This window comes from Cellulosilyticum ruminicola JCM 14822, assembly GCF_001311925.1.
Lineage (GTDB): Bacteria > Bacillota > Clostridia > Lachnospirales > Cellulosilyticaceae > Cellulosilyticum > Cellulosilyticum ruminicola.
In genome coordinates this window covers 1-43,008 of record NZ_BBCG01000030.1, presented here as the reverse complement: position 1 = coordinate 43,008, position 43,008 = coordinate 1, and the positions used below count along the sequence as shown (strand labels likewise).

Here is a 43,008-nt window from a genome sequence, read left to right as displayed (position 1 = left end):
CAAATGTCTATCAACCTATTGTTTAGGTGACAAAGGATATATAGGTGATCATATTGCCCAAGAACTAAAAAATGAGAAAAATATGACCTTGCTAGCTTTAAAAAGAAATAACAGTAAGAACCCTTACCCAAAAGATTTAAGAAACTGGACAGATTAAGCATTTAATATTTGCATAAATAGACCTTAGTATAATTATTTTAGGGATTATACAGTTTGATGTATTACCATATTTATCCTATTTATAAGTTGAGATAATCTAGCACATGTCGTTATTATAGGTGTTTTGGAATGCGTTGTAATAGGTTGGATTATTAAACCAGAGAAGCTATTAGAAGAAGCTAATAAAAATACTAGAGACTATAAAATGCCAAGGTAGCGGTTTTATTGCGAAGCTGATTATTAAGCATCAGAAAGAAAAATTAGATGATAAATAAATAGAATATTTAAAATATATTGACAAGAGAACAGTTGATAGCTATTTTTATAGTAAAGCTATCAACTGTTCTCTTTTTTGAGGTGGAAAATAGATTTATTTATAGGGAGAGAGGCATATGACAACTAAAGAATGCATTTTATATGAGGCATTAGAATTATTTTCTAAGAGGGGATATGAGGCTGTTTCTATGCGTGATATTAGTAGTGTTGTAGGAATTAGAGAAAGCTCCATTTATAAACATTACAGAGGTAAAGCAGGGATTTTAGAAGCTATAATAGAAATGGCCCAGACAAGAATAGAAGTGATGTATGAAGCACTTAATGTACCGAAAGTAGAAAGTACTATGGAACTTACAAGATATATGCAGGTTGAAATAGAAGAAGTGGCACAGTTATGTATAAACATGTTAAAAAAGCAATTAGAAGATGAGGTTATAAGGAAGTTTCGTCAGCTTCTAACCATTGAACAATATAGAAATGAAGAAATGAAAGCATTATACATAGCCTTTTTTATAGATAAGCCAATGAATTATCAAGAAAAGGTTTTTCAGTTTTTAATAGATGAGAAGGTTCTAAAAGGAGAGAATGGCAAAATGTTGGCTTTAGCATTCTTTTCACCATTTTTTATGATTCAGTATCAATTACAAGATAATATGCAGTTATTAATTAACACACTAGAGGAATATGCCATAAGCTTTATAAAATCACATTTAGTGGAGGGATAAAGATGATATTTTATTTTAGTGGAACAGGAAATTCATATTATATTGCAAAGAAAATAAGTGAGGCTTTAAATGAGAGATTAATTTCTATAGCAGAGTGTGTAAGAGAAGGAAAATATGAAGTTATATTAGAAAAAGATGAAAAAATAGGCTTTGTATATCCTGTACATGCATGTGCGCCAGCAGATATAGTGATTCATTTTATTCGAACAGTTCAATTTATAAACTATGAGCATAATTATATGTATTCGGTTTTTAATTGTGCAGGTACATATGAATATACTTCACGTATTATCAAGGAAACCTGTGAAAAGAGAGAATTTGAAATAGGAGGCTTCTTTAAAGTACTTATGCCAGGCAATTATGTAACGGTTAAAAAGCATTTACCAGAGGAAAAGTGTAAGAAGTATTTAGCCGAGGCAGATGATCATATTAATGAAATTGTAAAAGCAGTACAGGCTAAAACTTATAATTATAAGAAAGAAAAACATTCCTTTTTATTATCCTATGGGCTTCATAAGTTAGCAGCATTAGAGAAAGAAACGAAATTTGATGTGGGGGAAAAGTGTAAGGGTTGTGGATAATGTACTAAGATTTGTCCTATGAAAGCTATAGATATAAAAGAAGGAAAGCCAGTAAGAGATATTAAGAAATGTGTATTTTGCTTAGCTTGTATTAATGTTTGTCCTACAGAAGCTTTACAAGTAGGTAAAAAGACTATAGGGAATCCGAGATATATTCATAAGGATTATAGGAGAGTTATACAAAAATGAGGCTACCGCAAAAGGTGTTATTTTACAGCAGCCTCATTTTTATTAACATTCTACAGGTGATTCTAATGTTTCAGGATCGCCATCGTGGATTTCTTTAAGTTCATGGGATTTATAACGTTTAATATAGTCTTTAGTAATGCTGACTACCTCATTAGAGAGGAAGAGGATACCAATAAGGTTTGGAAGGGCCATAAGACCATTAAAGGTATCAGATAAATTCCAAACCAGGTCAAGCTGCATGGTACAGCCAGCAATAATAGCTAAAAGGAATATAAATTTATAAATAATGGTAAAACGTACACCTATTAAGTATTCAATGCCACGTTCACCATAAAAGGACCAGCCTAAAAGTGTAGAAAAGGCAAAGAGCATAACGGCAATGGAAACAAAGCTGCCACCTAATGGGGTAAGGGTATCAAAAGCAGCAGAGACAAGGTTACTGCCAGATAAACTAGAAGTAATTTGACCATATTCGTCCACAGCAAATAAGTTGAATTTAAGGGCACTTGTTAAAACACAAAGGGCAGTAATTGTACAGACAATAATAGTATCGGCAAAGACTTCAAATATACCCCACATACCTTGAACAACAGGTTCTTGAACGCTGGAAGCAGAGTGAACCATAACAGAGCTGCCAAGTCCGGCTTCATTAGAAAAGACGCCTCGAGCTACACCAAATCGAAGGGCTCTAGCGATACCATATCCAAGAAGGCCACCACCTACAGATTTAAAATTAAAAGCATTGATCACGATAAGTTTAAGAGCAGCAGGGACAAAGCTGAAGTTAGCACCAATAAGGACGATGCCGCCTATGATATAAAACAGTGCCATAAATGGGACAATGCGTTCAGTAACTTGCCCAATACGTTTAATACCACCTAATATAACAAGTCCAACTAAAATGGCAAGTACAATACCTGTAGCTAATTTAGGAATACCGAAGGAACCATTTAAAGCTTCGGCAATAGAGTTAGCTTGTGTCATATTCCCAATCCCGAAAGAAGCTAAGATACAAAAGCAAGAAAATAAAACGGCAAGCCATTTTTGATGTAAGCCTCTTTCAAGATAAACCATAGGACCACCCATCCAGGCACCTTTTTCATTTTTATAACGGTAATGAATACCTAGTACATTTTCAGAGTAATTGGTCATCATACCAAAGAAGGCAGAAAGCCACATCCAAAATATTGCACCAGGCCCACCACTTACTAAAGCAGTAGCTACACCTGCAATATTTCCTGTACCAATGGTACCAGCTAATGCAGTAGAAAGAGCTTGGAATTCTGAAATAGAATGAGCACCGCTAGCTTTACGGACTTTTTTGTTTTTGAAGATGGCTAATAAGGTTTTATCCATCCAAAGGTTAAAGTGTACAAGTTGGAAAAGGCCAGTGCGGCAAGAAAAGAAAATGCCGGCGAATATAATGAGTAAAAGCATTGGCGGTCCCCAAACGAAGCCGTTGACTTTATCATTGATTAAAGCAACTTGATCTAAAAAACGATTCATAAAAATCCCCCCTAAAAAATAAAAAAGGTCTTTCTATCACTTTAAAAACGCTTAAAAACATTAAGCTATTAAAGAATAGAAAGACCACGTTGTCTTAAAATTGTTATCTATACTATAAAGGAAATACGACTAAAAATCAATCAATAAATTATATAACGAATATTAAAACAAAAGATGAGATATGTTAATATATACTAAAAGAGAAAAGAGGGGTAGTATGAAATTAAAGACAAAGAGATTGGAATTAGTACCTTTAGAGGAAAAATATGCTAAGGAGCTGCTTGAAATATGGCAGAATCCAGAGACGATTCGTTATACAAATGCTTTATTACTAGATGATGTAGAAGAGGCAAGAGAGAAGATTGAAGGCTGGCTTAGAAGAGCTGCTCAGAGTGAATATACAACGCATTTTGTGATTTTGAGAGAACAAGAAGTTATAGGTATTGTGGGGATACCAGCTATTAATGAGAATGATGGCAAATATGGTTTTTATTATCAGCTTATTAAACGTTTTTGGAATAATGGATATGGTAAAGAAGCTGCTAAGGCAGTATTAATCTATGCAATTAGAGAGGTAAAGGCAAAAATGCTACTTGCAGATGCAGTACCAGCTAATGAAGCTAGTGTAAATATATTAAAAGGTTTAGGATTTAAACAAATAGGCATCACGCGTCATGGTTTTACTGAAAATGGTAATATACATAATGTTATACATTTTCAGTATGTATAATCAGTAAAAGACAAAAGCCAGAAGGAGCGCTTATGAAAAAGGAAGCATATCAAGCTAGAATAAAAATAGTAGATGAAAAAATACAAACTTTAAATAAAAAGCTTAGACAATTAGAAACCTTAAGAGTAATAGCTTTTTTAACAGCCCTAGGCAGTTTGATTATAGGGACCGCTTGGCATGAAAAGATTTATTTTATAGGTACTTTAGGATGTGTTATTGGATTTATTGCATTAGTTCATAAGCACCATCAAATGAATGATAAGAAAAAGTATGAACTGGCTAAAAGAACTGTCATTGAAGATAATGTGAAACGTTTAGATAAAGGGTGGTTAAACTTTGCTGAAAATGGTAGTGAGTTTATAAATGAGGATATACCTAGAATTAAAGATTTAGACTTACTAGGGAAAGGTTCATTATTCCAGTATTTATGTACGGCCCATACGCCTTACGGCAAAAAGGCTTTAGCCGATTCGTTAGTATATGGTATAAGAAATGAAGAGATTAAGAAAAGACAGGCAGCTATCAAGGAACTTAATGAAAAAGCAGAGTTTACATTACATTTAAAGACTTTAAGTAAGCTTATTGGCATGGAAAAGAATAAAGTGGATATAGATGGCATTAGAGCATTCATTGATATGATGCATAAGGACAATCAAACTTTTGGCAAGGTCTTAAAAGGTTTAAGTCTAGCATTACCTTTTGCCACATTCTTTTCTATTGTAGCAATTTTATTACGCGGAGAAAGCAGTTTGTTTGCCATAATAGGAAGTATTTCTATAGTCATGCAAATAGGGTTAGCAGTGTTTTATTATGGCAGGCATAATGAAATTTTTAGTACAGTGTTAAACTTTAGTAGGAATATAAAAGCATACAAAGATTTTTTAATAGCTGTAGAAAATGAAGAATTTGAAACACCGTATTTAAAGAGCTTAAAGCAAATGCTCTGTGAAGATGAAGGCTTAAAGAAGGGATTAGAAACATTATATAAACTATCTGAAGCCTTACATGTACGACTAAATGGGGTAGCTTATTTAACAGTAAGTGGGTTATTAATGTGGGATTTTCATTGTAAAGATGCACTAGATATATGGCAAAAGCAATATGGCACATCAGTGGAGAAATGGCTCAGTGTCATGGGAGAGATGGAAGCTTTATTAAGTCTTGGTATTTTGTGTGAGGTTAAAGAAAGTTATAGTTATCCTGAAATAGAAGCATTAACAAAACCAGTTTTCAGTTTTAAGGCCCTTGAACATCCACTTATTCAAGATGCAGTGGCAAATGATTTAGTCTTAAAGGATGAAACATGTATTATTACAGGTTCAAATATGTCAGGTAAAACTACTTTTTTACGCACCATAGGTATTAATTTAGCTTTAGCATATGCAGGAGCACCTGTTTTAGCTAAGGATTTTTATGCTGCTAGAATGAATATATGTACTTCTATGCGTATACAAGATGATGTGAATGAGGGAATCTCTAGTTTTTATGCAGAACTTTTACGTATTAAAGGAATGATTGATCAGGCACCTAAGAAAGAACCTATGTTAGTTTTAATTGATGAGATTTTCAAAGGTACCAATTCAGCTGATCGTATATTAGGGGCTAAAGAAACGATTAAATCCCTTGAAAAACCTTGGATCACCATTATGGTAAGTACCCATGATTTTGAGCTTTGTGAAATTGAAGAAAGTATGGGACGCAAAGTGTTTAACTATCACTTTGAAGAACATTATGTTCAAAATAAAATTAGATTTGATTATAAACTTAAAATAGGTCGTTGTAGGACTACAAATGCTCAGTTTTTATTAAAGATGGTAGGTATTTATAAATAGGTTTTTATAATCAATAGATAAGTTATGAGGAGAGAAAAATGGCATATACAAGACAAGATTTATTAAATGCTTTAAAAGAGCTTAACATTAATCCTAAAGGCACATTACTTGTACATTCTTCTATGAAAAGCATTGGTGAAGTAGAAGGGGGAGCAGATACAGTATTAGATGCATTTAGTGAATATATGAAAGAAGGATTATTGGTACTGCCAACGCATACATGGGGCACTATTGATATGAATACTTTAAGATTTGATGTTAATGAAACTAAATGCTGCGTAGGCATCTTACCAGAACTTTTTCGTAAGAGACCAGGCGTTATTAGATCATGGCATCCGTCCCATTCCGTAGCAGCATTAGGCAAGGATGCAGCGGAATTTGTAGCAGACAATGAGCTTTGTGATACTCCTTGTGCAAGGACATCTCCATGGGGAAAGCTTTTAGATCGTGATGCACAAATTATGCTTTTAGGTGTAGATTTAACACGCAATACTTTTATTCATGGGGTAGAGGAATGGGCTGATATTCCAGGTAGAGTGGAAGATATGCCACAGAAGTTTGTAGTTATTACCCCAGATGGCAGAGAGATTTCAGTTCCATCTAAACGTCATACACCTAATCATTGGTCAGAGTATTTTGGGAAGGTAGATGAGTTTTTAGAAGAAAAAGGTGTGATGCGAAAAGGAAAGTTTGGAGATGCTACTGTACGCATTTGTCAGGCAGCACTTATGACAGAGATTTTAAATCAACTTTTAGCTATTAATCCAGTTTTATTTTCAAATAATGATCCTTTTGAAAGGGAACGTTATACAGATGTAAAATAAAAGGCAGGTTGTACTAAATTATTAGTGCAACCTTTTTTGATTGAGTTAATATAAAAGAGAGGTGAAAACAGTGAAAATATTAACGTTAAATGCACATGCGTGGAGAGAAGAAAATGGAGAAGCTAAACTTAGTCATTTAGCAGAGACAATTATAGAGAAGGATTATGATATTATTGCTTTTCAAGAAGTCAATCAAATGATACAGATAGAAAGTGTAGCACCAAGCTGTCTTACAAAAGAAGCAGTAAGAGCAGAGTTTATCAATGGTGATTTTCTAGCAGATGGGGTAACACGCTATAATAATTACGTAGCAATTCTTCTAGAAAAAATAAATGCATTAGGTGGTCCTCAATATTATTATTTTTGGGATAAGGCTAAATCATTAAGAGAAACTTATGAAGAAGGCTGTGGGATTCTTTCAAAATATCCATTTAAAGAAACAGAAGCCTTTTTAGTTTCAGGTGTGACAGATTGTTTAAGTCCTAAACGCCGTACAATTGTAAGAGGAACTATTGAATATCAAGGCGAGCTCATTGATTTATATTCTTGTCATTTAGGATGGTGGCATGATGAAATAGACCCAGCTAAACCTCAAATAGATAAACTGATGGCTAAGGTAAATAAGGATAGATTAAGCTTCCTTATGGGAGATTTCAATAATAATGCCCATATTAGAAATGAAGGTTATGATTATTTAATAGGTAAAGGATTAGAGGATACTTATACACTTGCCGAAGAAAAAGATGAAGGAGCTACAGTAGAAGGTGAAATCGCAGGATGGGATGGCAATAAAGAAAGCCTCAGAATAGATTTGATTTTAATGAATAAGGTTTTAAATGTTAAAACTTCTAGAGTTATCTTTAATGGTCAATATAAAGAGGTTATTTCAGATCATTATGGGGTAGAAGCTGAGATAGAACTATAACGATATTGAAGGTGAGAAAAGTTAATGTTTGTACATGGAAAAATTCAGGGGTTAAATGACTTTTTTATCTCTTTAAATCAGAGGACAAGTAAGACAGTTTATTTTTATAGAATAAGTGGTTATGCATCACAAATAGATGAATTTATTCGCAAGTATTATGAAGCTGCTAGAAGAAATGGTGTCATTATTGAAGGCAAACTTCCTAATCCAGATGAGAAGAATTTAGCCTATTATCAAGAGATGATGGGCATGACTTTTCAAATGGATAGAGGTTTCATTGAAGAGAGCCTTAGAAAATGGCTACCAAGAATGAATGGCACCCAAAGAGGTAATATAGCAGATGCTATGCATAATGAGTTAGAGGCACTTCAAAGCGCAGGGAAAAATGAAAATATATTAAAGAATGCATATATAAAATTCATGTGTTGGTTGTATTATAAGTTTGAGCGCATCGTTAATAAACTAGGAGAAAATGATATACCTAAGATTTTATATGAGGGAGAAGTAAGCAGCTATGAATTAATGCTTCTTTCAATCTTAGCCCATGCGGGGTGTGATATTGTGTTACTGCAATATGAAGGAGATCAAAAGTATCTGCAATTAGATCAAGGTTCAGAGAAGTCTAATGCATTAGTATTGTCACAGATGACCGCTTTCCCAAATACATTTAATCTCAGATTTATAAGAGAAAAGCTGCAAGAAGCCAGCAGTCGTGAAAGATTATATGGTAAAGCACTTGAAATTGTAGGTGTGACAAATACTTGGACAAATGAAAAAGGTTTAGAAGCTATTAAGATTAGTTCAGGTGTAAGAGGCGATGAGAAGAATCACTTTTATAATTGTTACTATCGCATAAATGGTGTACAGGATAAGCTGACTTATATTAGTGAGCTGTATCATTTTAATTTAGCACTTAAAAATAGTGAGCGAAAAGTAGTCATTGTAGAAGGTGAAATCATGTCACCTACTGTGGAAGAAATTGCAGCAATTCATAGGAAGAATTATATGTCTAAGGAACAGATGCTTTCTGATTTAGCTCAAAATATTCAATTTACCACAGGGGCGCAGTTAAGACAACTTGTAATGAAGTCTTTTATAGATGTAATGCTTTTGGAAGCAGAAAAGCCTGAGATGAATTTAAATAAGCTCATGAATAAAGCTGTTTATGTACTATGTTGGTTAAAGCGTTATGAAGCGCAGCTCTTTATGAATTGGAGAATGCCGGAAGTTAGCTGCTTTATTTATATGGGAACATGTAAAAATGACAATGAAGCATTATTTATGAAGCTTTTAAGTAGATTGCCTGTAGATGTATTAATACTTAATCCAAGTTTAAATTCAAGATGCTGCTTAGAGGATTGTTTATTAGAAGAAATAAATTATGAGTATACATTACAGGTTAAGCAGTATCCTAAAGAAGATAATAATGTGCAAATGGCAACAGTAGCTCATCATGCAGAAGCTGAATTAGATACACTCCTATATCAAGATACGGGAATATATCGTAATAAACAGTATATGAAAGCGAATAGCATTACGCTTAAAACAATGTATGAAGAAATTAGGATATTGTGGCCAGAGGAATTAAGATGCCGCCAGCATTTTAGCACAACCTTAGATCTGGTTAATATGCCAGTAATCTTTTCAAAGGTATCAGGTGTTAGAAACAAAAATGTAACTCAGTATTGGGAAGAAGTTAAGGAGCTTATAGAAGAGGAAACTTACGTGGTGAAAGAAGTGCCATTTATAGAAAGTGCAGCATTTAATCCAATGAAAGCTTATGTAAATGAGTTCTTTAAAAATGGTACATTACAAAAGGAAAAAATAAAGACACATGGGCATAATCCTTTTGACTTCTTAAGAGAAGAAATACAGGACTATATGCTAGATAAACTTAGTTTATTAATTAATCAAAAGCTTATTAAAGGAACTTTTGAAAATGGGACAGAGTATACCATTGTAGCTACTGTATTAAACTTACCAAAAGAGTTATTAAGAATGATTCAAAGATTTGACTTCACGAAGAAAAATCCTAAGCTTATTTATATTCATACAGGTGAGAAGTTACCATCTTTAGAAGATGCCGTGCTTATGACTTATTTGAATTTAATAGGATTTGATATCGTATGTTTTACGCCAACAGGATATCAAGGCATTGAAAAGTATTTTAATAAGAGTTTAATGGAGCAGCATCAAATCGGGGAATATATGTATGATCTACAAATTCCAAGTTTAGAGAAGAACTCATTAAACACTTTACGTGCATGGAGCAATAAGATTTTTAAAAGAAATTGATATTATATAAAAATTTATAATATAAATAGGTTAATTTAAGGAGGAAATATTATGGCAATTAGTTTAGGAAAAGGACAAAAAGTTGATTTAACAAAAGGTAATCCAGGATTAAAGAAAATTACTGTAGGTTTAGGCTGGGATGTAAATGCTTATGATACAGGGGTAGGCTTTGACTTAGATAGTGCTGTCTTTATGGTAGGTGCTAATGGCAAATGCCCTACAGACAAAGAATTCATTTTCTATGGTAACTTAGAACATTCAACTGGCTCAGTTAAACATATGGGAGATAACTTAACAGGTGTCGGTGCAGGTGATGATGAACAAGTTCAAATTGATTTAACAACTGTACCAGCTAATATTGAAAGAATAGCTTTCACAACTACTATTTATGATGCTGAAACAAGAAGACAAAACTTCGGTCAAGTATCTAATGCCTTTATTCATATTATGGATAGCGAAACAGGAACAGAATTAATTCGCTATGACTTAGGAGAAGATTTCTCTATTGAAACAGCAGTTGTAGTAGGTGAATTATATAGACACAATGGTGAATGGAAATTCAATGCAATTGGTAGCGGATTCCAAGGTGGACTCGCTGCACTTTGCAATCACTATGGCATTGAAGTAGCATAAGGGGGGCTTATAGATGGCGATTAACTTACAAAAAGGACAAAAGGTAAGTCTTACAAAAGAAAACCCAGGTTTATCAAGAATTGTTGTAGGACTTGGATGGGATGAAGTAAAAGAATCAAGAGGGTTACTTGGCCTTTTTACAAGCAAGGGAAATGATATTGACTGTGATGCATCAGTATTTATGCTTAAAAATGGTAAGTTATGTGAAGAAAAAGATATTGTTTTCTTTGGCAATCTTAAACATAAAACAGGAACAGTAGAACATTTAGGAGATAATTTAACAGGTGCAGGCAGTGGAGATGATGAACACATTTTAGTAGATTTATCAAAAGTACCAGCTGAATATGACCGTATTGTTTTCTCTGTAAATATTTATGATGCAGTGAAGAGAAAACAACATTTTGGTATGATTCAAAATGCTTTTATCCGTTTAATAGATGGTAGAAATAATACTGAAATGTGCCGTTATAATTTAACAGATGATTATTCTGGTAAAACAGCTATGATCTTTGGAGAAATTTATAGACATGATGGTGAATGGAAGTTTAATGCAATAGGTCAAGGAACAAATGATGTAGGAATTAAAAACCTTTCTAGAAGATTTGTTTAAAGATAAGTTATAAGACTAAAGAGGATATAATGCTAATAAACAATGGCGTTATATCTTCTTTTTAGTTTGCGGTGCATCCTTGTTTTAAAAGTAGGCTTTGGTATAATAAAGAAAATAATAGCAGTAAAGGAGATTAAGATGAGGGCAGACCTACATATTCATACATTTTACTCGGATGGCACATTGTCACCTAAAGAGGTAGTGCAAATTGCTAAAGAAAAGGGCTTAGAAGCTGTAGCTATTACAGATCATAATAAGATTGGGGCATGGGAGGAACTTAATGAAGCGGCAAAAGAAGTAGGGATGATACCGATTAAAGGCTGTGAAATTAATTGTAAGTATCAAGATAAAGTGGTGCATCTTTTGGCTTATGGTTTTGAAAACACACCAGAGTTTATGAAATTAATTCATTTAGCGGATGATGAAATGCAGCGCATGAGTGTTGATTTAGTAGAGGAACTTTCAAAAGAGTATACACAGGTATCTATGGCGGATTATGAAGCATATCATTATGATGTGAGACAAGGTGGTTGGAAAGGACTTCATTATATCCATGACCGAGGGATTACAGAAAAGCTTTTTGATGGGTTTAAATTGTATGGGAAATATAACTGCGACTTTACGAACTATTATTTCCCGAAAATAAAATTACTTTGTGAAGCTATCCATAAGGCTGGAGGCGTAAGTGTTTTAGCCCATCCAGGAGAATATTATAAGAATCTAAATGAAGCAGAACTTAAAGTGGTATTAGAAGATTTAAAAGGACAGGGGATAGATGGTATCGAATGTTATTATCCAACCCATAGTGAACTGATGACAAATACTTGTGAAGCCTTTTGCGAGAAATATGGACTTATTCGAACAGTAGGCAGTGATGAACATGGAGAATTCGGAAAACATGCTAAAGTAATTGAGCAGACTATTGGCTGCGTATCAAAAACAATAACTAGAAATGCTATAGATAAATTAACAAATAGTGGAGGCATTTAAATGACTAAAAAACTATATTATGAAAACAGTTATTTAACAAACTTTGAGGCAGAAGTTATAAGCTGTGAGCCTTATAAAGAAGGTTTCACAGTTGTACTTAATGAAACTGCATTTTATCCAGAAGGTGGTGGGCAGCCAGCTGATGAAGGATTCATTAATGAAGCAAAGGTAAGTCACGTATTTATCAAAGATGAAGTGATTTATCATGTAGTGGATCAGGCTTTAGAAGTAGGCAGTAAGGTAGAAGGCAAAATTAATTTTGAAAGACGCTTTGACTTTATGCAACAACATAGTGGTGAGCATATTGTGTCAGGAATTATTAATGCGAAATACGGTTATAACAATGTAGGTTTTCATTTAAGCAGTGATTATATGACAGCAGACGTAGACGGAGAACTTTCAGAAGCACAAATCAAAGAAGTGATTCAGATTGCCAATGAAGCTGTATTTAAAAATGTTCCAGTAAAAGCCACAGTGTTTGAAAATGATAAGGTGAAAGATAAAACTTATCGTTCAAAGATTGAACTTGCTGGCAAAGTAAGACTTGTAGAAATTGGGGACTATGATACTTGTGCATGCTGTGGGACACATGTAAAAAATGCAGGTGAAATAGGTGTCATAGAGTGCATTAATTGGGAAAGACATAGAGGGGGGATGAGACTTACACTTCTTTGTGGGAAACGTGCCCTTGAGGACTATGATCAAAGATTAATGATTACAAGAGAAATAGGCAATACGCTTTCTACTAAAACAGAGAAAATCTTAGAAGCTTTTATGAAACAACAAGAAGAACTTAATAATTTAAAACAAAAAGTAGCATCAGTAACCAATGACCTTTTAATCTTTAGAGCACAAGATTATATTGCAAAAGGTGAAACTTGCATTATGCAAGAAGGTTTAAGTGGTGATGAACTAAGAAAGCTTTGCGTACTTATGGCAGAATTAGGGAATAAGGTTTATTTAGTTTTAACACAGCAAGATGGCAGTATTAAATATGCTTTAGGAAGCAGTAAAGAAGATGTAAGACCTATTAGCAAAGCACTTAATACAGTGTTTAATGGCCGTGGCGGCGGAAAACCAGAATTATGCCAAGGTAGTTTAGTAGGAGAAATCTCAGCAATTAAGGAATTTATGAAAATATACTAAAAACTATTTATAGTCATAAAGAAATATAAATTAAAAAGGGCAAGTGATGAAATAATGCATTAAGCTATTTCATTCACTTGCCTTTTTTATATTGAAACTATCCTTATAAAGTAATATATTTATAATTGTATTTCGAAAATAAAAAAATTACTAATAGTAAGGGGGTGGACTATGTCAGAGCATAAGCTTTGGTATAAAGTAGCGGCTAATGAGTGGAATGAAGCATTGCCTTTAGGAAATGGGGCCATAGGTGCTATGGTGTTTGGCAATGTAAAAAGAGAACTTATTCAGCTTAATGAAGAAAGTCTTTGGTATGGTGGTTATAGAGATCGTCATAATAAAGATGCAAAAGAATACTTACCACGTATCCGTAGCTTACTGTGGGAGGGGAAGATTAGAGAAGCCGAAAAACTTATGGCAATGAGTATGTTTGCTGTGCCAGATGGGCAGAGACAGTATTCTGTGCTAGGTGATTTTATAATCGAAAATTACGGGCAAGAGGGTATAGTCACAGATTATAAAAGAGAGTTAGATATTGAAAAGGCTATTTGTAAGATGAGCTATAAAGTAGATGGTAAGCGCTATGAAAGAGAAATGTTTTGTTCAAATCCGGACAATGTACTTATTGTGCATATAAAAGGAGAGCAAAAGCTAGAACTTAGTACTTACATTGATAGATGGAAGTATGTAGATGAAAAGGAATACCACGAAAATTATATGACTTTGCATGGATTAAGCGGTGGTGAAGGTGGTATTTATTATGCTTATAGTCTAAAGGTTCAAAATATAGGAGGGACTTTAGAAAGTGTAGGCGGGAGGCTTTATGTAAAAGATGCAGATGAAGTTATATTGTATTTAACGGCTGCTACGGATTATAAGGTGGAGGAGCCTAAAAAAGTATGTGAAATGCATTTAGAAGAAGTCTCTAAACAAAGTTATGAGACATTATTAAATCGCCATATAGTAGATTATCAAAGTCTTTATAATAAAATGAATTTAGAAATACAAGGGGAGGAAAGTAATCTTCAGGAGGATGATGAGCAGAAATTAGAAATTAATGTACTTTCTACCAGTGAGCGTCTTGAAAGATTAAAAGCAAATAAAGAAGATATAGGTCTTATTAATTTATATTTTAATTTTGGACGTTATTTATTAATTAGTTGTAGTCGTAAGGGAGGACTTCCTGCTACCCTTCAAGGTATTTGGAATAGTAGTTGGCAGCCGCCTTGGGACTCAAAATATACGATTAATATTAATACCCAAATGAATTATTGGCCTGCTGAAAAGTGTAATTTATCAGAATGTCATCTGCCACTATTTGAGCTTCTTGAGAAAATGAAGCCACATGGAGAAGAAACCGCTCAGAAAATGTATGGGTGTGAAGGGTTTGTAGCCCATCATAATACGGATATATGGGGAGATACAGCACCACAGGATATGTGGATGCCAGCAACTATTTGGCCAATGGGCGCTGCTTGGCTATGCCTTCATATTTGGGAACATTATATGTATACGTTGGATGAAAAGTTTTTAAAAGAGAAATACCATTTATTAAAATCAGCAGGAGATTTCTTTAAAGGCTATTTAATGGAGGATGAAGAAGGCCATTTGGTAACAGGTCCTTCTACTTCACCAGAGAATACATATATCCTACCTTCAGGAGAAAGCGGTACAGTTTGTATAGGACCAACAATGGATAATGAGATTTTATATGAGCTTTTCACAGCTATTATTAAAGGGGGTAAAATCCTAGGTATTGAGTCAAGTGAGCTTCAAAAATTTAAAGAAATGAGAAGCAGATTATTACCACTTCGTATTGGAAAATATGGTCAGATTATGGAATGGCGTGAGGATTATGAGGAAGTAGAACCAGGCATCGCCATGTGTCTCAATTATTTGGGCTTTATCCAGGTAGCCAAATTAGTGTAAGGGAGACGCCTCAGTTAGCTCAAGCAGCCAAAGCAACATTAGAAAGACGCCTTAAATATGGCGGTGGCCATACGGGATGGAGTAGAGCTTGGATTATTAATTTATGGGCAAGGCTAAAAGAAAGTGAACTTGCTTATGAAAATGTACAGGAGTTGCTTAAGAAATCTACTTTAACGAATCTTTTAGATAATCATCCACCTTTCCAAATTGATGGGAACTTCGGAGGTATTGCTGGTATTGTTGAAATGTTGCTTCAAGATTATATAAGTAAAACGCTGCCAGATACTATATGCCTAGAATTTTTACCTGCTTTGCCAAAAGCTTGGATTAAGGGAAAGGCAAAAGGTATATGTGTAAGAGGTGGCTATGAAGTGGATTTAATTTGGAATGAAGGTAAATTTCAAAAAGCAGTAATTACTTCGCAAAATGGAGGAAACTTACACGTTTATACCTACTCTAAGTTAGAGGTTATAGATTGTAAAAAAGGGACAAGAGAAATTCATATACCAGAGAGAAATAGCATAATAATTAGGGCTTTAGCAGGTCATACTTATGAGATAAATGCACAATAGTATCTAGAAGCTTTAAATAATATATATAGGATTATGTCTAATTTCCATGTATAAAAACATATATTTTTAGAGGTATAATTGCCTTCTTATTTGTACTACTATATATTTATAGAAAAGTTGTATAAATCATAGAGGGGAGTGATAGACATTTTAGTGAAAACAAACAATAACACAGACAAAAAATATTACAAAGCTTCATTTAGTCAAAAGTTAAAGGAACAAAAGTACTTAATAGCGATGTCAGCACCCTTTGTAATTTGGGTACTTGTGTTTAAATATGCACCATTAGTAGGATGGCTTATGGCATTTCAAGATTACAAACCAGCAAAGGGGATTTTAGGATCTAAATGGGTAGGGCTTAAACATTTTATTACATTATTTAAAGAAGAACAATTTTATCAAGCTTTAACCAATACATTAGGCATGAGTATTTTGGCTATTATATTTGGTACAATGTGTTCTATTACATTTGCAATCCTATTAAATGAAATGAGAGGTGTAAAGTATAAGCGAATTGTACAAACGGTTTCATACTTACCTCACTTCGTTTCGTGGGTAGTTGTAGCTAACATTGTAGGACAACTTTTATCACCAAATGGTATTGTCAATGAATTATTAGTGAATGCACATCTTTTAAAAACGCCGATTAACTTTTTAGCAGTGCCAAATATGTTTTGGGGAGTAGTAACTACCTCAGATATATGGAAAGAAACAGGATGGAATGCAATTATTTATTTAGCAGCTATTACAGGTATTGATATGCAGCTTTATGAAGCAGCAAAAGTGGATGGTGCAAATAGATGGCAGCAAATTTGGAACATTACACTTCCAAGCATCAGAGGAACAATCATTATTCTCCTTATTATGAATATTGGTGGACTTGTTAACATTGGTTTTGAAAAACAATACTTATTAGGAAATAATATCGTAGCAGAAAAATCATTAGTACTTGATAAATATATACTTGATTATGGTATTGGTATGATGCGTTACTCATATGGTACAGCTATTGGTATCTTTAAATCAGTTGTAAGTATTGTACTTATTTGGTTTGCTAATAATCTAGCGAAGAAAACCGGTGAAGGTCAATTAATATAAGGAGGGGAAATGATGGCAGCAGTTAGAAAAAATTACAATACCAGATATTATTATTGCATTACTAATGACAGTTGTACTGATTATTACAATTTACCCTTTCATACAAGTAATTGCCATTTCATTTAATGATGCAACGGATACTGTAAGGGGCGGTATTCATTTATGGCCTAGAAAGTTTACGCTGAATAACTATAAGGAAATCTTTTCATCAAATACAAGGATTGTGACAGGGTTTATGGTTTCAGTAGCTAGAACAGTTATAGGGACAATTATAGGCATTATTTGTACAGCGATGCTCGCTTATACAATAAGTCGTAAAGATTATGTGTTTAGAAAACCAATTACAATTTTATTTGTTATTACAATGTATGTAAGTGGTGGTATGATTCCGGAATACATGGTTATTAAAGGATTAGGATTAATTGGCCACTTCTCAGTATATATTTGGCCAATGATTCTTAGTGGTTTCAATATTATTGTACTTAGATCGTTTATAGATAACTTACCATATGAGTTGCAAGAGTCAGCTAAGATTGATGGTGCTAATGACTTTACAATCTTTTATAAGATTATATTCCCATTGTGTTTACCAGTTATTGCAACGGTTGCGTTATTCTTAGCAGTAGGTCAATGGAACTCATGGTTTGATACATATTTATATTGCCGTTCAAATGATGCGCTTACAACACTTCAATATGAATTGATGAAGGTTATCGATAATGCGGCTGCTGGGGTAAAGGCTGCGGATGTTAATTCACAAGGAATTAAGCAAGTTACTTCAAACCCAGAATCAATTAAGATGGCAATTACTGTTGTTACAACAATCCCAATTGTTTGTGTCTATCCGTTCTTACAAAGATACTTCGTATCTGGCATGACAATTGGTGCAGTTAAAAGCTAAATCATTAAGGGATTTTTCATACAAGACAGCTTCAGTAATATCTAAAAGACTTTTAAGACAAAAAGAAAGTATTAGGTAAAAAAGAGAGGATGAATGAAATGAAAAAGATGAAATTTACAGCAGTTCTATTATCTTTAGTATGTGTAGGTAGTGCCTTTGTAGGATGTGGCGTAGATAAGAGTGCAACATCTAATAATACAGGTGAAGCTGCTACAGAAACAGTAGCAGAGGCTGCTCCAGATGCAGATGGCTTTGTAGGCCTTGCAGATAGAACACCTGTTACACTTACATTATTTGAAAAAGATTTAACAGAAGATGTAGAGTTTACAGACCCAATTGCTAAGAAGATTACAGAGCTTACAGGTGTTACATTAAAAGTTGAACATGCTGTAGGAGGGGATGAACAAGCAATTCCACTTATGATTGCTAGCGGCGATTATCCGGATATGATTTATGCAAAAGGGGATACAAATAAACTTATTGATGCAGGTGCTATTATTCCACTTGAAGATATGATTGAAGAAAAAGGAAACAATCTTAAAAACTTATATGGTAACATGCTTCAAAGACTTAAATTTAGTCAAGAAGACCCAAGTATTTATACTGTAGGTTGTTATGGTGTAAGTACGGCACTTTGGAAATCAGATGGGGTTATGCAAATCCAAAATGCTGTACTTAAAGATCAAGGTTATCCAGAAATTAGAACAATCGATCAATATGAAGCAGCATTACAAGCTTACAAAGATAAATATCCACAAATTGAAGGACAAGATACAATCGGTCTTTGCCTCATGGGTAGTGACTGGAGATGGCTTATTACTGTAGGTAACGTTGCTTCAGCAGCTGCAGGTATCTTTGATGATGGTGAATGGGCTATTAATGATGATACAGGAGAAGCTAAGTATAAATATCTTGATCCAAATGTTAAAGAATATATGAAATGGCTTTGTCATATGAATGATATCGGATTACTTGATCCAGAATCATTTACGCACCAAGAAGATGTTTATTTTGCGAAACTTGCATCAGGACGTGTACTTGGTAGTGCTACACCAGACTGGGGGACAAATAATGCAAAACAAGCACTTATTTCAGCTGGACTCGAAGAGAGAACAATGGCAGCACTTAATATTACTGTAAATAAAGATATTGAGTCACAATTCTCTAAAGATCCAGGATTTAGTGGTGGTCAAGGTATTGCAATTTGTGAATCAAGTGAAAATAAAGATAAAGCATTCGAATTCTTAGATTGGATGGCTTCTGATGAAGCACAAGTACTTACGAACTGGGGTCTTGAAGGACAAAATTATACAGTTGATGAAAATGGTAAGAGAGTACTTACAGATGAAATGAAGAAACAAAAAGTTGAAGATAAAGACTTCGTTAAGAAAACAGGTATTGGTAAATACTTATACCCATTCCCACAAAGAGGTGATGGTGCTATAGATTCAACAGGTAACTACTATTCAACAAATAGCCCAGAACAAGTAGAAGCAGAATTCACAGCTACAGAAAAAGAAACACTTGCTAAATATGGTAAGAAACTTTGGGTAGATTTCTTCCCAGCTAGAGAATCACTTCCTGTATCTAAACATGGTCAAGCATGGCAATTCTCTATTCCATCAGATGGAGATCTTGCAATCTTTAATAAAAAATCAGAAGACTATATCAAACAAAGTGTTACACAAGCTATTTTAGGAAAACCGGAAGATTTTGATGCGGCATGGGATAAGATTTTAGCTGCTCTTGATGCAATGGGTGTACAAAAAGCTAATGAACAAATGACACAATATACAAAAGACACAATTGAATTTTGGAATAACTAGTATATAAAAAGTAAATAGCAAAGAAGTTATGAGCTTGAGAAGAGTACGGTTGCTTTTATCAAGCTCATGTTGTCTTAAGATAGATGGGAGAGAGAATATGAGATTTAGTAATGGAAGTTGGCTGAATAAAGATGGAATTATGAGTTTTAGCCCACAAGAAGTCTATAGTATTAAAGAAAAGAATGGTGCCTTAGAGCTTTATGTGCCATGTAAAAAAATTAATCAGCGTGGAGATACGTTAGAAGGTCCAGTACTTACTTATACTATTTCAGTTCCTATGAAAGATGTATTTAAAATCTCAATGGTACATTATAAAGGAATCAAAGATGTAGGTCCTCATTATGAGATTTTAAAAGATGATAAAATGCCACTTACATATGAAAAGCAAGATGGTGTTCTTATGATTAAAAATGGAGAAATGAGTATTGTAATTAGTGAAGAAAATGGTTTTCATATGGATTTTTATAGAGGGAAAAAGAAGCTTACAACAAGTGGCTTTAGAAGCGCGGCTTATATCACACCAGTAGCCGGTGAGTTTTTAAATGATGATTTAAGTAAGTGCTATATGAGAGAACAGTTAGGTTTATCAGTGGGTGAGTTGGTTTATGGACTTGGTGAACGTTTTACACCATTTATTAAAAATGGGCAAACAGTAGAGACATGGAATGAAGATGGTGGTACAAGTACAGCTCAATCTTATAAAACAGTACCATTTTATATTACAAATAGAGACTATGGTGTATTTGTAAATCATCCAGAAAAGGTTTCTTTTGAAGTAGGTTCAGAAAAAGTAACTAAAGTTCAGTTTAGTGTACCAGGAGAAAAACTGGAATACTTTATTATTGGTGGGGAAAGTATGAAAGAAGTTCTTGAAAACTATACAAACCTTACAGGAAAACCAGCCCTTCCACCAGCTTGGTCATTTGGTCTTTGGCTTACAACATCATTTACCACAAATTATGATGAAGCTACAGTTATGAGTTTCGTAGATGGCATGGCGAAACGTGATATACCACTTCAAGTATTTCACTTTGATTGTTTCTGGATGAAAGGATTTAATTGGTGTGATTTTACTTGGGATGAAGAAGTATTTCCAGATCCAGTAGGCATGCTGAAACGTATGCATGATAAAGGACTTAAAATCTGTGTATGGATTAATCCTTATATTTCAGAAGCCTCTAGTTTATTTGATGAAGCAGCAGAAAAAGGCTATTTAGTAAAACGTCAAGATGGTAGTGTATGGCAATGGGATATGTGGCAACCGGGGATGGCTTATGTAGATTTTACAAATCCAGGAGCTTGTAACTGGTTTGCTAGCAAACTAGAAGCATTGTTAGATATGGGTGTAGATTGTTTTAAAACGGACTTCGGTGAAAGAATTCCAACTGAAAATGTAGTTTATTATGATGGTAGCGACACAGTAAAAATGCATAACTATTATACTTTCCTTTATAACAAAGTGGTATTTGATTTATTAAAACATAAAAAAGGTGAAAAAGAAGCTGTATTATTTGCTCGTTCTGCAACAGCAGGTGGACAGCAATTCCCTGTTCACTGGGGCGGAGATTGCACAGCAGACTTTGAATCTATGGCAGAAAGTTTACGTGGTGGACTTTCACTTTGCCTTTCTGGCTTCGGTTATTGGAGTCATGATATGGGTGGATTTGAAAGTACAGCTACAGCAGATGTTTATAAGAGATGGGCAGCCTTTGGACTTCTTTCTTCTCATAGCCGTTTACATGGTAGCACATCTTATCGCGTACCTTGGCTTTATGATGAAGAATCAGTGGATGTAGTACGTTACTTTACCAAGCTTAAATGCAGCTTAATGCCATATTTATTTAAACAAGCATCTAACACAGCGCAAACAGGTGTATCTACTATGCGCGCCATGGTTGTGGAATTTGAAAAAGATCCGGCTTGTGCTTATTTAGATAAGCAATATATGCTTGGTGATAATATGTTGGTAGCACCAATCTTTAATGAAGAGGGGATTGCCCAATATTATGTACCAGAAGGTAAATGGACTAAATTCTTAACAGGTGAAGTTGTAGAAGGTGGTAAGTGGTATACAGAAAAACATGATTACTTAAGCGTGCCACTTCTTGTAAGAGAAAATAGTATTATCCCAATTGGTAAGGTGAATACCCTTACAGAATATGATTATAGAGATGGTGTTATCCTTGCCGTATATGAACTTAAGGAAGGACAAGTGGCAACTACAGAGATAATCAATATGAATGAAGAAAAAGAATTGATGGCTGGAGTTGTTAAAATAGCTGATAAAGTAGTTATTTCAATAGAAGGTAATGATAAACCATGGACAATGATTCTTAAAAATGTAGATAAAGTAAAAGAAGTACAAGGTGGAAGCTTTGAAATAAAAGAAGATGGTGCACATATTACACCTGATGAAGGATGTAAAAATTTAACTTGTTACTTATATTAATAAAATGGTTTAAAGACATATGGAAATTGTCCATGTGTCTTTTTTAAATATTATAAATTTATATAAAAATACAAAATATGATATAATAATTATTGTAAAATAATATCTTGGACAAAAATTCTAAGGAGAGTAGTATGCAAATTACAAATAGGTTATTTGATAGCCTAAAAAACTTAAAGGTAAAGAATCAGCTTATAGGAATGTATATCAGTGTTGTAATTATTCCTGTACTTATTTTGGGATCATTTTTAACAAACCGTATGTGTAATATGGTTATTGACCGTGCTATTAATGAAGCAAGCATTAATACAGAACGCATTAAAGAACGTATGAATGAAACTATAAAAATTGCTAGTAATGTAGCAGACCGCATCTATGTAGATGATAAGATTAGGACTATTTTAACGACTAAGTACGAAAGTACTGGAGAAGTAGTAGCGGCCTACAATACGGAAACAACTATTGAAGAATGTTTGAAAAACTATAGTGAGATTCAAAGCATTAAAATTTATGTAATGAATGAGACATTATTAAGTAGTTCTAAGTTTACCCATATTACAGATGAGGTAAGGAAGCAAGAATGGTATCAAAATGCTAGGTTAAGAGAAGATTGTTTAGAATGGGAGTATAAATATGATGAAGTAATGAAAAAAGATTACTTAGCTCTTATACGTGCTATCCATAATAAGAATAATGGATTAATAGGTGTTTTAGTTATTAATATCAATCCAGAAAGACTACAAAATATTATTAAAGATGAACCATATGATACCCTTATTGCAGTTAATCAAGAAATCATTGAGACAAAAGGAAATAGAGAAATTCTTGAAAATCAATTGGAGCTTATAAGGCAAGAGCAATTAGGAGACAGTGAAATCTATAAGATGAAAAATGGTAAGAATTATATTATTTTAAATGCATTTGCCCCAATGAAAACTAAGGAAACATCTTTAGAAATTTGTATGAACATGTCTATTAAAAGTATTACACGTACTACGATTGAAATCATTGGTACTAGCTTAGTCATTATGGCCATTTGTATAGTACTTACAGGTGTGTTAATAGATATATTTTCAAGGAGTTTTTCAGAACGTATTATTTTGGTGAAAAAAGAGATGCATAAAGTAGTTATGGGAGATTTTAATATACGTGAAAGTATTGAAGGACATGATGAGATTGGTGAGTTATATACAGATATATATGCTACAGTACAAGAAATCTATAGGGCAAAGGTTCAAAAAGAAGAGTTAAAACGCCATCAAAAAGAAGTGGAATTTGAAATGTTAGCAAGACAGATCAATCCACACTTTTTATACAATACATTAGAAACTATTCGTATGAAAGCGTATTGTAATGGACAAAAAGATTTGGCGAGAGTAGTAAAACTATTATCTAAGCTTATGAGACGAAATTTAGAAGTTACAGAGCAAGCAGTGGTTTTAAAGAATGAAGTTGAGATGATGGTCGATTATTTAGAGATTCAGAAGTTTCGTTTTGGAAGTCGTATTAGCTATAAGATTGAAGCGGATGAATCAGTAATGAAGCTTAAAATTTTACCACTCATTATACAGCCTTTAGTAGAAAATGCTTTTGTACATGGACTTGAATCTAAGATTGGTGAAGGTAAAATTGTTTGCAGTATAAAAGCGGATGAAGAAATGATTATCACAGTGGAAGATAATGGTTTAGGTATAGATGAAGTTAGACTTAAAGAATTGAAAATGCAATTAGAAGAAGGCGGGGAAAGATTAAAGGGGAGTTTTGGTTTATATAATATTAATCAAAGGATTAAACTTTATTATGGTAAGGCGTATGGCATGCATATAATAAGTACTTTAGGAAAAGGAACAAAAGTTACAGTAAATTTACCAAAGATTATAGGAGGTTAAGGATGAGGGTATTAATTATTGATGATGAGCCAAATGTAAGAGAAGGACTAAAGGTAATTGTACCTTGGGAGGAGCATGGCTTTATAGTATGTGATACTGCGGAAGATGGTATTGACGGACTTCAAAAAATCATGCTTTTAGAGCCTGAACTTGTACTTGTAGATATTCGTATTCCTGGGATGATGGGGATAGAAGTTATAGAAGAAGCTAAAAAGAGGGGGTTTAAAGGTAAGTTTATTATTATAACAGGATATTCAGAGTTCGAATATGCTAAAAGAGCCATTAATTTAGGGGTAAGTTCATATGTTTTAAAACCTATTGATGAAAATGAGCTAATTGAAGAAGTAGATAAACTGGTAAAAGAAATTAATAAAGAAAATGAAATGAGAGGTAAAATTGATTTAGGAGAAAATTATTTACATAGTCAGTTCCTGATTAAAGCATTAACTTCTAAGCCAGAGGATTTAAAGAAAGTACTTAAAGATGCATATGAGGATTTAGATCAGCAATATGAAGCATATCATATAGCTATTTTAGAATTGGAGAGTACATTAAATAGACGTAGTGAAGTTTTAGAACAAATTACAGAGTATATAAGTAATTATGAAGATATAAGTTATGTCATATTGAATGGTGAAGTCGTGTGCATTATCCAAGGGGAAAATGTGTTAAAAATAAAAGATGCTTTAATAAGATTACATAAGAAATTATTAAATCGTTATGAAATCAAAAATGTTATATCCTTTAGTAAAGGAATTAAAGGGTTTGAAAATATGTCTAGTGTATATAAAAACCTTAAGAAAATGGGGGAAAAAAGATTTTTATTACCTGAAAAACTAATTTGGGAAGAAGAAAATAATGAAAACAGAGTATACAGCGATAAAAGGGAGATAGATGCAGAAAGTATCAGTAAACAGCTTTATAGTTTAATTCAAGTAGGCGATAAAAAAAGATTAAAAGAAGAAATCAAAAATATAAAAGTATTACTTATAGCTAATGAGATGAATATTAATCGTGCGAAAGGCATTTTAGTAAATATTTTAATGAAATGCTTAGATTACATTCGTGCACAATATGCCCAGTATAATATTGCAATTCCTAATGGAGAATTTATTATAGAAACTATTTATAAGTGTGCTGATATTGACGAAGTATTAAAATATATAGATGAAGAACTTGTGCTAGTTTGTAATCAAATTGCTCGTGAAGCCCCTGAGAATACTATGGAAAAAATTCTTTACTACATTAAAAATAACTATAATAAAGAATTAAGATTAGAATTTTTAGCAGAATTATTTAATTATAATAGTGCTTACTTGGGGAAAAGCTTTAAAAACTATACAGGGGAAAGTTTTAATGTGTATGTTGATAAGTTACGTATTGATAAAGCAAAAGAATTGCTTTTAAACAAGGATATGAGAGTATATCAAATCTCAAAAGAAGTAGGATACAAGCATATTGATTATTTTCATAGTAAATTTAAAAAGTATGTAGGGCTTAGTCCGTTGGAATACAGGAAGAGTATTGCTATTAGTAAATAAGAGTTACTAAGTAGAAAGTCAGTAGTGGGGAGTACTAGAGTTGCTTATAAAAAGAGGGGGAGTAGCATGAAGAATATTTTTGAAGAATTAAAAGTTTTAGGGTTCAATAATTTAGATAAGATAGAGGTTTTACCAAGCCTGAAGAAGAGGAGAAAAAACAAGCTACAAAGAAGGTTAGTAGTTTTACTTTAGAAGAAACCTTATATGATAAAAGTTAAGTTTGTTCTGTTTGTGATCATGCATTTAAATCGAAGACAATTCGTTCAGGGAAAAACTGTCTAATGACCGTAGACATTGACTTATGTCTAGTTTGTGATATTGTAAACCTATTATTATATGAACCAATTGTATGTGAAAGATGTGAATATGAGTACTAGCAAAGAATTTTAATACACGTTTAAAGACTGCATGGGTGTATAGAGACTTAGAAGATAAAGAAAATGAAATGTTATTTTTACAGCATGCATTAACAGGATTTTTAAATGCATATAATAAAGAACGTTTTCCTATATTTGAATTAGGAGAATTAACGGTAGCCTATCTGATTGCTGAATTATACCGCCATTTTAAAGAATATGATAGCCCAACAATGGGTAAGTTTTGTTTTATTGGATCGTAATGTAACCTTAAGATTAAAAATGAAGGTCCTACATTTAAAAAGGCTTATCCGTGAGGAAAAAGAAAAAGCTATTAAATAGATTTATATAAATAATTAAGAGAGAAAAAAGGAAAAAAGAGCATTATGAAATTAGTGATATAATTTCGTAATACTCTTTTTAGTATACAAAGCTAGTTGGTGTATGTCACGGCTTTGTTGTGATAAATAGCTTATTCTACAGAGATTGCCTCTACTGGACAGGAGTCAGCAGCTTCTTGGGCACTATCTTCACAATCAGATGGCACATTAGGAGTATAAGCTACAGCTTTTCCATCATCATCCATTTCGAACACTTCAGAGCAGATAGATGGGCAGAGGCCACAGCCAATACAAATATCTTTGTCCACATGAGCTTTCATATTTATATCCTCCTTTAAACAGATATAGTAGTATTATTAACAGTTTTAAGCATTAAATACATTAAAATTATTTTTAATTATATATTAAACAAAATGTCAAAAATCCTAGAAAAAATAATTGTAGAAAAATTAACAATAAAAAGAAAAAAAATGTTGTTATTGTTATACAATGCGTAATATGTTTTGGTACTTTATTATAGTAGGAATCGAGTATAAATTAGACTAAATTACTTAAAATATACATATATAAAACAATAAAAAATAATGATTTGGATAATATAGAATAAAATGTTAATTGACAAGAACTATTTTATATTGCATAAGCTATGTAAATTATGAGAAGTATATGGTATAATAAGCTCGAAAATGCGCATAAAATTCACATAAGCATATTACGAAGCAAAATCTGAAAGAGGAGACTAGAAAGACTAATATGAGAAAAACTAAAATTGTATGTACACTAGGTCCATCAACACAAGACGACAATATTTTAAAACAATTAATGTTAGAGGGGATGGATGTAGCAAGATTCAACTTCTCTCATGGGACACATGAAACACACAAAGTTAACTTTGATAGAATTGCTAAATTCAGAGAGGAATTAGGCTTACCAATCGCAGCTTTATTAGATACAAAAGGTCCAGAAGTACGCGTGTGTCAATTTAAAGAAGGTAAAATTACACTTAACAAAGGTGATCAATTTACACTTACATCAAGAGATGTAGAAGGAACACAAGAAATCGTAAGTATTACTTACAAACAATTACCAAAAGACGTTGAAGTAGGAACACCAATCTTACTTGATGACGGTCTTATTGAATTATCAGTTATCTCTGTAGATGAAACAGATATCGTTTGTAAAGTACTTAACAGTGGAAACTTATCAAATAACAAAGGTGTTAACTTACCACAAACACGCCTTTCAATGCCTTACTTAAGTGAAAAAGATAGATCAGATATCATCTTCGGTATTCAAACAGGATACGACTTCATCGCTGCATCTTTCGTAAGATGTGCAGATGACGTTCTTGAAATAAGAAAAATTCTTGAAGAACATAACTGTCACTCAATCAACATTATCTCTAAAATCGAAAACCGTGAAGGTGTAAACAACATCGACGAAATTATCCGTGTATCTGACGGTATCATGGTTGCTCGTGGAGACATGGGTGTTGAAATTCCTGGTGAAGAAGTACCAGCCATCCAAAAATGATCATTAAGAAAACAACAGCAGCTGGAAAACAAGTTATTACAGCTACACAAATGTTAGACTCAATGATGAAAAACCCACGTGCTACAAGAGCTGAAATCAGTGACGTAGCTAATGCTATCTACGATGGAACAAGTGCTATCATGTTATCAGGTGAAACAGCAGCTGGTTTATACCCAATAGAATCTGTTCAAACAATGGTAAAAATCGCACTTAAAACAGAAGCAGATATCGATTATGTAAAACGTTTCAAACAAAAAGGAAATGAAGGACATACAAATGTAACAACAGCTATTTCTCATGCAACATGTACTACAGCACATGACTTAAATGCAGCAGCCATCGTTACAGTAACAAAATCAGGTAGAACAGCTAGAATGATTTCTAAGTTCAAACCACTTTCACCAATTCTTGGATGTACAACATCTGAAAGCACATACCGTCATATGGCATTAGTATGGGGCGTAAGACCGATTTTAATCGAAGAGCACATTAGTTCTGAAGATTTGTTCGCAGATGCATTAAAATGTGCAGAAAAATCAGGTATGGTTTCAAATGGTGAATTAGTTGTTATCACAAGTGGTGTACCAGTAGGTGTATCAGGAACAACTAACATGATTAAAGTTGATATCATTGGTGACGTTTTAATTTCTGGTACAGGAATTGGAACAAAAACAGCTTGCGGTAACCTTTGTGTAGCAAACAACGTACAAGAAGCTATCGATAACTTCAATGAAGGAGATATCCTTGTAATTTCTCAAACAACTAATGAGTTATTACCACTTCTTAGAGGTGCAGCAGGTATCATCACAGAAAACGAAGGATTAAATTCGCATGCAGCTATCGTTGGTCTTGCACTTGATATTCCAGTAATCATTGGTGCACACCATGCAACAGAAATCCTTAAAACAGGATCAGTTGTAACAGTAGATGCAGCTCGCGGAATTGTATCTAGCAACTAACATAGATGAAAAAACCTTACTTAGTGAGTAGCTAAGTAAGGTTTTTTTATTATTGAAAAGGGCTAACATATGTTAGAGAAGAAAAAGAGGTATGTTGAGACTGACAATAGTTTCAACATACCTCTTTTGATGTATATAAGAAATTTCTTAGAAAAGTAAATGTGCAATTACTGCAATGATTGGCAGTGTAACAAGTGTTCTTTCTAAGAAAATCATAAATAACTCGCTTAATTTTACTGGGATTTTAGAGCCAAGTAAAAGGGCACCTACTTCTGATAAGTAGATAAGTTGTGATACAGATACGCTAGCTATGATGAATCTTGTCATATCACTTTCGATATTAGCAGCCATAATAGATGGAAGTAACATATCTGCAAAGCCTGCAATAAGTGTTTGGGAAGCTGCGACAGCTTCTGGAACACCGAGTAAGTTTAAAATTGGTACGAAAGGTAAGCCAAGAACTCTAAAGAGTGGTGTATAAGTTGCTAAGATTAAAGCAATAGTTCCGATTCCCATAACAACAGGAATTACGCCAAGCCACATATCAATCACATTTTTAATACCATCTACTACGATGCATTGGAATAAATTTTGTTTTTCAGCTGTTTCAAGTGCTGCATTTAAGCTTTGATTAAAGTTTATATGATGAATTTCATCTGCTGCTTTAGGCTTTGAACCATCAAATAAAATATCTTTTTTATTTGAGAGTGGTGGAAGCTTAGGTAAGATAATAGCTGCAACTAAACTTGCAAATGTTACTGTTAAGTAGAATGTGATAAACATATCTCCAAGTCCAACTGTATTAATAACAACTAAACTAAATGTAATAGATACAAGTGAGAAAGTTGTTCCGATTACTGTAGCTTCTCTTTGAGTATAGAAGCCATCTTCATATTGTTTGCTTGTAAGAAGGACTCCGATTGTACCATCACCTAACCAAGAAGCGATACAGTCGATAGCAGAGCGACCTGGTAAGTTAAATACAGGACGCATAACTTTAACAAGTAAAGCACCAATGAATTCTAATAAACCGAAGTTTAAAAGTAATGGTAAAAATAATCCTGCAAACAGGAAGATTGCAAATAATACAGGAAGTAAATCGTTCATAACCATAGATCCTGTATCGCTAGAAGTAATTATTTCTACGACGGGAATATTAGGTAATATATTATTAGAAGTAAGCAAAATGATACTAACAAAGATGAAACCTAATAAACGAATAACTGTCCAAAGCCATGATGGATTAAATAAACTATATAGGAAATGATTATTTACGATAAATTTAGGTTTAAATAACTTAGTAACAAGTGTTCCAACTGCTGAAATTAAAACAAGTATAAATAAAATACTCGGTATATAATTTGATAATAAGTTTTGTAAATCTTTAGAAAGTATAGCTACTGGAATTGTAATTGAACCGTCTTTTGGAAAAGGTACCATGAATAAAAAAATACCAATTAAAGATGGAATAATAAATTTAAGCAGAGCATGCTGTTTACGTATAAGATACATTTTATTTGAATCCCCTTTAGTGAAATTTTTATGTCTATTAAGTAAAATCATTATAAATGAATTAACATAAAAAAGCAATAACAAATTTAAATAATTATTCATTTTTATGAGTTGTTATGCACAAAATAGTAGTGTGTACATAATAAAAGCTTAGAATAAATATCAATAAAAAGAGTATGGTCTAATGAAGAAAGGATGACCATACTCGGGAAAGAATATTGCAAAACAGAACATAATAAGAATAATACAGTTGGAAGTAAAAAACAAGGTGATGGGCGTACATTTAAAGTCAGCATAAATATAAGAGATGTTAGAATTTATAAGGTACATAGCAGTTTGAAAAAATTGTAATCTTATGTTGTTTATTTTATAATATAGAGGTCGAAAGATATGATATAAAATAGCTATGAAATACAGTTTGTTAAAATACTAATCTAGATAAGGAGGATATATGGGAAAACTTAAAGAGGCATTAAAAAGATACAAATGGATTATAGTAGGTGGCTTGTCAATTGCTATACTTGCTGGTGTTATAACAGCTAATATAAAGGTGTTTCAATTGATGAGTTATAAAATGCAAGCCAATACACCTGCAGTAATAGAGTTAATGGAACACGATCTCAAAAGTACTAAAAATCAAAATGGTTGGTGTTTTTCAGAAGGAATGGAGTATTTATTGCAAGATATGAGTGAGGAAGTAAAGGTATTTTTTGAAACTCATTTCAATGAATTTATTCCAGAAATTCAAGAGGATATTATTAAGCAATATAATAAGCGCAATTTATTCTTTGCGAATAAAAATACATTATCTACTATTTTATTAGATAATATTGATGAAGAAGTTTATTCAGGTTATTTCAAACGTTTAGATGAAATGCTTGTGGATGAAATGTTAGGAAATTATTTCAAAGATAAGACAGCTTTAAATGATGAATTTGTAAATCAATTTTATAAAATTACAAGTGTATATCCAAAACAGTTACTATTAGATAAATTTAATTTTGATGTGTATGGACTATTAGTTTATGGAAATGAAAAAGAAACTTCAAAAGGAGAAATAGCAGCAAATCAAAATAATGAGCAGCTAGTAGTGGAGAGGAAAGACGGACAAGGGATACAATCTAATAAGGTAGGGCTGGTAATGCAACGGTTCAAGAGAGTCTAAAGATTACTTTAGCTCAAAAGAAAGATACTATTTTTAAGAAATTAGAACCAAGAAAAGCAAAAGAAATGATTTTTGCTAAGTTAAAGACTAGCCCAATTCAGTTAGAAACGCTTAAAGATTTAATGGAATTTTTAAATCGTAATAATATTATAGATACAAAAACATATACAAGTTTCAATAATATATATAGTGAAGTACATTTAATTCGTAAACAATATAGCGAGTTAGATGGTAAAGAAGTAGATCTTAAAAATAAAAAATCAGCTATAGAATTACAACTTAACGAGCCTAAAAAGAATATTGAAGTCAAAGAAGTAGAACTTAAAAATGCACAATCAGCAGTAAGTGAAGTGGAAAGTCAACTTGGAAATCTTACTGGATATGCTTATATGGCCCTTTATATTGAAAAAGCTTACGGGGATGGAGAATATGAAGCATCTATTCCTACAACAGGGTTATTTGGTAACTTTAAACCATCTAGTCAAAAGTATATCATTAAATTGACAACAAGCCAGTTTTCAACACCAGGTGTTTACTATGTGAATATTACATTACAAGGCACTAAGATAAATAATAAAGGGAATGAATATCCATATTATGTAGAAGTGTCACAAAATCAATTAGATCAAATAGCAGCGCTTCAAGAGCAGCGTGAGGCTAAGGTAAATGCAGTATCTAATATTCGTAGCGAAATTGCAGCAATTGAAGCTAAGATTGCTACAATCAAAGAAGAAAATGATTATGAAGCAGTAGTTAGTGCACTTAAAAACATTGCAGTAGAACGTGAAACCTATGCAGAAAAGTTAGATATGCAAGCAGTAGAGATTCAAAAACTTTTAAATATAGGACATGTGCAAGTGAAATTAGTAGATTAGCAAAAGAAAATGTGTTAGTGCACAACATCACTTGTGTAATAATAGGGGGTACAGCAAAATTTTGCTGCACCCCCTATTATTTATTTGGTGTCTACCTTTTGCTTATCTCTTATACGGGTACGGAATAAGAGATGACGTAAGGCATTAGCATTAAAAGGAATAAGCGGATAGAGGTAAGGTTCACCGGTAAATGTTTTAGTAAGGGTAATTATTACGATGATAATAATAGAGCTAGCAATAAATCCCCATAGTCCAAAGATTCCTGTAAGAAATACCAAAAGTAATCTAGAGAATTTAAAAGCATAGGTAAGTTCTATACTAGGTTGATCAAAGCTAGAAATAGCAATAACAGCTTCATATAAGATGGTATGAGGAATAAACCATCCAGTAGTAACAGCAAAATCACCTAAGATAAGACCACCAATAATAGAAAGAGAAGTTCCTAATGCATCAGGTGTATTGAGTGAGGCCAGATTTAAGCCATCTAGGGCAATCTCTAATATAATAAATTGCAAGAATATCGGTATTGTATAGGAGACATCAGGGAGTAAGAATGATAAAGCACTTTCTCTAATCCACTGCGGATTATCTGTAAATAAAATAAATAGCGGTGATATAAGTAAATTAGTAAAGAAAACAATGTAACGAATGAGTCTTAAATAATTTCCTGTAATAACAGGCATATAATAATCATCTACAGATTGCATGAAATCAAAAATATTTGTAGGCAAAATAAGTGCTGTAGGGGTATTGTCAACTAATATAATAACTTTGCCTTCCATAATATGCGCAGCAGCAACATCAGGTCGCCCAGTATAACGTACTTTTGGAAATGGATTAAAAGAAGAATAAGAGTGAATAGACTCTACCAAACTTTGATCGCCCATTGTAAGGGCATCTGTTTTTAAAGCTTTAATAGAATTTTTAACTTTATCTAAAGTTTTCTTATCTACCTTGTTACGCATATAGGCAATGACTACATCTGTGCGGGAAATGTCACCTACGGAGTTCATTTCAAATACAAGATGTGGGTCTCTAATACGTCTACGAATAAGAGAAGTATTAATGACTAAAGTTTCTACGAAACCATCATGGGCACCACGGAGCACTTTTTTCTTTTTCTGGTTCTTCGGTGCCACGCGTTTCATAGGTTCTAACATCTATGATAAGTGCTTCATCAAAATTAGGTCCTAATAAAATAGTTTGTCCAGAAAGTAATGCCATAATAATTTTATCTAAGTTTTTTTCAGTAACTACTTCAACGCTGCTAATGGCCTTTTCACTGAGCTCTTTAGCACTTTTAATAGTTTTAAATATATCATCACTAATATTGACCATATCCCTACGGACATATTCAAGATTAGTGTCTTTCATAAAGCCATCTAAATAATAAAGATAAAAAGTTGTATTATGTACTGTAATAATTCGTTCAAGTACATCGAAGCTTTCACCAAACTTGAGGGCAGCCCGAATTTTTTGGACATTATCTTCAAGATTATTTGTTATGTTCATATTGTCACCACCATTCCAGAATAAAGATAGGATATGCACAATACAAAAAATTATACTTCTTGCACATTTACTATGGAAAGATGCTATAAAAATTATATAATTTAGATATGAAACACAATAAGACTATTACTAAGGACTTATTAAAAGGAGACATCATGGAAGAAGATATTCTGTTTATGAATGAAGCGCTTATAGAAGCTAGAAAGGCGTATGAGTTAGATGAAACTCCAATAGGAGCAGTTATTGTTCATAATGGTAAAATCATTGGAAGAGGCTGTAATAGAAGAAATACAGATAAGAATTCATTAGCTCATGCTGAAGTAATTGCTATTAATGAGGCTTGTGGGAGTATAGGGGATTGCGTTTAGAAGAATGTACAATTTATATCACATTAGAACCATGTCCTATGTGTGCAGGTGCAATTGTACAAGCTAGAATCCCAAGAGTTGTATTTGGGGCGACAAGTCCAAAAGCAGGCTTTGGAGGCTCTTTAATTAACGTATTACAAATGGAAGCCTTAAATCATCGATGTGAAGTTGTCCAAGGAGTAGGTCAAGAGGAATCAAGTGATTTATTAAAGCAGTATTTTAAAAATATGAGAAACAAAAAAACTAAGGAATAATATAGGGAGGCGCAATTATGGCAACTTATCCAAGACACAAAAAAGCAAGAATGATTAGAGATTATATGATCGAAAAAGATGTAATTAAAATGTTCAAAGAAGAAGAACAAGAAAAAGTAATTTTATTCAGAACTATTTATCCTATGAAAGGTGATAATAAACCAGTTGTAATCAATGTAGATGATACACCATATGTTGGGACACAAGTTTTAGTAGCACCAGAAGTAGCAGAAGATAAAAAAGTAGCTGTTTTAGAGCTTATCAATAAATTTAACTTAGAATTACCAACAGTAAAATATGTTTTAACAGCAGATAAAGGTGTTGTAGCCTCTATGTTCTTCCCAGCTGATGAAGAACACTTTGATGCAGAACGTGTTGTAAGAACAACAGTTGAAATTATGAGAGTCGTAGCTGACAAACAATATGAAGCACTTAAAGAAGTTCTTCTTTAAAAAATTAGTAATTAAAAACAGTAATTGACATATAACATGAAAGCTGTTAAAATGTCTTTGTGACATAAATCAGTCAAACAATTTCCGTGCTAGCTGGGGAGGCAGCGGTGCCCTGTACTTGCAATCCGCTATAGCAAGGGTGATGCTTCGTCTGAGGCATTAAGTTGTATGGTCTGCCTTTAGTAAGTGGCGATGAGAGTTGGGTCTTACGCAATAGACACTTGTGAACCGTGTCAGGTCCGGAAGGAAGCAGCACTAAGCAAGCCCGCCTATGTGCCGTGAGGGTGCCTAGTTTGAGTTTACTGCTAGAGTAACGCGTGTAATTTATTGTCGAAGCGAAGTGCACGGATTAATTAATAATGAACGTAACGAGCGAAAGCTCGTTTTTTTGTTTTGCCAAAATGTCTTATTAATAAGATTAGAATAAATATAAAGGAGTGCCCTTAAGGGTGAAATTAAGGGCGCTCCTTTATATTTATCCTAACATTTTCATAAGTGAATTAATTATGTGTTAAGGCTTGATAACGTTGTCTATATTCAGATGGTGTATGATGAATGTATTTTTTAAACAGTTTAGCAAAATATGCAGTATCATTAAAGCCTACATCTGTCGCAATATCTGAAATAGAGTAAGTTGTATCTCTTAACATAATAGTTGACATATTAATACGTTGTTTATTGAGATAAGTGATAATTGTTTCCCCAGTTGCACTATAAAAGCGGTCGCTAAGTGTGGTGCGGTTAATGTGAAATACTTTGCTAAGGTGGGGAATTGTGATTTTTTCTTTGAAATTATCATGTAAGTATAAAAGTAAGTCATGGATTTCTAGTGAAGTGTCAGCAACAAATGATTCAGATAAAATAGCATTTGTTTTTACAAGTGTTTCGATGTAAGTAATCATACTATAAATTGTGTTATGTGTACCATAGTTTATAATATTACTATTACTAAGAAGTAACATATACTTTTGGAGTTGTTTAAGTGCGGGTTCAGAGGATTTAACTTGTCCTACATAAGTAGCACTTCGTTTAAAGAATATAGAAAGTTTAAGAGCCACTTCAATGTCATTAGCTGAAAAAGTATGATCAAATTGTCTTACAGTTTCGAAATTAAAAGAACTATTAATTATACTAGGATGAAAAGAAAGAACTTGTTCATGAAGATTTTTGCTGTTAATAATGGTAAGTTTTTCTGTTTCATTTATGCATAATACCATTGGTGCAATAAGTGTAAGAGTTAAATCGTTGATAGTACATTTGCCAGAACCTTTTTCTAGTAGAATAATGCTAAATTTATCATTATGTGCGATACATTGTGGAAATGAACTTTCATTAATACTCTCTAACGTATATTTGCATGGTACATTATTAGGAATAAATCTGTTAACTAAATCCATATAAGCACCTTCTTTATTAAAAAATTTGAAAAGTGAGTGTACATATAAAAATATAGCATAGTTTACAATTATATTCAATATATTTCTAGATAATTTTAAATATTCAATATAAATAATATATATTTGTGAATTATAATCAAAAAATAGAGAGTTAAAGGTAACAAAAGAGAGAAGTTAATTTCTCCCTTTTGTACAATGACTATAATATATTTAAAATGGCTAATAAAATTAGAATGAAACCACTAAGCCAAGAAATGTCTACATCTAAAGTTTCTACACATTTTTTACCTAATAATACACCTAAGAAAATTGCAAGGCCGTGTAAAATTAAAGAAATTAAAGTGATTTGTAATAGATCGATGGTATTAAGGCCGAAACCTAGACCAACTACTAAACTATCTAAGGAGAGTGCGATACCTAGATAAGTAGCCTCTTTAGTACTTAATACTTTAGAATGGTCCAAATCAGCTTTTGTAGCATCTGCATATACATTAAGGATAAGTTTGAAATCAAAGAGCTTAAACTCAATATGACTTGGATCAGAGGCTTTTTTATTTAAAAAGTTTTTTAATATACCTTCGAAAAGTCTACTTATACCTAAGATAAGTAAAATGCCACAAGAGAGAAAACTGGTTATGCCTATGGGAAGAAATCCTTTAAACCATGAGCCAAGTCCTAGAGCTAATAATAAAAAAACTGTTGAAATAATGGATATAATTGTGCCTGATATAAAAGGAATTTTAATTTTATTAGTACCATATGCAAAGCTAGCAACAAGGGCATCGATACATAATGAAAGAACTAGTAAAAGTGACTCTAACATAATATAAACCTCTCAAAGATGTTCTAGTATATATATTATGGAAATTAATTTAAAAATGTAGCTTGTTTATAAGTGTATTATAAAATAAAAAGAGTTGTAACCCAATTGGGTTACAACTCTTTGTGTTTTACTCAATATGTGCTGTATAAAAATCAAGTACTGTATTGAGGTAAGGAATAAATAATTCATTTGGTGTGCTAAATAATTCGTGTTTAGCTTCTGGTACAAAAATTAGTTCTGCGCTTGGTACATTATTAACTAATGCATATTGAGGGCCAGGTAATACAAGGCTATCATTTTCAGATTGGAAAAGTAAGATAGGTGTTGTAATACGTTCTAGATTTTCAGGTTTAATCATATTGTGTGTTGCGTAAAGTGCTTCCTTAAGCCAAGAATATGAAGCACCACTTGTTTGAAGGTGTTTGTTATTTATTTTTTTATCAAGATAGTAGTTGAAACGTGCAAGAGAACTTGATGAGCTAGCATCAAAAGTTTCATATTCAAGATTAAATGGATTATGTGAAATAATATATTGACTACCTTGACCTAAAAGTGTAGCAGTATTAGAAATAATATTTGCTGCAAACTTTGGAACAGATCCTAGATTAATACCTAACATAGGTGAAGAAAGTACTGCCCCATCAAATAAATCAGGATATGCTTCTAATAAGCCAGTTCCTATTCCACCCCCCATTGAGTGAGCAAATAAGAAGAGTGGTAAATCATCTTGTTTAGAAGTAATAAATTCATTGATAAAAGTATATAAGTCGTTAATATAATTATCAAAGCTTTTAACATCTACTAAAGATAAATCGCTTGTTGTGCGTTCTGATAAACCATGTCCGCGATGGTCTATAATATAAACATTAAAGCCTTCTTGTAAGAAATAATAAGCTAGTTCTGTGTATTTTTCTAATGATTCTGTAAAGCCATGAGAGACAACGATATTGCCTTTTGCAGAAGGTACTGTATAGTACTCATAATAAATATCGGTATAGTCATTAGAGATGAAATAACCAGAAGTTGTGACAGATGCTATGTAAGGTTCTACAACTTCAAGCATTTGTTCTTCAAAATTATCTTCTGATAAGACATAGGCATTTGTGTTAAGTGAAGTATCTAAAAGTGTCATATTAGATACAGAATTAGTTGTGTTGAAAGTAAAGTATCCAGCAATTGAAATTACTAAAAGTAATACCAAAATGCTTGGATACTTAATATGTTGCTTTTTCATTGAGATTCCTTTCGGTAATTAATTTTTGTGAATCTAGAATCATATCAATTACTAGATTTTCATAGGAAGCCATTAATTAATATTATAAGTAAGTAACTTAATAATATTAATTAGTTGCCCATTTATTTACTGACAAAATATGAGAAGATAGTAATAATATGTAAAGTAAAAATGAAAAAATAAAAAAATTAGTTTGAATTAAAAGTAATCATATATATGATGTAAGAGGACTAGAGTATTAGAAAATATAAAAATGTGGTATACTAAAAAATAGCGAAGATTTTAAAAGAAGGCAAAAAGCTTTCTAGAAAGGGGGAAACATGAGTTACTTAGCGTTATATAGAAAGTATAGACCACATACTTTTGATGATGTTGTAGGGCAAGAACATATTGTAAGAACATTAAAAAATCAAATTAACTCAAATCGTGTGGCTCATGCTTACTTATTTACAGGAAGCAGAGGAACAGGTAAGACATCTATTGCTAAGATTTTTGCAAGAGCTGTAAACTGTGAAGCACCAGTTAATGGATCAGCTTGTGGTGAGTGTGAAACTTGTAAGAGAGTTCAAGATGGTACGGGGATTAATATTATTGAAATGGATGCTGCATCACATAATGGTGTAGATAATATCCGTGAAATTAATGAGGAAGTTAAATATACACCGGCTGTAGGAAAATATAAAGTTTATATTATTGATGAGGTGCATATGCTATCTATTGGTGCGTTTAATGCCTTATTAAAAACTTTAGAAGAACCGCCTGCACACGTTATATTTATTTTAGCAACAACAGATCCACAGAAAATACCGGTTACTATTTTATCACGTTGTCAGCGCTTTGATTTTAAGCGTATTTCCGCAAGAGAAATAGAAGATTGTTTAAGAACTTATATGGATAAGGAAAAGATAGATATTGGAGAAAAGGCGTTAGCATATATTGCTAGAATTGCAGATGGTGGCATGCGTGATGCCCTTAGTATATTAGAGCAATGTATTTCGTTTTATTTTGATGAAACCATTACAATGGAAAAAGTGCTTTATTTAGTAGGTGCAGTAGATAGTAGCATATTGTTTGATATGATTAATGCTATTAAAAGTCAGGATGCTGCTAAAGTATTAGTGTTATGTGATGAGGTAAATAGTCAAGGACGAAGTATTAGGCAATTTGCAAGTGATCTTTTAGAGCATAGTCGAAATTTACTTGTAGCGAAAACAACTAATAATTCATCAGAAGTGTTAGATTATAGTAATGAGTATATAGCAGCTTTGAAGGAACAAGCTGAACTAGTTAGTACGAATGAGATTATGCGTTATATCAAGCAGTTTGGGACTCTAGAGTATGAACTAAGGACGGCTATTTCTCCAAGAGTATTATTGGAGGTAGCAGTACTTAAACTTTGTGAAGTGCAAATGGATGATTCGGCAGAAAGTATGATGACGAAGATGCAAATGCTAGAACAGAAGCTTGAAAAACTTATGGCTCAAGGCATTCAAGCAGCATCAGCTCAAGTCGTGCAACAAGCACCGCAAAAAGAGGTTGTGCCTACAAGGCTACCTAAAGCTGTACCAGAGGATATAAAAGAGCTTGTAGCAAGATGGCAGGAAGTATTACATTCTCTTGATGAACAGACAACGCTTAAAACTGTATATGCTACCACAGAAGCTGGTTATATTGAAGATGATATTTTATATATTGTTTATAAGCAGCCAATGGAATTTGGCGTGAAGAAAAGCTTTGAAAAAATGGAAAAAGCTATTTGTAACTTTGCAGGAAAAGAAGTTAAAATACGTTTAATGACAGCAGAGGAATATGCTAATAAGTGTATAGAGACTTATGGTTCAAGTCCAAGTCCAACAACGGAAGTTAAGGATATTTCTCAAGTTTTAAGAAATATTGAATCAAAAATCAATTTTAATATCGAAGTTCGTAGTTAAAATGTTGTATTATTAATAAGAATAGGTATAATAGATAGTACTGATATAAAAATCTAGGAGGATGAATAATGAGAAATTTTGGTGGCATGCCTAATATGCAACAACTTATGAAACAAGCACAAAAAATGCAAAAACAAATGGAAGAAGCACAAGCTGCTTTAGAAACTAAAGAGCTTACAGCTACAGCTGGCGGCGGAATGGTAGAAGTTGTAATTACAGGTAAAAAAGAAATCAAATCTATCAAAATCAAACCAGAAGTAGTAGACCCAGATGATGTTGAAACATTAGAAGATTTAGTTTTAGTTGCTGTAAATGAAGCTGTTCGTCAAGCTGATGAACTTACTCAAAAAGAAATGGGTAGACTTACAGGAGGGCTTCCAACAGGAGGATTATTTTAGTGAGTGGATATTATGGAGATAAGATGGTAGCTCTTATTGAAGAGCTCTCAAGACTTCCGGGAATTGGTGCTAAATCAGCCCAAAGACTTGCTTTCCATATTATTAGTTTACCACAAGAAAAAGTTGAAAAACTTGCAAATACTCTTGTAGAAGCTAAGAAAAATATTAGTTACTGTGAGAGATGCTGTACAATTACAGATGATAAACTATGTCCTATATGTAAGGATCCTCAAAGATCAAATCATCAGATTATGGTTGTTGAAGACTCTAGGGATATGGCGGCTTATGAAAAAACTAAAGAATATAAAGGACTTTATCACATTTTACATGGTGCAATTTCACCAATGATGGGTGTAGGTCCTAGTGATATCAAAATTAAAGAGCTTTTAGAACGTATTGGTAAAGAAGAAGTAGAAGAAGTAATTATTGCAACAAACCCTAATATCGAGGGGGAAGCAACTGCAATGTATATTAGTAAATTATTAAAACCATTAGGAATCAAAACAACACGTATTGCACATGGAGTTCCAGTTGGTGGAGATCTGGAATATGTGGATGAGATTACCTTATCTAGAGCCCTTGAAGGTAGAAGAGAAATGTAAAAGAAGATTACCATTAGCAATAGTTAATGGTAATCTTCTTTTTTGTTAAGAAATTAATTGTTAAAAGTATAGTTAATGATATATAATTATCTTGATAAAAATTTTAATAATTCCGAAAAGTTAAAACGGCTTATAGGATTTATTGATATGGCATAAGTTGGGGGACGTTGCTAACCTGGGAGAATCATTATATAAGTTTGGGAGGAATTATTGGTGCGGATTAAGAAGAGATTATCATTAACAATGATTACTTTGATGTGTATACCTTTAATCATTTTAGCGTTTATGATTTATATATATTCTTCTAAAACGTTGGCTGAGAAAGCTCAAATGACTATGAATCAAGTGGCTACAATTGAAGGAAGAGCATTGGAAATATTAGTACGAACGAAAGAAGAACAAGTTAAAATATTAAGTGTGGATAAAACAGTAATAAACATTTTGGAAAAGCGACAGAGTAAAGATGATGAGGGGGTTAGTAGAGAGTTAGGTGACGTAGAAAGTTTACTAAAGCATATAGAAGAAAATGAGGAAGAGTGTTGCGGTGTTTATATTATTGATTGTAAAGGTGCAATTATTGCAAGTAGTAAACAAAAGTATATTCAAAGTAATATGAGTATCAATGAAGATTTTAAAGGTGTTTTAAAAGGAAAGAGTGTATTTAAGAATATTATAACACAAGAAAAAAGGAAAATACAGATATCACTGTTCCTGTAAAAGATGATGATGGGAGAATTCTGGGTGCAGTGTGTAAGGTTATAAAAAACAAGGTGTTTGGGGGAGTCGTAGAAGAGATTAAGTCGAATGAAAGAGGCTGTGCATATATTGTAGATGATGAGGGCACTATCATTATACATCCAGAACAAGCTAAGATTGGTGAGAAATTAGAAGATGAGCAAGTTATGAATGTATTAAAAGGAGAAGGACCTATATCAAAGATGAATCGTTGGGTAATGGCTGGAATGGATAATGGAGTTTTAAACTATATGGCGTTTTATCGACTCTCTAATGTTGGATGGATTATTGTAGTAGAACAGAAAGCTAAAGCTGTACAAAATCAAGCAGTAACCGAATTGGGGATTGTTGTAGGTACGATTGCCTTTTTGATTTTTGTATTAGGTATTGCCATTATACATTTGTCTCGAAGAATTACAGATCCTATAGAGGAAATGGTAACTGTAATGACAGAGGTTTCTAAAGGCAAACTTGATCAATATTGTAAATATGTCGCAAATGATGAGTTTGGAAGTTTGGCAAAACATTATAATCAAATGATCAAGAATCTTGGAGAGAGTAGAGCTGCGTTAAGTGAAAGTGAAGAGCGTTATAGAGAAACTTTAGCTGATATAGAAGAAACGATTTGGGAGTATGATTTAAATACAGATATGGTATTTATCACAGGAAAATGGAGTGACATTATAAAGGCAGAAGATGAGTTAGAGGGAAATGTGCCTTATAAAGAAGTGATTAAATATAAAGCTTTAGAGGGAATAGAAAAAGATGTTCAGGCGTGTCAAAAAGGTAAAAAGAATGTCTTTAGTAGAGAAGTCTCTGTTCAAGGCATTGGGGGTAGCATTGTATGGGGGCTTTGTAAAGGTAAAGTAGTTTATAATGAAGCTGGAGAAATGGTTAAGATAAGAGGTATTATAACAGATATTAACGAGTTG

36 protein-coding genes, 1 other RNA gene and 6 pseudogenes are annotated in these 43,008 nt (G+C 32.9%); 35 read left to right on the top strand and 8 right to left on the bottom strand.

Annotated elements, in window-relative coordinates; all coding sequences use genetic code 11:
• From JCM14822_RS25390 to JCM14822_RS19370, 4 genes and pseudogenes are all read left to right on the top strand, one after another.
• A pseudogene (locus JCM14822_RS25390) lies at nucleotides 1-148 on the top strand (IS982 family transposase); the annotation flags it as partial.
• 403 nt (nucleotides 149-551) lie between these two features.
• Entirely contained in the window at nucleotides 552-1,160 is a 609-nt protein-coding gene (locus tag JCM14822_RS11075) for a TetR/AcrR family transcriptional regulator (RefSeq protein ID WP_054742357.1), read from the top strand.
• Between the two features lie 2 nt (nucleotides 1,161-1,162).
• Complete coding sequence (locus JCM14822_RS11070) at nucleotides 1,163-1,741, top strand: EFR1 family ferrodoxin (protein WP_054742355.1); 579 nt, start codon at nucleotides 1,163-1,165, stop codon at nucleotides 1,739-1,741.
• Nucleotides 1,742-1,750: 9 nt separating this feature from the next.
• Complete coding sequence (locus tag JCM14822_RS19370) at nucleotides 1,751-1,930, top strand: 4Fe-4S binding protein (RefSeq protein ID WP_304502434.1); 180 nt, start codon at nucleotides 1,751-1,753, stop codon at nucleotides 1,928-1,930.
• A gap of 42 nt (nucleotides 1,931-1,972) precedes the next feature.
• On the opposite strand, the gene JCM14822_RS11065 is transcribed toward JCM14822_RS19370, so the two are convergent.
• Nucleotides 1,973-3,436 carry an alanine/glycine:cation symporter family protein gene (locus JCM14822_RS11065; RefSeq protein WP_054742353.1) on the bottom strand — a complete coding sequence of 488 codons (1,464 nt, stop codon included), beginning with the start codon at nucleotides 3,434-3,436 and terminating at the stop codon, nucleotides 1,973-1,975.
• 217 nt (nucleotides 3,437-3,653) lie between these two features.
• On the opposite strand from JCM14822_RS11065, the gene JCM14822_RS11060 reads away from it, so the two are divergent.
• From JCM14822_RS11060 to JCM14822_RS10975, 20 genes and pseudogenes are all read left to right on the top strand, one after another.
• Nucleotides 3,654-4,166, top strand: coding sequence for a GNAT family N-acetyltransferase (locus JCM14822_RS11060; protein ID WP_054742351.1), 513 nt, complete (start codon nucleotides 3,654-3,656; stop codon nucleotides 4,164-4,166).
• A gap of 32 nt (nucleotides 4,167-4,198) precedes the next feature.
• Nucleotides 4,199-5,998: a MutS-related protein gene (locus JCM14822_RS11055; RefSeq protein ID WP_054742349.1), complete on the top strand. Its 1,800-nt coding sequence runs from the start codon at nucleotides 4,199-4,201 to the stop codon at nucleotides 5,996-5,998.
• A 38-nt stretch (nucleotides 5,999-6,036) separates the two neighbouring features.
• A complete protein-coding gene (locus tag JCM14822_RS11050; protein ID WP_054742347.1) occupies nucleotides 6,037-6,822 on the top strand; it encodes an AAC(3) family N-acetyltransferase in 786 nt (261 codons plus the stop codon).
• A 70-nt stretch (nucleotides 6,823-6,892) separates the two neighbouring features.
• Entirely contained in the window at nucleotides 6,893-7,747 is an 855-nt protein-coding gene (locus tag JCM14822_RS11045; protein ID WP_054742345.1) for an endonuclease/exonuclease/phosphatase family protein, read from the top strand.
• 24 nt (nucleotides 7,748-7,771) lie between these two features.
• The gene (locus tag JCM14822_RS11040) at nucleotides 7,772-10,042 is read left to right on the top strand and encodes a YceG family protein (RefSeq protein WP_054742343.1); all 2,271 of its coding nucleotides are present in this window, start codon (nucleotides 7,772-7,774) and stop codon (nucleotides 10,040-10,042) included.
• A 51-nt stretch (nucleotides 10,043-10,093) separates the two neighbouring features.
• Nucleotides 10,094-10,675, top strand: coding sequence for a TerD family protein (locus tag JCM14822_RS11035; protein WP_054742342.1), 582 nt, complete (start codon nucleotides 10,094-10,096; stop codon nucleotides 10,673-10,675).
• Between the two features lie 13 nt (nucleotides 10,676-10,688).
• Nucleotides 10,689-11,285 (top strand): TerD family protein, encoded by a 597-nt coding sequence (locus JCM14822_RS11030; protein ID WP_054742341.1) that lies wholly within the window; start codon nucleotides 10,689-10,691, stop codon nucleotides 11,283-11,285.
• Nucleotides 11,286-11,423: 138 nt separating this feature from the next.
• Nucleotides 11,424-12,275 carry a PHP domain-containing protein gene (locus JCM14822_RS11025; protein ID WP_054742340.1) on the top strand — a complete coding sequence of 284 codons (852 nt, stop codon included), beginning with the start codon at nucleotides 11,424-11,426 and terminating at the stop codon, nucleotides 12,273-12,275.
• On the top strand, nucleotides 12,276-13,421 hold the full coding sequence (locus JCM14822_RS11020) for an alanyl-tRNA editing protein (RefSeq protein WP_054742339.1): 1,146 nt from the start codon (nucleotides 12,276-12,278) through the stop codon (nucleotides 13,419-13,421).
• Between the two features lie 171 nt (nucleotides 13,422-13,592).
• Nucleotides 13,593-15,541 (top strand): annotated as a pseudogene (locus JCM14822_RS11015) (glycoside hydrolase family 95 protein); the annotation flags it as partial.
• 54 nt (nucleotides 15,542-15,595) lie between these two features.
• A complete protein-coding gene (locus tag JCM14822_RS25020; protein ID WP_408606200.1) occupies nucleotides 15,596-15,922 on the top strand; it encodes a glycoside hydrolase family 95-like protein in 327 nt (108 codons plus the stop codon).
• A gap of 153 nt (nucleotides 15,923-16,075) precedes the next feature.
• Entirely contained in the window at nucleotides 16,076-17,020 is a 945-nt protein-coding gene (locus JCM14822_RS11005; RefSeq protein ID WP_242861485.1) for an ABC transporter permease, read from the top strand.
• Nucleotides 17,021-17,084: 64 nt separating this feature from the next.
• Nucleotides 17,085-17,921: a carbohydrate ABC transporter permease gene (locus JCM14822_RS11000; protein ID WP_054742331.1), complete on the top strand. Its 837-nt coding sequence runs from the start codon at nucleotides 17,085-17,087 to the stop codon at nucleotides 17,919-17,921.
• 98 nt (nucleotides 17,922-18,019) lie between these two features.
• Nucleotides 18,020-19,747 carry an ABC transporter substrate-binding protein gene (locus JCM14822_RS10995; protein ID WP_054742329.1) on the top strand — a complete coding sequence of 576 codons (1,728 nt, stop codon included), beginning with the start codon at nucleotides 18,020-18,022 and terminating at the stop codon, nucleotides 19,745-19,747.
• A gap of 97 nt (nucleotides 19,748-19,844) precedes the next feature.
• Nucleotides 19,845-22,196, top strand: coding sequence for an alpha-xylosidase (gene yicI / locus JCM14822_RS10990; protein ID WP_054742327.1), 2,352 nt, complete (start codon nucleotides 19,845-19,847; stop codon nucleotides 22,194-22,196).
• 134 nt (nucleotides 22,197-22,330) lie between these two features.
• A complete protein-coding gene (locus JCM14822_RS10985; RefSeq protein WP_054742326.1) occupies nucleotides 22,331-24,085 on the top strand; it encodes a cache domain-containing sensor histidine kinase in 1,755 nt (584 codons plus the stop codon).
• Between the two features lie 2 nt (nucleotides 24,086-24,087).
• Nucleotides 24,088-25,626, top strand: a complete 1,539-nt coding sequence (locus JCM14822_RS10980) for a response regulator transcription factor (RefSeq protein ID WP_054742325.1) — start codon at nucleotides 24,088-24,090, stop codon at nucleotides 25,624-25,626.
• Between the two features lie 66 nt (nucleotides 25,627-25,692).
• The gene (locus tag JCM14822_RS22580) at nucleotides 25,693-25,818 is read left to right on the top strand and encodes a hypothetical protein (RefSeq protein ID WP_278287210.1); all 126 of its coding nucleotides are present in this window, start codon (nucleotides 25,693-25,695) and stop codon (nucleotides 25,816-25,818) included.
• 41 nt (nucleotides 25,819-25,859) lie between these two features.
• Nucleotides 25,860-26,003: pseudogene (locus JCM14822_RS25015) on the top strand (DUF2225 domain-containing protein); the annotation flags it as partial.
• A 26-nt stretch (nucleotides 26,004-26,029) separates the two neighbouring features.
• Nucleotides 26,030-26,245, top strand: a pseudogene (locus JCM14822_RS10975) (DUF2225 domain-containing protein); the annotation flags it as partial.
• A 209-nt stretch (nucleotides 26,246-26,454) separates the two neighbouring features.
• Here JCM14822_RS10975 and JCM14822_RS10970 read toward each other — a convergent pair.
• Complete coding sequence (locus JCM14822_RS10970; RefSeq protein WP_054742322.1) at nucleotides 26,455-26,643, bottom strand: ferredoxin; 189 nt, start codon at nucleotides 26,641-26,643, stop codon at nucleotides 26,455-26,457.
• Nucleotides 26,644-27,076: 433 nt separating this feature from the next.
• Between JCM14822_RS10970 and pyk the strand changes: the two are divergent.
• Nucleotides 27,077-28,815 (top strand): annotated as a pseudogene (pyk, locus tag JCM14822_RS24540) (pyruvate kinase).
• Nucleotides 28,816-28,962: 147 nt separating this feature from the next.
• Here pyk and JCM14822_RS10960 read toward each other — a convergent pair.
• Nucleotides 28,963-30,327, bottom strand: a complete 1,365-nt coding sequence (locus JCM14822_RS10960) for a YjiH family protein (RefSeq protein WP_054742321.1) — start codon at nucleotides 30,325-30,327, stop codon at nucleotides 28,963-28,965.
• Nucleotides 30,328-30,778: 451 nt separating this feature from the next.
• Between JCM14822_RS10960 and JCM14822_RS10955 the strand changes: the two genes are divergently transcribed.
• Nucleotides 30,779-31,492 carry a hypothetical protein gene (locus JCM14822_RS10955; RefSeq protein WP_054742320.1) on the top strand — a complete coding sequence of 238 codons (714 nt, stop codon included), beginning with the start codon at nucleotides 30,779-30,781 and terminating at the stop codon, nucleotides 31,490-31,492.
• Nucleotides 31,493-31,557: 65 nt separating this feature from the next.
• Nucleotides 31,558-32,367 carry a hypothetical protein gene (locus JCM14822_RS10950; protein ID WP_054742319.1) on the top strand — a complete coding sequence of 270 codons (810 nt, stop codon included), beginning with the start codon at nucleotides 31,558-31,560 and terminating at the stop codon, nucleotides 32,365-32,367.
• Between the two features lie 80 nt (nucleotides 32,368-32,447).
• Here JCM14822_RS10950 and JCM14822_RS10945 read toward each other — a convergent pair whose 3' ends face one another.
• Entirely contained in the window at nucleotides 32,448-33,527 is a 1,080-nt protein-coding gene (locus tag JCM14822_RS10945) for a spore germination protein (RefSeq protein WP_242861484.1), read from the bottom strand.
• A complete protein-coding gene (locus JCM14822_RS21885) occupies nucleotides 33,457-33,879 on the bottom strand; it encodes a spore germination protein (protein ID WP_242861483.1) in 423 nt (140 codons plus the stop codon). The genes JCM14822_RS10945 and JCM14822_RS21885 overlap by 71 nt, the downstream gene beginning before the upstream one ends.
• A gap of 155 nt (nucleotides 33,880-34,034) precedes the next feature.
• Between JCM14822_RS21885 and tadA the strand changes: the two are divergent.
• The 3 genes and pseudogenes from tadA to ffs all read left to right on the top strand — a co-directional run bounded on the left by tadA (nucleotide 34,035) and on the right by ffs (nucleotide 35,301).
• A pseudogene (gene tadA, locus JCM14822_RS24535) lies at nucleotides 34,035-34,501 on the top strand (tRNA adenosine(34) deaminase TadA).
• Nucleotides 34,502-34,518: 17 nt separating this feature from the next.
• Nucleotides 34,519-34,953, top strand: a complete 435-nt coding sequence (locus JCM14822_RS10935) for a hypothetical protein (RefSeq protein ID WP_054742318.1) — start codon at nucleotides 34,519-34,521, stop codon at nucleotides 34,951-34,953.
• A gap of 84 nt (nucleotides 34,954-35,037) precedes the next feature.
• An RNA gene (gene ffs / locus JCM14822_RS19360) (signal recognition particle sRNA large type) lies at nucleotides 35,038-35,301 on the top strand.
• A gap of 152 nt (nucleotides 35,302-35,453) precedes the next feature.
• On the opposite strand, the gene JCM14822_RS10930 is transcribed toward ffs, so the two are convergent.
• The 3 genes from JCM14822_RS10930 to JCM14822_RS10920 all read right to left on the bottom strand — a co-directional run bounded on the left by JCM14822_RS10930 (nucleotide 35,454) and on the right by JCM14822_RS10920 (nucleotide 38,407).
• The gene (locus JCM14822_RS10930) at nucleotides 35,454-36,350 is read right to left on the bottom strand and encodes an AraC family transcriptional regulator (protein ID WP_054742314.1); all 897 of its coding nucleotides are present in this window, start codon (nucleotides 36,348-36,350) and stop codon (nucleotides 35,454-35,456) included.
• Nucleotides 36,351-36,549: 199 nt separating this feature from the next.
• Nucleotides 36,550-37,173, bottom strand: coding sequence for a sporulation membrane protein YtaF (gene ytaF / locus JCM14822_RS10925; protein ID WP_054742312.1), 624 nt, complete (start codon nucleotides 37,171-37,173; stop codon nucleotides 36,550-36,552).
• A gap of 127 nt (nucleotides 37,174-37,300) precedes the next feature.
• Entirely contained in the window at nucleotides 37,301-38,407 is a 1,107-nt protein-coding gene (locus JCM14822_RS10920) for an alpha/beta fold hydrolase (protein WP_054742310.1), read from the bottom strand.
• Between the two features lie 320 nt (nucleotides 38,408-38,727).
• Here JCM14822_RS10920 and dnaX point away from each other — a divergent pair, with 320 nt between their 5' ends.
• From dnaX to JCM14822_RS10895, 5 genes are all read left to right on the top strand, one after another.
• The gene (gene dnaX, locus JCM14822_RS10915; RefSeq protein WP_054742308.1) at nucleotides 38,728-40,341 is read left to right on the top strand and encodes a DNA polymerase III subunit gamma/tau; all 1,614 of its coding nucleotides are present in this window, start codon (nucleotides 38,728-38,730) and stop codon (nucleotides 40,339-40,341) included.
• Nucleotides 40,342-40,409: 68 nt separating this feature from the next.
• Entirely contained in the window at nucleotides 40,410-40,739 is a 330-nt protein-coding gene (locus tag JCM14822_RS10910) for a YbaB/EbfC family nucleoid-associated protein (protein WP_054742306.1), read from the top strand.
• Between the two features lie 23 nt (nucleotides 40,740-40,762).
• Nucleotides 40,763-41,341 (top strand): recombination mediator RecR, encoded by a 579-nt coding sequence (recR, locus tag JCM14822_RS10905; protein ID WP_054742359.1) that lies wholly within the window; start codon nucleotides 40,763-40,765, stop codon nucleotides 41,339-41,341.
• Nucleotides 41,342-41,554: 213 nt separating this feature from the next.
• Nucleotides 41,555-42,058, top strand: a complete 504-nt coding sequence (locus JCM14822_RS10900) for a hypothetical protein (RefSeq protein WP_054742303.1) — start codon at nucleotides 41,555-41,557, stop codon at nucleotides 42,056-42,058.
• 29 nt (nucleotides 42,059-42,087) lie between these two features.
• On the top strand, nucleotides 42,088-43,008 hold a 921-nt coding region (locus tag JCM14822_RS10895), incomplete at its 3' end, for a HAMP domain-containing protein (protein WP_157047725.1).

Bases quoted from the DNA above. Each gene is read 5' to 3' on its own strand.
- JCM14822_RS25020 (WP_408606200.1), top strand. From the start codon at position 15,596: ATGTTGCTTCAAGATTATATAAGTAAAACGCTGCCAGATACTATATGC.
- JCM14822_RS10935 (WP_054742318.1), top strand. From the start codon at position 34,519: ATGGCAACTTATCCAAGACACAAAAAAGCAAGAATGATTAGAGATTAT.
- JCM14822_RS11000 (WP_054742331.1), top strand. From the start codon at position 17,085: ATGACAGTTGTACTGATTATTACAATTTACCCTTTCATACAAGTAATT.
- JCM14822_RS11065 (WP_054742353.1), bottom strand. From the start codon at position 3,436: ATGAATCGTTTTTTAGATCAAGTTGCTTTAATCAATGATAAAGTCAAC.
- dnaX (WP_054742308.1), top strand. From the start codon at position 38,728: ATGAGTTACTTAGCGTTATATAGAAAGTATAGACCACATACTTTTGAT.
- JCM14822_RS22580 (WP_278287210.1), top strand. From the start codon at position 25,693: ATGAAGAATATTTTTGAAGAATTAAAAGTTTTAGGGTTCAATAATTTA.
- JCM14822_RS10955 (WP_054742320.1), top strand. From the start codon at position 30,779: ATGGGAAAACTTAAAGAGGCATTAAAAAGATACAAATGGATTATAGTA.
- JCM14822_RS11025 (WP_054742340.1), top strand. From the start codon at position 11,424: ATGAGGGCAGACCTACATATTCATACATTTTACTCGGATGGCACATTG.
- JCM14822_RS10945 (WP_242861484.1), bottom strand. From the start codon at position 33,527: ATGTTAGAACCTATGAAACGCGTGGCACCGAAGAACCAGAAAAAGAAA.
- JCM14822_RS10960 (WP_054742321.1), bottom strand. From the start codon at position 30,327: ATGTATCTTATACGTAAACAGCATGCTCTGCTTAAATTTATTATTCCA.
- JCM14822_RS10920 (WP_054742310.1), bottom strand. From the start codon at position 38,407: ATGAAAAAGCAACATATTAAGTATCCAAGCATTTTGGTATTACTTTTA.
- JCM14822_RS11030 (WP_054742341.1), top strand. From the start codon at position 10,689: ATGGCGATTAACTTACAAAAAGGACAAAAGGTAAGTCTTACAAAAGAA.
- JCM14822_RS10985 (WP_054742326.1), top strand. From the start codon at position 22,331: ATGCAAATTACAAATAGGTTATTTGATAGCCTAAAAAACTTAAAGGTA.
- JCM14822_RS11050 (WP_054742347.1), top strand. From the start codon at position 6,037: ATGGCATATACAAGACAAGATTTATTAAATGCTTTAAAAGAGCTTAAC.
- JCM14822_RS10980 (WP_054742325.1), top strand. From the start codon at position 24,088: ATGAGGGTATTAATTATTGATGATGAGCCAAATGTAAGAGAAGGACTA.
- JCM14822_RS11040 (WP_054742343.1), top strand. From the start codon at position 7,772: ATGTTTGTACATGGAAAAATTCAGGGGTTAAATGACTTTTTTATCTCT.
- JCM14822_RS10950 (WP_054742319.1), top strand. From the start codon at position 31,558: ATGATTTTTGCTAAGTTAAAGACTAGCCCAATTCAGTTAGAAACGCTT.
- yicI (WP_054742327.1), top strand. From the start codon at position 19,845: ATGAGATTTAGTAATGGAAGTTGGCTGAATAAAGATGGAATTATGAGT.
- ytaF (WP_054742312.1), bottom strand. From the start codon at position 37,173: ATGTTAGAGTCACTTTTACTAGTTCTTTCATTATGTATCGATGCCCTT.
- JCM14822_RS11035 (WP_054742342.1), top strand. From the start codon at position 10,094: ATGGCAATTAGTTTAGGAAAAGGACAAAAAGTTGATTTAACAAAAGGT.
- JCM14822_RS10995 (WP_054742329.1), top strand. From the start codon at position 18,020: ATGAAAAAGATGAAATTTACAGCAGTTCTATTATCTTTAGTATGTGTA.
- JCM14822_RS10970 (WP_054742322.1), bottom strand. From the start codon at position 26,643: ATGAAAGCTCATGTGGACAAAGATATTTGTATTGGCTGTGGCCTCTGC.
- JCM14822_RS21885 (WP_242861483.1), bottom strand. From the start codon at position 33,879: ATGAACATAACAAATAATCTTGAAGATAATGTCCAAAAAATTCGGGCT.
- JCM14822_RS10930 (WP_054742314.1), bottom strand. From the start codon at position 36,350: ATGGATTTAGTTAACAGATTTATTCCTAATAATGTACCATGCAAATAT.
- JCM14822_RS10910 (WP_054742306.1), top strand. From the start codon at position 40,410: ATGAGAAATTTTGGTGGCATGCCTAATATGCAACAACTTATGAAACAA.
- JCM14822_RS11070 (WP_054742355.1), top strand. From the start codon at position 1,163: ATGATATTTTATTTTAGTGGAACAGGAAATTCATATTATATTGCAAAG.
- JCM14822_RS11020 (WP_054742339.1), top strand. From the start codon at position 12,276: ATGACTAAAAAACTATATTATGAAAACAGTTATTTAACAAACTTTGAG.
- JCM14822_RS11075 (WP_054742357.1), top strand. From the start codon at position 552: ATGACAACTAAAGAATGCATTTTATATGAGGCATTAGAATTATTTTCT.
- recR (WP_054742359.1), top strand. From the start codon at position 40,763: ATGGTAGCTCTTATTGAAGAGCTCTCAAGACTTCCGGGAATTGGTGCT.
- JCM14822_RS11055 (WP_054742349.1), top strand. From the start codon at position 4,199: ATGAAAAAGGAAGCATATCAAGCTAGAATAAAAATAGTAGATGAAAAA.
- JCM14822_RS11060 (WP_054742351.1), top strand. From the start codon at position 3,654: ATGAAATTAAAGACAAAGAGATTGGAATTAGTACCTTTAGAGGAAAAA.